This is a genomic window from Prauserella halophila (genome assembly GCF_024171895.1).
GTDB lineage: Bacteria > Actinomycetota > Actinomycetes > Mycobacteriales > Pseudonocardiaceae > Prauserella > Prauserella halophila.
The window spans coordinates 285,918-343,028 of sequence record NZ_JAMTCQ010000012.1; the positions used below are offsets into that span (position 1 = coordinate 285,918).

Here is a 57,111-nt window from a genome sequence, read left to right on the forward strand (position 1 = left end):
ACCCAGGTCACGGGCCCGCAGCCTGCCGGCGCCCGGCCCGTCACCGGGCGCGTCGTCCGTGCAGGCGGTCTTTCGCTGCGCATCGCACCGCGGACGCTGGTCGTCGGCACCGTCGTGGCTGCGCTGCTGGCTGCCGTCATGGTCGTGACGCTGACCGCGGGCGGGTACTCGCTGACCCTCGGCCAGCTGCTCGCCTCCCTCGCCGGCCGTGGCGACGAGACGGGCGATTTCGTCGTCTACACGCTCATGCTGCCGCGGCTGCTCGTGGCGGTGCTCGTCGGCGCCATGCTCGCCGTCAGCGGGGCGATCCTGCAGACCGTCACCCGCAACGCACTCGGCAGCCCCGACGTCATCGGGTTCACCAGCGCCGCCGCCACCGGTGCGCTCGTCGTCATCACGGTGCTCGGCGGCACGATGCTGCAGGTCTCGTTCGGCGCGCTGATCGGCGGCCTCGTCGCGGCACTGCTGATCTACGTCCTCGCGTACCACCGCGGCGTGAGCGGACTGCGGTTCGTGCTCATGGGCATCGGCATCAACGCGCTCGCCGTCGCCGCGAATTCGTTCCTCATCACGCGCGCGAGCCTGCACGACGCGCTCACCGCGCAGGCGTGGCTCGTCGGCAGCGTCAACTCGCGCGGCTGGGAACACGTCGTCGCCGCGGCCGCCTCGCTGGCGGCGCTGCTGCCGGTGGCGCTGTCGCGCACGCGGTCACTGTCGATGATGGAACTCGGCGACGACACCGCCCGCGCCCTCGGCGCGCGTGCCGGCCGCGACCGGAGCCTGCTGATCGGCGTCAGCGTGCTGCTGGCCGCCCTCGCCGTCGCGGCGGCGGGGCCGATCACGTTCGTCGCACTCGCCGCTCCGCAGCTCACGCGCAGGCTCACGCGTTCATCGGCGCCGGGTCTGGTGACGACCGCGCTCGTCGGGGCATTGCTGCTGGCCACCGGAGACCTGCTGGTGCAGCAGTTGTTCCCCGCGGCACAACTGCCCGTCGGAACGGCCACGGGCTGTGTCGGCGGGCTCTACTTGATCTGGCTGCTGGCGTCGGAATGGCGCGGAAAGGGCAGGTACGCATGACGAGGCTGCGCGCCGACGACCTCACGCTCGCCTACGACCAGACGACCGTCGCGAGGGAGTTGTCCGTCGACATCCCCGACGGGTCGTTCACGGTGATCATCGGCCCCAACGCGTGCGGCAAGTCGACTCTGCTCAAGGCCCTCGCGCGGATGCTCAAGCCCAAGGCCGGCGCGGTGCACCTCGACGGCAAGGCGATCACGTCGCAGCGCTCGAAGGACGTGGCCAAGCGGCTGGGCCTGCTGCCGCAGTCGTCGACCGCGCCCGGCGGCATCACCGTCGGCGACCTCGTGGCCCGCGGCCGGTATCCGCACCAGAGCGTGCTCCGGCAGTGGTCGGCCGAGGACGAGGCCGTCGTGACCGAGTCGATGCGGCTCACCGGCGTCGCGAACCTGGCGCAGCGGGTCGTCGACGAACTGTCCGGCGGCCAGCGGCAACGCGTGTGGCTGGCGATGGTGCTGGCCCAGCAGACGCCGATCCTGCTGCTCGACGAACCGACGACGTTCCTCGACATCGCCCACCAGATCGAGGTCCTCGACCTGTGCGCCGATCTGCACGACGACGGCGAGCACACCCTCGTGGCCGTGCTGCACGACCTCAACCAGGCGTGCCGCTACGCCACGAACCTCGTCGTCATGCGCCCCGGCGGGGTCGTCGCCGCGCAGGGTGATCCGTCGCAGATCGTCACCGCCGACCTCGTCGAGGACGTGTTCGGCCTGTCGTGCCGCGTCATCGACGACCCCGAGACCGGCACACCGATGATCGTTCCCGCCGCACGCACGGCACGGTCTGCGTCCGCGGCCACACCGGCCTCGACAGGGCAGGAGCAGGGGCCCGGATCGACCGGCGGGGACGCGCAGCCCGCGTCACAGCACCATGGTCCGGTTGCCGTGCACGAGGACGCGGCCCTCTAGGTGCCACCGCAGGCCGCGCGAGAGCGTGACCTTCTCGACGTCGCGGCCCTTGCGGATCATGTCGTCGACCGAATCGGTGTGGTCGACCCGCATCACGTCCTGCTCGATGATCGGCCCCGCGTCGAGGTCGGCCGTCACGTAGTGGCACGTCGCGCCGACGAGCTTCACGCCCCGCTGGTGCGCCTGGTGGTACGGGCGCGCGCCGACGAACGACGGCAGGAAGCTGTGGTGGATGTTGATCGCGCGGCCCTGCCACGCCTCGCACAGCTCCGGCGGGAGGATCTGCATGAATCGCGCCAGCACCACCGCGTGCGGATCGTGGGCGTCGACCAGCTTCGCCACCTGCGCGAACGCCTCGGCCTTCGACTCGCTGTCCCTGCCGAACGGCACGTAGTGGAACGGGATCCCGTGTGCGTTCGTGATGCTCGCGAGGTGCTCGTGGTTGCCGATCACCGCGGCGACGTCGACGTCCAGCTCCCCGGAAGCGACCCGGCCCAGCAGGTCGTACAGGCAGTGGCCCTCCTTCGACACGAGGAGCACCACACGCCTGCGCTCACCGCTGTCGAGGATCTTCCAGTCGGCTTCGGCGCCCAGTGACCGTGCGATGCCGGCGAACCGCGCGCGCAGCTCGTCGATGTCGAACGGGATCGACTCGGCGGTCACCACCTGCCGCGTGAAGAACCAGCCCGTGTCCGGGTCGGTGTGGTAGGCCGAGTCGGTGATCCAGCCGCCGAGTTCGGCGAGGAACGACGAGATGCGGGCGACGATCCCCGTGCGGTCGGGGCAGCCGAACTTGATGACGTACTTGCGCGTATCGGGCACGGCCGCCCATTATCCGCCGAGGCGTGTTCGCGCTGGTCAGGGGGTCTCGAGCGGATCGAGGAGCGTGGCGTCCCCGGTGATCGACACGTCCGCGGGCCTGCGCCAGAGCCGCTTGTAGACGGCGTCCGCACCACCGCTGAGCGTGACGTCCGGTTCGGCGGGGCCCGTCAGTGCGGGCGGCTGCCCCGGCGTGAGCGTCAGTGACCACAGCCTGCGCGCGTCCTCGGCGTGCACGAGCACCGTGCCGCTCGCCCCGAGGGCCGACCAGTCCGCGCTCCTGCGGTGGATGATCATGGACAGTGCCTCGTCGACGCCGTCGGCCGCGAACGCGGTGTCGAACGTCGTGGCGTCGCGCTCGCCCGCGAGCTCGGCGTCGACCCGGTGGACGGCGGCCTCGTGCGCCTGCCGGCGGGCCCACGCGCCGAGGTTCGCCTCGTAGCACGGGAACGGCATCTGGGCGGGTGTTTCCGGGCCGCCGTCGAACGCCCGGCGCAGTTGCGCACGCGTGTCGTCCCACCAGGGGAGGGTCTCGTCCCACACCTTCGGCGGGCGTTCGCCGCGCGGTTCGCTGCCGTGCGGATCGGCGATGCACGCCAGCACCCACGCGTGTACCGCCGCCACGTGCCTAACGAGGCGCTCGACAGTCCAATTCGGACACGACGGCACCGTCGCCTCGGGACCCGCCGTCAGCGCCGCGTCCCGCAACGCCTCGCTGTGCTCGTCGAACTCCGCCAGCAGCGTGTCGTAGGTCAGCGGCGTGTTGTTGAGCTGCGGCGTGTTGTCGACTTGCGGAGTGTTGTCGGTCAGCGGGTTCTGGGTGTTGTTCGCGGTGTCGTTCGGCGCGGTGCTCGGGTTGCCGTTCGGATGCATCGCCTCGTCGCTCACGGCGCGACAGTAGCCGCCTGCCGACCTCGATGAAACCCATGATCACCAGCCCCAGTGCGAACGCGGCGAGTAGGCCGGCCACCGGGTCGTCGGCGAAGCTCGCCGCTCCCGCCGCCCCGACGAGCACCGAGTAGACCGCCCAGATCGTCGTGCCCGTGAGGTCGAGCAGCGCGAACCGGCCGAACGGGTACTTCAGCCCGCCCGTCGCCAACGACGACGCGACCCGCCCGCCCGGGACGTAGCGGCCCGCGACGATCAGCACCACGCCGTGTCTGCGGAGCCGGTCGACGGCCCACGTGTAGTTGCGCCTGCCGCGTTCGCTGCGGACGAGCCGGGAGATCCCGAACGGTCCGACGGCCCGGCCGAGCCCGTGCCCGGCGCAGTCGCCCGCCCATGCGCCGAGCGCCGCGACCGCGGTCAGGCCCGCCAGTGCCGTCACGTCGGCGGTGCCCAGCAGGACGGCCATCGTGATCACGGTCGACTCGCTGGGCATGAACGGCAGCAGCGCATCCAGCCCGGCGACCGCGAACACCACCAGCCACAGCCACGGCTCGTCGAGGTGGCTCTGCAGCAGCGTGGTGAGGTCGTGCAGTACGTCAAACATGCGCGGCCCCGGTGCGGGCCTCGGTGTCGGCGTGGGTGTCGGTGTCGGTGTGGTGCACGGTGTCGGCGGCGCACGTGGTGCGGGTCGTGGAACCGCCCTGGACGGCGTGCTGGGCACGGCGGGCGAGCGTGCGGCGATCGCCCACCGGTTCGAGGTGACGGCCGACGTCGACGTGCACGCTCAGGTCGCGGGCGCGGACCACGCGGGCGAGCGATGCGGCGAGACCGTCGTCACCGACGAACGCCGCGACCGTGGACGGCGCGCCGCGCTGACGGTAGGACAGTGTGACGGGGCGGACCGGCGCGCCGACATCGATCGCGGCCTGGAACACGGCCCGCCGGAACGGCCCGCCCGGACTGCTGCACCACGTCGTGGCCTCGGGGAACACGGCGACGGTCTCGCCCGCCCGGAGGCGTTCGGCGACGGCGTCGACCGTGGCGGGCAACCCGCGCAGCGACCACCGGTCGAGCAGCAGCGTGCCCATGCGCCGGGCCTGCCTGCCCACGAACGGCCACCTCGCGACCTCGCGTTTCGCCAGGAACGTCACCGGCTCGAGGGCCAGCAGCACCGGAATGTCGAGCCACGACACGTGATTCGCGACGACGAGTGTCCCCACCCCGCTGCCGCCGTGTTGCGGATTCCGGGGCCCGTGTTGCGGGTTCCAGAGACCGTGTTGCGGGTTCCGGGGCCCGTGTTGCGCCCGCTCGTCACCCGGCCACCGCCCCTCATCGACGCGCTGACGCACGGCTGCGTCCATGGGCCTGTGTTGCGGGTTCGGGGTGAGCGGGCCGGTGGCGGTGAACGTGATGCCCAGGGCGTCGAGGGCGGCAGCCGCCCGGTGCCGAACGTCCGGGGTGCCGGTGTCCCGGACGTCGGCGTTGCGGTGGTCGGCGTTGCGGTGGTCGGTGTTGTCGTCGGACGCGGTGCCGGTCAGGACTGTCGCGAGGGCCACGGTTCGCCGCACGCTCTCCATGGTCGGCACCGGCGGCAACCGGTGCGTGACGCACCGGGGAGAGCACGGTGAACTCGCTCGCCACGGGTTCGCTCCGGCGTTCACCGGTCGTCTCCGAGCAGGTAACGCAGGTAGCGATCGTCGACGTCGGCGAGGCGCAGCAGTACGTAGAAGTCGGCGACGTCGAAGTCCGGATCGTGGGCGGGCGGCCCGCAGACCCAGGCGCCCAGGCGCAGGTATCCGCGGAGCAGGGGCGGCAGGTCGACGTACCGCGGGTGGTCGATGCGTTGCGGCGGCAGCCACGGCCGGTACGGCCGCACGCGATACTCGGCCGGTGAGATGTGCCGGGCGGAGGCGAGGTGCCAGGCCGTCGTCGCCGCGTGCCCGCCGTCGGACAGCGGCACCGAGGCGCATCCGCCCAGGTAGCGGTGGCCCGCGAGGAGCGTGTACCGCGCGAGGGACGACCACATGAGCGTGATGACGGATCCGTTGCGGTGAGCGGGAGCCACACACGAACGGCCCGCCTCGACGATCTCGCCCGCGAGGGGGTCGAGGTCGCCGAGGTCGAACTCGGTCGCCGAGTACGGGACGGGGGAGCGGTGCGGCGGCAGGATCCGATACGTGCCGATGATCTCTTCGGTGGGGTCGTGCGTGACGACGAGGTGATCGCACAGCTCGTCGAACGCGTCGGCGTCGAGCCCCGCGTGTCCTGCGTTCAGGGCGCCGTGTTGCGGATCCCGGAGCTCGTGTTGCGGGTTCCGGGGCCCGTGTTGCGGATTCACGTCACGGCGCTGGGGCTGGTCGTCACGGTGCTGCGGCCGGTCGGCGCGGTGGGCGGCGGTCAGGTCGGCGCCGAGCTCGCCGGCGAACACGGACGCGCGGAGCCGTTGCGCAGCACGGATCTCGTCGGGGGTGTCGGCGATGCGGGCCGTGTAGGTGCGCGTCGCCGCGGTGGACAACACGGGCATGGCGCTCTCCGTTCCTCAGGTGTGCATCGGGTGCGTACAAGGAGGAGAAAAGCACCGATATGATGGCCGTGACCAGGGGATACGTTCGATATCAGGGGAATGTCGGGGCGGTCCCCGAGGCCCGGGGTGGGGCTACCCCCACCACACCGCCGACGTCCGCTCCACCACGACTCGCCGCCCGTTCCCACGCCGCGTGTCCTGCACTCGGCCACCCGTGTTCTGCACTCGGAACCTCGACTTCTGCGCTCGTCGGCGTGAGTTCTGCGCTCATCACGTCGAGACCGGCACCAGGGACGCAGAGATCGGTATCCGGGCTCGTCCCGAGTGCGGCACCCGTCGGCTGTGTCGATCCGTCGCGATGGCGTCGCGGTGCCGTCGCGTCGAGAATCCTCGCAGCACGACGGGCTGGGGTCGCGTAACGAAACGCCTACCGGAATCCGCAACACGGGCCCCGGAATCCGCAACACGGGATCTGGGAAACGCAACACGCATCCACGGACGTGCGCAACACGCACCCACCGGCGTCGATCAGAAGGCACTGACAGTCGTTGGCATCCGCTCGGTGCGGGTCAACGCGCTGACCAACCAAGCCTGACCGTGACGTTCCGTGGCCAGATCTGCGAGAAGGTGGAGCACCGGTGTGAACGCCTCCGCGGGAAAGGCGGCGTGGCAACGTCGATACTGCGTGCGAGATCGTCGGCATGAACGACGATCTCCACCAGGCGGGTGAGGAGGAAATCGTCGCGGCGAAGGCTCCACCCCTGCCACGGAATCGCGACGGTCGCTTGAGCCCGGTTGCTGCGCAAGAGATCGTCCACCTGGTCAAAAGCCTCTCGGCATCTGCGCACCATGGCGTCGAATCCGGCAGCGGCCTCGGATTCGTCACGGGTCCGGTCGTTCGCCGGGTCGTCAAGTGAATCGGTCAGCAGCCACGTCGCACGTCGGTAATGGTCCGCGGACTCGTCGATCGGGGGGTCCGTCGCCGGAACGGGCAGAATCTCGGCGGCACGGACGAGTTGCCTGCCGAGGTGGCAGGTGAGCATGCCGACGGTCATGCGCTCGAGGAATCTGTCGGAATCCCGGTTTCGTTCGACGGCCGGGTTCTCCACGAGTTCGAGTGCGATTTGTGCGGAAGTGAGGAAATCTCGGTCACGGGTGTCCATGCGGCGATCGTAGGTTGGTGGGCCCAATGCTCGGGAAACGCAACACGGCCCCTGGAAAACGCAACACGGTCCCTGGAAAACGCAACACGGGCGCACGAACGCAGGACACGCGTGTACGAGTGCAGGACACGCGAGGTCAGCGTGGGGCGATCGACGTCCACGGGACGGTGAGTTCGCCGAGGCGCCACCGCGCCGGGCGGTTCAGGACCGGCCAACCGGACGCGGCCAGCAGCCGCACCGTCTCCGTCCACCGTACCCGCGGGCCGAACGTCGAGAACGGCGCAGCCGTCGCCCAGCAGTGGTCCAATCGCGACAGTAGTTCGTGAATCCGCTCACCCGGAACATTCCGGTGAATCAACGCCTTCGGCAATCGCTCGGCCACAGTGGACGGACGATCCAGCGATGCGACGCGGCACGACAGTGTCAGCGACACCGGGCCTCGATGCGAGACCGCGGCCCACGTGCACAGTCTGCCGATCTCGTCGCAGGTGCCTTCGACGAGCAGTCCGCCCGGCGCGATCCGTTCCAGCATCGCGCGCCACGACGGTTCGACGTCGGACTCGTCGTACTGCCGGAGCACGTTGAACGCGCGCACCACCGTCGGCCTGCTGCCGGCGAGTTCGAACCCGCCGCGCCGGAAGTCCAGCGACGGCGGAGCGGCGACCGCAGCGCCCACGGCCACGCGCTCCGGATCGAGCTCCAGCCCGAGCACCCGCGCGTCCGGAGCCGCGGCGCGCAGGCGGGTCGCCAGCTCCACGGTCGTCACGGGCGATGCGCCGTAGCCGAGGTCGACGACCAGGGGCGCGGCCTCCGAGCGCAAGGCGCGCCGCACCCCGAGGTCGGCGACCAGCCAGCGGTCGATGCGCCGCAGGCGATTCGGGTTCGTGGTTCCTCTGGTCGGCGAGCCGAGCGGCTCGGCGCGCTTCAGCTGCGCGCGAGCCACGACGTCGTGAAATCGGCCTCCCGCTCGAGCAGCTGTGTGACCTGCTCCGCGATCAGCCCTTCGAGCTTGCCGCCCACCAGCGGGATCTTCACTGTCACCTCGCCGCGCGTGACCTGCCGCGCACCCGCATCGCCGTCGGGCTCCACCGTCACGTTCCCGGTGATTTCTCCCGGAATGCCGTCGACCTGTGCGCGGATCGTGCCCTCGCTGCCGCGCCAGGTGTGCTCGCGCCGCACCATCAGGTCACCCGACACGAACTTCTGCGCCATCGACGGCAGCTTGTCCGCGGGGACGCCCTGTACCAGCGTGTACCGCACCTCGTCGCCGTCGACGGCGTGGTTCTCGAGCGCGGCGTCGACGCCGCCGATCTCGGTCAGCCGCGTGCGCAACGCGGCCTCGTCGGATTGGGCGGCGACGACCTCGGCGACGGAGGCAGGGAACGTCGCCCGATGCTCGATACGGGAAGCCATGCCCGGGACAGTACCGTTGCGGGCTGTGAGCACTGTCGAAACGTCCACCGGCCGCGACCTGCGCAACTACACGACGCTGCGTCTCGGCGGCCCCGCGCGCCGGTTCGTGACGACGACCACGCCCGCCGAACTGGCAGGCGCCGTCGGAGACCTCGACGCGGCGGGTGAGCCCGTCCTGCTGGTCGGCGGTGGCTCGAACCTCGTCGTGTCCGACGCCGGGTTCGACGGCACCGTCGTGCGGATCGCCGCCACCGGATGGGACGGCGCGACCGTGCAGGCCGGGCAGGACTGGGACGCCTACGTCGCCGCCACCGTCGCGGAGGGCTACGGCGGGCTGGAATGCCTCTCCGGGATCCCCGGGTCGGCGGGCGCCACGCCCATCCAGAACGTCGGCGCGTACGGCTGTGAGATCAGCGATGTGCTGCATTCGATCGAGCTCTACGACCGGACCACGGGCGAGGTGCGCACCCTCACCGCAGGCGAACTCGGCTTCGCCTACCGCACGAGCATGCTCAAGGGAACCGACGACGGCGTGGTGCTGTCGGTGCGGTTCGACCTCCGCGAGGACGGCCTGTCCGCGCCGATTCGCTACGCCGAACTGGCCCGCACGCTCGGCGTCGAGGTCGGCGACCGGGTGCCCGCGGCGCAGGTGCGTGCGGCGGTGCTGGAGCTGCGCCGCCGCAAGGGCATGGTGCTCGACGCCGGCGACCACGACACGTGGAGCGCGGGGTCGTTCTTCACCAACCCGATCGTGCCCGAGGCGCAGGTGGATGACGTGCTGAGCCGCATCGCGAGCGTCGTGGGCGAGGACGTGTCCGTGCCGCAGTACCCCGCAGACGGTGGTGTGAAGCTGTCCGCGGCGTGGCTCATCGAGCGTGCCGGGTTCACCAAGGGGCACGCCGGTCCGGGCGGGCGGGTGTCGTTGTCGACGAAACACACCCTCGCTCTGACCAACCGTGGCGAGGCGCGCACCGAGGACCTGCTGGCACTGGCCCGCGAGGTGCGCGACGGGGTCGTCGGCGTGTTCGGTGTCACGCTCCGTCCGGAACCGCTGCTCATCAACTGCGAGCTGTGAGCTCCGCGGGAGTGTCGGCGGGCGCGTCTCCCGGCGGCCCTGACGTATGCCGGGGCCGACTCGTTCCGGGCCGGGCGTAGCAGGACAGCGGCGATACCGCGGCAGGATCAACGGCGAGATCGCGGCGATACCGCGGCAAGATCAAGGGAACGTCCGGGGCGTTCAACGCCCCGAAGGTGCCCTTGGGGGCGAAAAAGGTGCCCTTGGGGCGCCCGCCGAACCCCTCACTCGCGGTGGAAGGTCTTCCCGTCCAGCTGGGCGCGCGGCTTCATGACGATCCGGTCGAGGTTGACGTGTGACGGCCGTGTGGCGGCGAACGAGATGACGTCGGCCACGTCCTCGGCAGCCAACGGCTGGTACCCCTCGTAGACTTTCGCCGCGCGGTCGGTGTCGCCGTCGAACCGGTTGACCGAGAACTCGGTCTCGACCGCGCCCGGAACGATCTCCGTCAGCCGCACCGGATCGCCCAGGTGCTCGGCGCGCAGCGTCTCGTGCAACGCCGCTTGCGCGTGCTTCGCCGACGTGTAGCCCGAGCCGCCGGGATACACGCTGTGGCCCGCGATCGACGTCACCGTGATGACGTGCCCGTCCCCGGAGTCCACGAGCTTCGGCAGCAGCGCCTTCGTCATGCGCAGCGTGCCCAGCACGTTCGTCTCCCACATCCAGCGCCAGTGTTCCTCGTCGGCGGCCTCGACCCGCTCGACACCCCACGCGCCGCCGGCGTTGTTGACCAGTACGTGGCACTCCGGAACCCGTTCGGCGAACGAGGCAACGGAATCGGCGTCCGTGACGTCCAGGGTCAGGGCGGTGCCCGACGTTTCCTCGGCGAGCGGGGTGAGCCTGTCGAGCCGGCGTGCGCCGAGGACGACGTGGAATCCGGCCCGGGCGAGGGATCTGGCGGCGGCTGCGCCGATGCCGGCGCTGGCGCCGGTGACGACTGCGGTTCGCGTGCTCATGGTTCGTATGTTGCCAGGTAATGTTGTAGTGCTGGCGGGGGTGCTGGCCGGGCCAGGGAGGTAGACACACGTGAGGTTCGGACGAGACGGAGCAACTGAACGCGCTGCCGACGGCCGTGGTGTGGACGAGCGCGGTGTGGACGAGCGCGGTGTTGACCAGCCGGGTGCGGCCGAGAACGACACCGCAGGGCGTCGCTGGGGCAGGCGTGGTGTGCTGAAGGCGGCCGCCGTGGCGGCGCCTGCGGGGATGCTCGTCGCGTGCACGGGTGACGACGACTCCGCGGGGGCAGGTACCGGCGACGGCGGCGGGGGCGAACCCGCCGAACCGCAGGCCACGATCGCTGCGCAGCCGAAGGCCGACGCCCGCGACGTCGACGTCACCGCTCCCGTCAAGCTGACGGTCGCCGAGGGCACGTTCGACGAGGTCACGCTCACGAACGAGGACGGCAAAGCCGTCGAGGGCAGTCTCAATGACGACAAGACCGAGTGGACCGTCGGCGAACCCCTCGGCTACGGCCGCACCTATACCTACGCCGCGACGGCCGCGGGTGGCGACGGCCGCACCGCCGAGTTCGACGGTTCGTTCAGCACGGTCCAGCCGTCCGCGGTCGTGCGCGCCACGCTGTATCCGGGCGACGACGCCGTCGTCGGGGTCGGCCAGCCCATCACCGTCAAGTTCGACGCCCCGGTCGGCGACCGTGCCGCCGCGCAGCGCGCTCTGTCGGTGACGACGGAGCCGCAGGTCGAGGGCGCGTGGGCGTGGCTGAACGACCAGCAGGTCGACTGGCGTCCCCGCGAGTACTGGCCCGCCAACACCCGCGTCGAGGTCGCCGCGAAGCTCTACGGCGTGCACTACGGCGGTGGCTCCTACGGCAAGGCGGACGTCACCACGAAGTTCAGCATCGGGCGCAACCAGGTGGTCAAGGTGCACACGCCCGAACACCGCATGCGCGTGTACCGCGACGGCGCCGAGGTCGCCAACTACCCGTGCAGCAACGGCAAGGACGCCAACCCCGACCTCAACACCCCGAACGGCACGGTCATCGTGATGACCAAGGAGCCCACGTCGATCTTCGACAACGAGGAGTACGGCTACACCGACGTCAAGAAGACCTGGTGCTGCCGCATCTCCAACCACGGCGAGTACATCCACGAGAACCAGGAGAACGCCGCCAACATCGGTAAGAAGAACACGTCGCACGGCTGCATCAACCTGTTCGCCGACGACGCCAAGGCGTACTTCGACTCGGCGATGCTCGGCGACCCCGTCGAGGTCACCGGGGCGAGGGCCGATTTCCCGACGACGTCGGACGTCATGGACTGGCTGCTCGACTGGGAGACGTGGAAGTCCAAATCGGCCCTGTGACCGATTCGGCGCGGCGATCCGAATCGGCGCCGTGCTCCATTCGGCCCGGTGACCCATTCGGCCCGTGATCCATTCGGCGCCGTGATCCAGGTCGACGCTGTCACGTCGGCGCGATGACGGCCGCTGTAGGTGGACTGGACGTTCGTGACACCGGTCTTCGGACGAGAGGCCGGCGGTTGGCAACAGGCCCGGGTGTCGGTTCGCATCTGGGTTGCCGAATCCGCGTCGCCGCCGCCCGAGCTGTGTCGGATACCGGCCGACGGTGCGGCAGTCGATTCTGAATTCGATGTCGCCGAGCTGGCTGGTGAGCCGCTGTGCCTGCCGCTGTGCCTGCCGCTGTGCCTGCCGCTTGTGTCGGCACCGTCCGGCGTTGTCCGTTCGATCGTCCACGCGGATGTCGCGGCCGGGCTTCGGCGCGCGTCGACGGCAGATCGCGTAGCCCGCATCTCGCGATCGGACGTCGCCTGCTCTTCGCACCGAGGATCGGCCGTGTGTGACGACTCCGGCTCCTCCTGTCCGAATTTATTGGACGATGGTACTAATAGTTCTATCGTTCAACTTTATTGAGGAGGCGGGATGAGTTCGAGGCAATCGGCTGGGTGGCGCGAGTGGTGTGGTCTCGCGCTGTTGGCGTTGCCGACCATGCTGCTGGGGCTGGACGTGACGGCGCTCTATCTGGTGACCCCGAGCCTGGCGGTGGACCTGGACCCGAGTGCGACCGAGACGCTGTGGATCATGGACGCCTACGGCTTCTTCATCGCGGGTTTCCTGATCGCGATGGGGACGTTGGGCGACCGGCTCGGTCGACGCCGGTTACTCATGATCGGAGTGGCGGCATTCGCCGCGGTCTCTGTCTCGGCGGCGTTCGCTCCCACCGCGTTGTGGTTGATCGTGGCACGGGCCCTGCTTGGTGTGGCCGGAGCAACACTGATGCCCTCGACTCTCTCCTTGATCGGCACCATGTTCACCGACGCCCGGCAACGGGCATTGGCGATCGGGGTGTGGGCCACGATGTTCGCCCTGGGAATGGCCGCAGGCCCGGTCGTGGGCGGGATCCTGGTCGCCTCCCTGTGGTGGGGCGCGGTCTTCCTCGTCGCCGTCCCGGTGGCCCTGCTGGTGCTCGCCGGTGCACCTGCGCTACTGCCCGAGCACCGGACCCGTGCAGGTCGGCTCGACCCGCTGAGCGTCGCGTTGTCCCTGGCGGCACTGCTGCCGATCGTCTACGCGATCAAGCACGGCGCCGCCTACGGCGTCGACGCCCAGGCCGTCGGCGCCGTCGTTGTCGGCGGGGGAGCTGCCGTCGCGTTCGTGCGCCGCCAACTCCGCATCCCGGAGCCGCTACTCGACATGAAGCTGTTCACCACCCGTGGGTTCGCAACGGCTCTGTCGGTGTTGTTGATCGGCCTGGTCGGTTTCGGTGGCGTGATGTTGCTGGTCACCCAGTACCTGCAGCTCGTCGTCGGCCACTCGCCGATAACGGCTGGCCTGTGGATGGGCCCGCCCGCATTGGCCATGCTCATCGGGGCCATCGGTGCCCCACTGATGGCTGCTCGCATCTCACCCGGCCGTGTGATGGCGGCCGTCCTGTCCCTGTCGCTGGCCGGATATGCACTGCTGACCCTGGCCGGAACCGACAGCCAGCTGACCGTTGTCGCCGGCTTCGCGCTTGTCTACCTCGGCCTCGGCGTCATCGCCGCGCTGGGCACTGACATCGTCGTGGGTGCGGCACCCGCGGACCGGTCGGGATCGGCGGCCGCGCTGTCCGAGACCGTGCAAGAGCTCGGAATCGCCGCCGGCGTCGCGCTGCTGGGAAGCCTCACCACCGCGATCTACCGCAGTAGTATCGATACACCCGCCGGACTGCCTGCACCCTTGGCCGAGATCTACAGCGACAGCCTTGCCGGAGCATCATCGGTCGCGGACCGGATCCCGACCGGCGCTCTCGAGCACGCGCGAACCGTGTTCACCGGCGGACTCAACACGGCCTCCCTTGCCGCGGGCCTTGTCGTTGGAGCCGCTGCCCTGGCTTGCTTTCTGATGTTGCGGCACCTCCGGCCCCTCGGCGAGGCCGATCGCGAAGCGGCGTCGATAACCTCGGCACCCAGGAACGATCGATGACGGGTGACGCGATGGCGGCTGAACACGACTCCGGAGAAGCAGGCGGAGGACACGAGACTGTCGATGGGCGAAAACTACGTGGCCAACGTCGGCGAGCACAGATCATCGAAGCAACTCTCGAGATCGTCCGCCGGGACGGCGCAGCCGGTGTCACCCACCGCACCGTCGCCAAAGAAGCGGGGATCACCACCAGCCTGACCCTGTACTATTTCGCCACCCTGGACGATCTACTGGTAGCCGCCCTGACCAGCGTCACCGACGACTACACGAGCCGTATCCGGCAGCTCATCGACCACGAGGACGACCCACTCGCAGGCCTGGCCGAGCTTATCGCCGAATCCGGCGGCCCCGGACGTGAACGAGCACTCGCCGAACGCGAGCTGTCCACCCTCGCTGCCCGCCGCCCAGCCCTGCGACCGATCGCCAGACGCTGGCGCGACAACGTCGCCGAGCTCGGCCGAACACAGACCGACGACCCCGACACGATCGAGGGGTTCGTCGCACTCTCCGACGGCCTGTGTACCGCGATCCTCCTCAACGACCGCGAAGCCGATCCCGGCCACATCGAGGCAGTGCTCAGTAAGGCTCTTCTGCGAAGCAGCGAGTAGCCCGCGTCGGCCCACCACCGACCGTTCTCGGTGCTGTCACGAACGTCCTGCCCCTGCAACAACCGGCCCTGTGGCGACCAGCGCCACGACAACGAATTCCGGCGCAGGGGCGCGTGCGAAGTCTGCGGTCGTCGTCCCGGCGGCCGGGCGGGTGCGCTCGTCAGTCCTTGTGGACCTCGATGAGCGACCCGGCGGTGATGATGGCCGCCAGGACGACGATCGCGATGATCACGATTTCGAGAACCATGGTCGACTCCTCGTCGTTGAGGCGCCGGTGAAGGCCTGGTCGGCCCAGTCTACGCCTTCGTGTCGGCGGCTTCCCGGTTCTCGTTGCGCTTGGACACCCGCAGGCTGAGCACGGTCACGACGCCCAGGATGCCGATGATCGCCAGCAACGAGATCGGCGTCGGGATGGTCGGCACCGCGGGCCACACGGTGTGTGCCCAGTGCAGCACGAGCTTCACGCCGATGAAGGCGAGGATGAGCGCGAGGCCGTGGTTGAGGTAGATCAGCTTCGCGAGTACCGCCTGCAGCACGAAGTACAGGGCGCGCAGGCCGAGCAGGGCGAACGCGTTGGTCGCGAACACGAGGTACGGGTCCTCGGTGATGCCGTACACGGCGGGCACCGAGTCGACCGCGAACACGATGTCGGTGGCGAACACGGCGACCACGACGATCGCCAACGGCGTCAGCGCACGCTTGCCCGCCTCGCGGACGATCATCTTCGTGCCGCGGTAGTCGTCGGTGACATGCGTGAACCGGCGCATCAGCTTCACCGAGCGCATCTCGGACGGGTCCTTCTCGTCCTGGTGCCCCTTGAGGGCCTCCACGAGGATTTTCACCGCGGAGATGAACAGGATGACGCCGAACACCAGGAACGCCCACGTGCCGGCTTGCAGCATCGCCGCGCCGAGGGCGATGAAGATGCCGCGCAGCACGAGCGCGCCGACGATGCCGTAGAGCAGCACGCGCTGCTGCACCGCCGCAGGCACCGCGAACCCGGTGAGGATCAGCAGGAACACGAAGAGGTTGTCCACCGACAACGACTTCTCGACGACGAAGCCCGTCACGAACTCGGTCGCCTGGGCCCCGCTGAACGCCAGCCATACGAACAGCGCGAACACGAACGGCAGCGCCAGATAGAACACCGACCAGCCGACGGCCTCCTTCATGGCGACCTCGTGCGGTTTGCGCGTGATCACGAAGTCGGCGACGAGCAGGGCGAGCAGCACCAGGATGCTGAGCGTCCAGAGCATGGGCGAACCCATGGTCTCGGCGGCTTCGGCAGCGCCGGAACCGGCGGCTTGGACGAGCACACAGACCTCCGCGAACGTTGAATCGTTCGAGGTCTCCTTCACCCGCGGCGCGCGGGCGACCTGCCGAGAACGCAATCCGTGCGTTCGTACTGACCGGCGAGGCCCAAGGTGGAAGTACTCCCCTCGATGACAAGTGTCCGGCACGACGAACGTCGTTGCCAACCCGGGGCGGCTGTGACCGGGTGTGACGTCCGTCGGGTGTGATGTCCACCGGACATGCCCGAGGCGGGCCGGTGACGGGGCGGCCGCGGGGCGGGGCGGGATGTGGTCGCCGGGAATTGTCAGTGGTGGTTCGTATGCTCCGCGGAAAGGCGTTCACCTGCGACGATGCAGGTGGTAGGGGAGTGACGGTGACACCACCGACGGAGCGTGCAACCACACCCAGCGGCACCGAATCCTTGGAGGCCGAATCTTTCGAGGCCGAATCTTTCGAGGTCGAGCCGTTCGAGATTTCGGTGCCGCAGGCCGAGCTGGACGATCTGAGGGAGCGACTGGCGCGCGCCCGCTGGCCCGACGAGCTCGACGGCGTCGGTTGGGACCACGGCGTCCCGGCCGGCTACGTCCGGGAGCTCGCCGCGTACTGGCGTGACGGGTTCGACTGGCGCGCGCAGGAGCGGCGCCTCAACGCGTATCCGCAGTTCGCGGCCGATGTCGCCGGGCAGCGGGTGCATTTCCTGCACGTCCGCTCGCCGGAGCCCGACGCGTTGCCGCTGCTGCTGGTGCACGGCTGGGGAACGACGTTCGCCGAGTTCCTCGACGTCATCGGCCCGCTGACCGAGCCGCGCGCCCACGGTGGCGACCCGCGCGACGCGTTCCATGTGGTGATCCCGTCGCCGCCGGGCTTCGCGTTCTCCGGCCCGACGACCGAACCCGGCCAGGCCGACAGCGACCGGTACGCCGAGCTGTTCGCCGCGCTCATGGCTGGTCTGGGGTACGAGCGGTACGGCGCTCAGGGCGGCGACCTCGGTTCCCTGGTCGGTCCGCAGCTGGGCAGGGTGGCGCCCGGCAACGTCGTGGGCGTGCACGTCAACGGCCTGCTGACACTCGGTGGTTGGGATCTCGACCCGGACGAACTCGACGCCGGCGACCGCCGCCGCTTCGAGGGGCTGCAGAACTTCGACGAGGTCGGCGGTTATGCGGCGGTGCAGTCGACGCGTCCGCAGTCGCTCGCGATGGGACTGCACGACTCCCCGGTGGGGCTGCTGACGTGGCTGGCCGACATCTACCACCTGTTCTCGAATCCGGCGGCCGAACTGCCGGACGACGCTGTCGGCCGGGACGCGCTGTTGACGAACGTGTCGTTGTACTGGCTGACCGGCACGACGGCGTCGTCGATGCGGATCTACAAGGAGGCGCAGAGCTGGGCCGCTGAGCTGCCGAGTTCCGGGGTTCCGACGGGCTGTGCGCTGTTTCCCGGTGACAGCACGATCCGTGTGCTGGCGGAGCGGCAGAACCACGTCACGCACTGGTCGGAGTTCGACCGCGGTGGGCATTTCGCGGCAATGGAGGCGCCGGACCTGCTGGTCGACGACGTCCGGACGTTCTTCCGCAGCGTGCGCTGACGCGTTCGGCGACGCCGCGGTGGTGTCCGCCTCCGGCCGGGATCGACCGGCCGGGTGAGAGACTGCCGGGGTGCGAACCGAGGTCACAGGTGCAGACGGGGTCCGGATCGGCGCGATCGTCGACGGTGCAGGCGCGGCGGACGGAGCAGGCGCGGCCGGTGCGGTAGGTGCCGACGGCGAGGCGGGTGGCCGCCCGCCCGTGATCGTCTTCGTGCACGGCTGGGCCCAGTCGGCGGACGCGTGGCAGCTGCAGTTGGCCGACCCGCGGCTGGCCGGCGAGTTCCGCCTCGTCGCGATGGACCTGCGCGGGCACGGCCGGTCGGGCGTGCCCGCCGACGGTTACGACGACCCCCGCGTGTGGGCCGACGACCTGGCCGCGGTGCTGGAACTGGCAGGTACGCCCGCGGTGGTGGTCGGCTGGTCCTACGGCGGCCTCGTCATCACCGACTACCTGCGTGTCCACGGCACCGCCGGGCTGGCGGGCGTCGTCTACGCGGGCGCGATCACCGAGCTGGGCCGTGACCACCCGGGCGGCGCCGTCGGGCCGGCGATGCAGGCGGCACTGCCGGAGGCGCTGTCGCCGGACGACGACGTCGCCCGGCCCGCGGTGCAGCGCCTGTGCGGCGGCATGACGGCGGGATCCGACGGGGCGTCGCTGGTCGACGACATCCTCGCCGTGCCCGCCCACGTGCGCGCGGGGCTGTTCCGGCGGGACATCGGCTCGGCCGAGGTGCTCGAAGCCGTCGACGTTCCTGCGCTCGTGCTGCACGGCGAGAGCGACGCCGTTGTCGACATCACTGCCGCCGAGTACGCGGCCGGGAAGATTCCGGGGGCCCGTAAGCGTTGGTTGCCTGGGGTGGGCCATCTTCCGTTCGCCGAGGAAGCGAAGACGTTCGGAGACGAACTGGCGGCCTTCGCCCGCGACGCGTACAGAAAGGTGAACCGGTGACGATCTCCTGGTACCGGCAGGCCGCGACGCAGCAGCCGCGCCGGGTGGCGGTGCTGACCGTGCACACCTCCCCGCTGGAGCAGCCGGGCACCGGCGATGCGGGGGGAATGAACGTCTACATCGCCCAGACGGCCCAGGAGATGGCCAGACGCGGGGTGCAGGTCGAGGTGTTCACGCGCGCCACGTCGTCGGACCAGCCGCCGGTCGCCGAGCTCGCCCCCGGCGTGCTCGTGCGCCACATCCCGGCGGGCCCGTTCGAACCGCTGTCACGCGGTGAACTGCCCGCGCAGCTGTGTGCGTTCACCAACGGCGTGCTGCGTACGGAGGCGGCCCACGAGCCGGGCTACTACGACCTGATCCATTCGCACTACTGGCTGTCCGGTCAGGTCGGTTGGCTCGCACGCGAACGGTGGGGTGTGCCGCTGGTGCACACCGCGCACACTCTGGCCAGGGTGAAGAACGCTGCACTGGCCGAGGGGGACACGCCGGAGCCGCGGACCCGTGTCATCGGCGAACAACAGGTCGTCGACGAGGCGGATCAGCTGATCGTCAACACCGGGGTCGAAGCCGAGCAGCTGGTCGACCTGTACGACGCCGCCCCCCGTGCGGTGCGGACCGTGTCACCGGGAGTGGATCTGGAGCGGTTCCGGCCGGGGTCGCAGGCGCAGTCACGGCGGATCCTCGGGCTGAGCGACGACGCCGTGGTGCTGGCGTTCGCGGGCCGGATCCAGCCGTTGAAGGCGCCGGATGTGCTGTTGCGTGCCGCCGCGGAGCTGGTCGCGCAGCGGCCGGAGTTGCGCAGCAGGCTGGTGGTGCTGGTCGCGGGCGGACCGTCGGGCACCGGGCTGGAGCAGCCGGAGTCGCTGAAGGCGCTGGCCGCCGACCTGGGGATCGCGGAGCTGACCCGGTTCCTGCCGCCGCAGTCGGGCGACGGGCTGGTCGACGTGTACCGGGCCGCGGACGTCGTGGCGGTGCCGAGCCACAATGAGTCGTTCGGCCTGGTCGCGCTCGAGGCGCAGGCCTGCGGGACGCCGGTGGTCGCCGCGTCGGTGGGCGGGCTGCCGGTGGCGGTCGACCACGGGACGTCGGGGCTGCTGGTCGAGTCCCACCGCGCGCCGGAGTGGGCGGATGCACTGGCCGATGCGGCGTTGCGCCGACGGGACGCACTCGCCGAGGGGGCGGTGCGGCATGCGCAACGGTTCTCGTGGCAGCGCACGACGGACGTGCTGCTCGACAGTTACGCCGATGCACGCGGGGCGTTCCACCGTGCGGCTCTGGAGGTGGCGGTGTGAGCAGCCGGGATGCCGGGGGTGTCGACGCGATCGTGCATTCGGCGCTCGAGGCCTCCGAGGTGCCGTACGACCGGCGCGGCGACGGCGTGTACTTCGTGACCCTGCCGGGGGTGAAGAAGCTGCAGACGAACGCCTGGCTGGTGGTGCGCGAACATTCGCTGGCCGTGGAGGCGTTCGTGTGCCGTCGTCCGGACGAGGCCTGCGAGGACGTCTACCGGTTCCTGCTGCGGCGCAACGCCAAGCTGTACGGCGTGGCCTACACGCTGGATTCGGCGGGTGACATCTACCTGGTGGGCCGCCTGGGGCTGGACACCGTGTCGGCCGACGAGGTCGACACGGTGCTGGGGCAGGTCCTGGAAGCGGCGGACGGCGATTTCAACACCCTGTTGGAGCTGGGGTTCGCGAGCTCGATCCGCAGGGAGTGGGACTGGCGGGTGCGCCGCGGCGAGTCGCTGGCCAATCTGCAGGCGTTCAAGCATCTGGTGGAGCCGGCCGCGGCGCATGAGCCGGGCACGCTGACCGACGACTGACTGTGAGGATTCCTTCGGCACCCTGATGGTGGGCTGTGGGCTGGTGACCGCGTTCGGCTGCCGAGCCCGCCGGGCGGAGCCCGTCCGGTCCTGTCCCGCGGAGCCCGTCCGGCGGAGCCCCGCGATGCGAGACACGCCTGCCTGAATGCAGAACACACGGGGCCGAGTGCAGAACCCGCGGGCCTGAATGCAGGACACGCGGGCCGCGAGCAGACTTCTCCCAGGTGGTCGACGGGGCGGCTCGAGGGAGGGGGGAGTCGCGAACTCGAGCCGCCCCGTGGACCTTCCCGCCTGTTCGGACCCGGTGACGAGGGGGATGCCAACGGGGCCGGCGGGCCGCAGCTCGGCAGGGGGAGACGAGCTGCGATCTGTTTCCCGCGTTGCTCGACCCGGGGAGTGCGTGGTTCCGGGTCGTGCGGGCTCAAGTGTCAACTTGTCAGACTCGGCACCGTAATCACAAGACTACTGGCTACTCTATTCGAGTGAATTTTATCGACAGGTTGAACACACTACGACCCAGCTGGCGCGGTTGAGCTGTAGGCAGAAGCCCCGATCGAGAGTTTCGTTCGCTTGGTCCGCGCGTTGATGAAACTCTCTGTATAAGTCGTGCTAGTGCGTGCCAGCCCACTAGCGCAGTGGCCGACGTCGCGCTACTCGATTCGGCGGAACATGGCACGCTGAGGAACATGGCCGAACTTGGGACACTGGTGCTGCTGCGTCACGGGCAGAGCACATGGAACGCGGAAAACCTGTTCACCGGCTGGGTCGACGTGCCGTTGTCCGACCAGGGTGAGGACGAGGCCAAGCGCGGCGGGCAGCTGCTCGCCGAGGCCGGGCTCCTGCCGGACGTGGTGCACACGTCGCTGCTGCGCAGGGCAATCTCGACGGCCGACATCGCGCTGGACGCGGCCGACCGGCACTGGATCGACGTCCGCCGCAGCTGGCGGCTCAACGAGCGTCACTACGGCGCGCTGCAGGGCAAGAACAAGAAGGAGATCGCCGACGAGTTCGGCGACGAGCAGTTCATGCTGTGGCGCCGCTCGTACGACACGCCCCCGCCGGAGATCGAGCGGGGCAGCACGTTCAGCCAGGACGCCGACCCGCGTTACCAGGGCATCGACGGTGAGCTGCCGCTGACCGAGTGCCTCAAGGACGTCGTGGCGCGGCTGCTGCCGTACTGGGACAGCTCGATCGTGCCCGACCTGCGAGCGGGCAAGAACGTGCTGGTCGCGGCACACGGCAACTCGCTGCGCGCGCTGGTCAAGCACCTCGACGGTGTCTCCGAGGACGACATCGCCGGACTGAACATCCCGACGGGCATCCCGCTGCGCTACGACCTCGACGCCGAGCTCGAGCCCACCAACCCCGGGGGCACCTACCTGGATCCGGAGACGGCCGAGAAGGCGGCCGCCGCGGTCGCCAGCCAGGGCCGCTGAGGCCGTACCACCGCAAACCGACGTAGGGGCCGCTTCCCGACCGGGAGGCGGCCCCTACGTGTGTCCACGGCAGGCGGAGGCGGCTACGCCGTTCGCTGGAAGACCTCGCGTTCGAGCCGTGCCAGCCGCTCCGCGACGGTGCCGCCCGAGCCTTCCCGTTCGGCCTGCAGGCGGTCCAGCGCCCAGATGCGGATGAGTGTCGACACCGGGAGTTTCGCGTCGTCGGCTGCCTGCTGGAGCCGGTCGTGTTCCTCCGTGGAGAGACGCACCGACACGACGGCCGGACGGCCGAGGTTGGGGCGGCTCACCTCGACGTGGTCGGGCGTGGTGCCCGATGCGTCGTACTGTTCCGCCGCCGCGCCTTCGTCGGTCAGCAACTTGTCGATCTCACTCATCGTCGACCTCCACGTATGTCCGCCGATCGCTCTGATTGGAAAACCACGCGTTCGTACCCCACCAGTCACCGTCCGGGTGTTCGTCATCGCCGACCACGGGGCTGACGAGGATCACCGTGGGGATCGATCCGGCCGTCACCGAGTATCCGACGACTCGAACCGAGCGGCCGCTCCTGCTTGCCGGGTCAGGGCGTTGCCATACCGCGTACGCGTCTTGCACCGCCTCATCCGCCCAGGACGTTTCGATCGCGTGTCGCTTCCGGACGTAGTCGGCTCTCTTGCTCCAGTCGACACCTTTGGCCATATCTACATTGTAGTGCTTTGTATGACAACTGCTCAGTCCCGTCGGCATCGTTGTGTGCCGAGGTGGCCAGGCGACGTCACGCGGCAGCGCGCCGATGAGGGGTGGTGACCGGGTGATGGGTGGGAGCAACACGGTCCCCGGAATCCGCAACACGGGCTCCGGAATCCGCAACACGGGCCCTGGAATCCGCAACACGGGCCCTGGAATCCGCAACACGGGTGCCGCCGCGCAGGGTGCGGGAAACGGGGTTCGGGGTACGGCAGGTGAACTGGATCTTGCCTGGTGGCGAACACGTGGCCCGTGAGTGTCAGGCCCGTCACCGCACGGCCGTCGAGACCGGGACAACCGCCCGGGCGAATGCTTACGATGCCAACCGTGACGGCGTCCGGATCGGTCCTGCTGGCCACTGCCGCGCTGGTGGTCGGCATCGCTGTCGGTTTCTTCTTCTTCCGCACCCGCGGCCGGGACGTTCCCGAGCCGGCAGGCCCCACGGCCGCCGAGTTGCTGCTGCGTTCGGTGCGGTCGTCGGAGACCGGCGTGGTGATGCTCAATCGCTTCGGTGACCTGGTGTTGCACAATGCGCGCGCCGAGGAACTCGGTCTGCTGCGCGGCAACCAGGTCGACGGCCGGGTGCGGGACGCCGCGCAGCGGGTCGTCGACGCCGGCGAGGCGCTCGAGGTCGACATCTCGCCCGACGAGGTCCGCGGCAGGCAGCCGGAGGCGGTCGCGGCGCTCCTGCGGCCGCTGGGCGACGGCTTCACGATCGTGGAGGCCGTGGATCACTCGGACGCGGCCCGACTGGAGGCGACACGACGTGACTTCGTGGCCAACGTCAGCCACGAGCTCAAGACCCCGGTCGGCGCGATCGCCCTGCTCGCGGAGGCCGTGCTCGATGCGGACAGCGCCGAGGAGGCGCGCCGGTTCAGCGAGAAGATCCTCCGCGAGTCCAACCGCCTCGGCAAGCTCGTCACGGAGCTGATCGCGCTGTCCCGCCTGCAGGGTGCGGAGAAGCTGCCGGAGATGACGGTCGTCGACGTCGACGGGGTCGTCGCCGAGACGCTGTCGCGCACCAAACTCGCCGCCGAGACCGCCGACATCACGGTCACGACCGACGGCCCCAGCGGCCTCGAAGTGGACGGCGATCGCACGCTGCTGGTCACGGCGTTGTCGAACCTGCTCGACAACGCGATCTCCTACTCGCGGCAGTCGAGCCCGGTGTCGATCAGCCGCAGGCTCACCGACGGCTGCGTCGAACTGGCGGTCACCGATCGCGGCCTCGGCATCGCGCCCGACGAGCAGCAGCGCGTGTTCGAGCGGTTCTACCGCGCCGACAAGGCCCGTTCCCGCGCGACCGGCGGTACCGGCCTCGGCCTGGCGATCGTCAAGCACGTCGCCGCCAACCACGGCGGTGAGGTGCGGCTGTGGAGCAGGCCGGGCGTCGGGTCGACGTTCACGCTGCGCATCCCCGCGCGGGAGGGCGTGACCGGCACTGACGCGGCCGACACTGTCGACGCTGCCGACGCAGCCGACACTGCCACGTCCGAGGCCGACGGCACCGATGGCACCGACGGCGTTCCGGCCACGAGCACGAGCACGAGCACCGCGACCGAGACCGCGGACCAGCGCAGCGACGACCCGGCAGGGCAGCCGCTGGTCCCCAGCGTGCGGGAACGCACCCAACCGGGAGGAACAACGCAGTGACCAGGGTTCTGATCGTCGAGGACGAGGAGTCGTTCGCCGACCCGATGGCCTTCATGCTCCGCAAGGAAGGCTTCACCGCCGCCCTCGCGACGACCGGCCAGCAGGCGCTCGAGGAGTTCGACCGCAACGGTGCCGATCTCGTGCTGCTCGACCTCATGCTCCCCGGCATGAGCGGCACGGACGTCTGCAAGCAGCTGCGTGCGCGTTCGGCGGTCCCGGTGATCATGGTGACCGCACGCGACAGCGAGATCGACAAGGTGGTGGGCCTCGAGCTCGGCGCGGACGACTACATCACCAAGCCGTACGCCGCCCGTGAGCTGATCGCGCGGATCCGTGCCGTGCTGCGCCGGGGTGGCGATGCTCCGGCGGCGGAGCCGGACGCGGCGCCGCTCGTGCTGTCGGCGGGCCCGGTGCGGATGGACGTCGAACGGCATGTGGTGACGGTCGGCACCGAGGAGATCTCGCTGCCGCTGAAGGAGTTCGACCTGCTCGAGTACCTGCTCCGCAACGCAGGGCGAGTCCTGACGCGCAGCCAGCTCATCGACCGCGTGTGGGGCGCCGACTACGTGGGCGACACGAAGACACTCGACGTCCACGTCAAACGCCTCCGGTCGAAGCTCGAACCGGACCCCGGACAGCCGCAGTACCTGGTCACGGTTCGTGGTCTCGGTTACAAGTTCGAGGCCTGAACCGCAGGCCCGGTACCGTGGGTAACTGTGCGCCTAGGGGTTCTTGACGTCGGTTCCAACACCGTCCATCTGCTCGTCGTCGACGCGCACCGTGGTGGGCACCCCACACCGATGCATTCGGAGAAGACGGTGCTGCGGCTGGCCGAGCAGCTCAACACCCGCGGTGAGCTCACGAAACAGGGCATCTCCAGCCTGGTCGACGCGGTCGAGCAGGCCAAGGTCTCCGCCGAGCGGTGGGGGTGCGAGGACGTGATGGCGTTCGCGACCTCCGCCGTACGCGAGGCCAGCAACACCGACGGCGTCCTCGCCACGGTGGCCGATTCCACGGGCGTCGAGCTGCAGGTGCTCACGGGTGAGGACGAGGCGAAGCTGACGTTCCTCGCGGCCCGCCGCTGGTTCGGCTGGTCGGCCGGGAACTTGCTGGTGCTCGACATCGGCGGCGGTTCGCTCGAGGTGGCGATGGGTATCGACGAACGCCCGGACCTCGCCGAATCGCTGCCGTTCGGCGCGGGCCGCATCACGCGGACGCGATTCTCGAACGACCCGCCGAACCGCTCGGAGATCATTGCGACGACGGCGTGGCTCGACGACGCGCTGTCCGGTTTGGCGGAGCGCATCCGCGACGTGGGGGAACCGGATCGGGTGGTTGCGACGTCGAAAACGTTCCGGTCGCTGGCGCGGCTCACCGGTGCGGCGCCCTCGTCGGCGGGGCCGCGGGTGGTCCGCACCCTGACCGACACCGGGCTCCGGCAGCTGCTCTCGTTCATCACGCGCATGTCGTCCGATGACGTGGCAGAGCTGGAGGGAGTCAGCGGGAGCAGGGCACATCAGCTGGTCGGGGGTGCGCTCGTGGCGGAGGCCACGATGCGGGCACTGTCGCTCGAGCGGTTGGAGATCTGCCCGTGGGCGCTGCGGGAAGGCGTGATTTTGCGCAGGCTGGACCTTTCCAACGGCGAGGACCAGACTGCGCTTGCGACCGGTCGGGGCCGGGGATGAGGCGCGTTCGGGCCACACTGGACGCAGACGATTGGCGACGGGCACGGTGGAAGGGATGACTCGAGACAGCGACGGCGATCGGCAGCAGAAGACCGTTGCCGAACTGCTCGCCCAACACGGCGGACAAGCCGCCGGCGCCGCACCGCGCCGGCGGCGGCGTCGCGCTGCCGACGACACCGGTGAGCAGCCGAGCATCACGGACACGGCCCCGCAGGCCATCATCGAGCGCGTGCGTTCGGAGGACGGGCCGGACGAGTCGTCCGCACCGCCGGCGAACGGCGCTCAACCGGGCGGTCCTCACCCGAACGGTGCCGCACCGAACGGTGCTCGTCCGGGCGCCGGCCCCGATGGTGCCGCGCCGAACGGTGCTCCCGCGAACGGTGCCGCACCGAACGGCTCTGCCACGAACAGCGCTGCGCCGAACAGCGCGCCCGGCGGCGTGCACCCCGACGCAGGCCCTCCCGCCGCAGGCCCGCCGCCCGCCGCAGGTGGTCCCGGTCCCGCTCCGGGCCGGCCGCCGCAGCCGGGCCCGCGCGGTCCCAGGAAGAACTCGGACGGCTTCGCCACGCCGCCACAGGCAGGACCCGCGCCGCAGCAGGGACAAGCGCCGCAGCCGGGACAAGCGCCGCAGCCGGGACAAGCGCCGCAGCCGGGACAAGCGCCGCAGCCGGGACAGGCGCCGCAATCGGGACAGACCCAGCCGCAGCCAAGACAGGCGCCGCATGCGCCGTCCCCGCAGTCGCAGGTGCCGCCGGAGGCGCCGACGCGCGGTGGCGTGCCGCCGGTGCCACCCGCGGGCGGGGCCGCGCCGGCGCCGCAGCAGTCGTCGGGCGGTTTCTTCTTCTCGCCGCAGAACGAGCCGTCGCAGAACGAGCCGCAGAACGAGGTGCCGCAGAACGAGGTGCCGCCCGAGACCGGTCCGGACGGTGCCGAGGCGCCCGGCGAGGCTGCCGCGCATCCTGCGCCGCCCTCTCCGGCACCCGCTCAGCCGCCTCGCCGGCGCCGCCCGTGGCGGCCGGGCAGCCGGCCGGCCGAGCCCGAATCGAACACCGAACAGTTTCCGGCGGTGGCCGACGGCAACGCGAACGAACGTGGAGCGCAGCGATCCTCCTCGGGACCCGTGCGGGGTGACGAACCGCCGGCCGGACTGGCGAACTGGCGCCGTAAGCGGCGGCAGGCCCCGGTGCGCGACAAGCAGCGTGCCGAGCAGGACACCGAGGTCGGCGTGACGCCGGTCGTCCCGCCGGAACACGCCGACCCCGCCACGCCGGACGGGTACCAGCAGGCCGGAGCAGACGCCGGAAGTGCGGCGGGCGCCGCCGCTCCCGCGCGGCACGACGACCCGGACGAAGGACCCCCGACGGGCTATTTCGCCCCGGACTTCGACGACGATGACGACGATGACGGCCACGTGCCGCAGCAGGCGGGCGGGCAGGCCGCGCAGGCGTCGGGAATCGGCGCGGCCCTCGGCGGCGCGCCGCAGGCGGAGGCATCGCAGGCAGGTGCGGCGCAGGCAGGTACGGCCGACACCCGTGGTGGTTACGACACCGGCCTCGAGGAGTCCGCAGGTTACGAGCACGGGTACGCGGGCGAGTACGACGGCTATGACGCCTACGCCGACGAATACGGCGAATACGCCGGCTACGACGAGGCGGCCTACGACGGTTACGCCTACGACGATGCGGCCTACGCCGAGGACTACGACGATCCTTACGACGACGGCTACGAGGACGACGGCTACGACGACCGCTACGAGGACGACCGCTACGACGAGTTCTACGACGACGAACTCTACGACGACCCGTACGCCTACGACGACGGGTACGACGACGAGGACCTCGTCGCGGGCCGTTCGCCGGAGCTCGGCGACGAGCCGGCCGGCGAGCCGTCACCGGCGAAGCAGTGGCTCGCGCTCGGCGCCCAGCTCACGGGCGGTGTCGCGGGTGGTGCGGCCGTGTGGCTCGGGTTCAACTGGCTGTGGGGTCAGCTGCCTGCCGCTGCGCTCGTCGCCGCGCTGGTCGTGACCGTGGGGCTGGTGCTGATCGTGCGCAAGGTCCGCCGTGCCGACGATCTGCAGACCACGGTGCTCGCTGTCCTTGTCGGACTCGTCGTGACGGTCTCGCCCGCCGCGCTGCTGCTGGTGACGAAGTAGCGCGTGATCCCCGTCGGACTGTCCACGGCGTCGGTATGGCCGCTCCGTGCGCGTGCCGGGTTCGAACTGGCCCGGACGCTGGGCTTCGACGGCGTCGAGGTGATGGTCTGGGCCGATCCGGAGAGCCAGGACGTCGCCGCGCTGCGGCGCCACAGCACGGCGACGGGTATGCCGGTGCTGGCGGTGCACTCGCCGTGCCTGCTGATCACCCAGCGCGTGTGGTCGCCGGATCCGGTGGTGCGGCTGCGGCGGTCGGTCGAGGCGGCCGTCGAGCTGGAGGCTCCGACCGTGGTGGTGCATCCGCCGTTTCGCTGGCAGCGGCGCTACGCCGAGGCCTTCGCCGGCCTCGTCGCCGAGCTCGAGTTCTCGAGCGGCGTGCGGATCGCCGTGGAGAACATGTTCCCGGTGCGCACGCCGCGCGGTCGGGAGGTGTCGGCGTTCCGTCCGTCCGTCGACCCGACCGAGGTCGGGCACGCCCACTACACGCTGGACCTGTCGCACACGGCGACGGCGGGCATGGACGCGCTGGCGCTCTCGAAGCGGATGGGCGACCGCCTCACGCACGTCCACATGGGAGACGGCACCGGGGTGGCGAAGGACGAGCACCTGTTGCCCGGCCGCGGCACGCAGCCGTGCGCAGAGCTGCTGGAAGGCCTCGGCACGGACGGTTTCGATGCCCGCGGTGGGCAGGTCGTCCTCGAGGTGAACACGCGCAGCGCCCGCACCGAGGATCAGCGCGCCAAGATGCTCAGCGAAGCGCTCCTGTTCACCCGCCTGCACCTGGGTTGAGGTCCGCGGCCGCGGCCGCGGCCGCGGCCGCGGTCACGGGTGCGGCCACGGCCACGGTCACGGGTGCGGTCGTCCGCGGTGATCGCCGGCAGGTTCCGGCGGCGTGTCGTGTGCCACTCCGGTTTCGGGTCGTCGTCACCCGTGATGCGCAGTGTGAGTGCGCCACCGGCCGTTATCAAGATCAACTTGTCCTTGGGCGGGGGTGTCGCGCGCAGTGACCATCCGTATCGTTTTCGATGTGATGCTGCGTGCACGTGGTGTGAACACATTGCTCGAATCGGGTGCCCGCAACGCTTGTGGTGGGCACCACCGCCCGGCTCTGCCTATTCTTCGCGGGTACGGGAGTCGGTACGGCTGTACCAAGGGGGTCTCGGCCGCCGGTTTCCGCACACCGGCCCTGCGAGTGTCGGAGGGGGAAGGGGAGAAGGTGCGCGTCGATAGCCGTTCGGCGGTGGTCGGTGCCGGTCTCGGGACGACCGGGCTCGCAGCGGCCCGTGCCGCGGTGGCCCGTGTCGTGGGGGCCGGTGCCGTGGTGTCCCGTGCCGTGGTGTCCGGTGTCGCGTCGGCGGCCGGCCGTCCGTGAGTACCCCCGAGACGGCCGCGGAGTTCGGCGCGGCGTGCGGCGCACGTTCCCTCGGCGACGGGACGTTCACCGCCGACCTGCGGCAGGAATGGGCCGTCGGTGCGCATCCGCACGGCGGTTTCCTCCTGGCGCTGTTGGCGAAGGCGGCGCTGGATGCAGTCCGCGAAACGGGCGAACCAGCCATCGATCCGCTCGTCGTCAGTGCGGAGTTCATGCGCCCGCCCGCGATCGGCCCGGTGCTGCTGCGTACCGATGTCCGCAAGGTCGGCAGGCGCGCCACCGTTGTGGCGGTCACGCTCGAACAGCGCGGGCGCAGTTGCGTCGAGGCGCGGGTCACCGCCGGGCGGCTTCCTGTGCGCAGGCCCGACTGGAACGACGCCCCGTCCGCGCCGGCCGAACCCCCGGCAGGGTGCGTCGCGCTCGACGGCAACGACCCCGAAGGCGTGTTCCATCTCGCGCAGGGGTGCGACGTGCGCATCGACCCGGCCACGGCGGGATACCTCGCGGGCCGCACGGGCGATCCGCCGCGGCTGCGGCTGTGGGTGCGGCCGCGCGGCGGCGTGGCCGATCCGTACTTCGCGCTGCTGGCCGGTGACATCAACCCGCCCGTGGTGCTGAACCTCGGCCGGGCGGGCTGGGCGCCGACCGCCCAGCTGACGGCACTGATCCGCACCCGTCCCGCTCCCGGCTGGCTGCGGGTGCACGTCGAGAGCCGCTCGGTCCACGAAGGCTGGTTCGACTCCGACGCCCTCGTCGTCGACTCGCAGAACCGCATCGTGTGCCAGGCCCGCCAACTCGCCCTGGCCCCGCTGGGCTGACGCGGCCCGCCTGCCCGGCCGCCACCCCTCACGGAGGCGCTCCGCGCCGCTGGCCCGCCCGCCTGCCCGGCCACCACCCCTCACGGAGGCGCTTCGCGCCGCTGCCTAGCCTTGAACCATGACTGTTGCGGTGCTGGGAGCCGGGAAGATCGGCGAGGCGTTGTTGTCCGGACTGCTGGATGCCGGGTACGACGCCGGCGACCTGCTGTTCACCGAGCGTCATCCGGAGCGGGCCGCGGAACTGACCGACCGTTACGGAGTGGCGGGCGTGGAGGTCGCCGAAGCGGCCAAGCGCGCCGATGTGCTGGTCGTGTCCGTCAAACCGCAGGACATCGAACCGGTGCTGGACGAGCTGGCCGGTCTCATCGGCCCCGGCTCGCTGGTCGTGTCGATGTGCGCGGGCCTGCCGACCTCGCTGTTCGAGCGCCGGTTGCCGGCCGGGACACCCGTCGTCCGCGTCATGCCGAACACGCCGATGCTCGTCGGCGCGGCCATGAGTGCCGTCTCGCCCGGCAAGCACGCCACCGACGAGCAGCTGCAGACCGTCGAGCGGCTGCTGTCGTCGGTCGGCAAGGTCGTCGTGCTGCCGGAGGCGCAGCAGGACGCCGTCACGGCGCTGTCCGGCTCCGGACCGGCCTACTTCTACTACCTCGTCGAAGCGATGATCGACGCCGGCATCCTGCTCGGCGTGCCCCGCGCCGTGGCGCAGCAGTTGATCGTCCAGGCGGCCGTCGGTGCGGGAAAGATGCTCGACGAGGGGGGCGAGCATCCCGTGATGCTGCGCGAGAACGTCACCTCACCGGGTGGAACGACCATCAATGGCATTCGCGAACTCGAGAAGCACGGTGTGCGTGCAGCCCTGCTCGACGCCATCGAATCGGCCCGTGATCGCTCCGTCGAGTTGGGCAGGGCTCACGAGGAGTAACCCACTCGCATGGACCGTCGCCTCGACGGCCGTCGCATCCGCCACACCAGTCCCGCTACCCTCGTATTAGCACGTACGTGTCGAAGCCACACGGAGGGGAAGCCGCGTGGCGTGACACGTGCCCGAAACGGGACACGGTGAGACCTATGCCGGCGAAAGGTAACGACGACCTGCCAGGACCACGGCAGGTCCAGTTCTTGACGGTCGCTGAGGTGGCGTCGCTGATGCGAGTCTCCAAGATGACCGTCTACCGCTTAGTGCATTCGGGGGAGCTTCCGGCGGTTCGCGTCGGCAAGTCGTTCCGGGTGCCGGAACAAGCTGTCCACGACTATCTGGACAACGCGTACTTCGACGCCGGCTGACCCTCTCCGAGGACCGGCTCGAAAACCCGCGGTGAGCCCCGGGTAACCTGGTAGGCCGTGCGCGTGGTCGTCCCACGCACGAGTCACGTTCTGCGGCACCCGCCGCGGAGAGGTGTGGCCTGTGCAGGCCGCCGCGATGTCGTCGCGGTGACCGCGTTCGTGTGCCGCCCGCGCATCGTCACGATCGATCGGTTGAAGGAGTTCCTGTGGGCTCGGTCATCAAGAAGCGCCGGAAGCGTATGTCCAAGAAGAAGCACCGCAAGCTTCTGCGCCGCACGCGCGTCCAGCGTCGCAAGCAGGGCAAGTAAGCCCGGGGACTCCGCGCCCGCGCGTCCGCCGGTTCACCCGGACGGACGCGCGGTGTGCCGGTGGTGCACCCGACAACGGCACCACTTGAAGCGGCACCTCCCGAAGCGGCACCTCCCGAAGCGAACGCGAGCCCGACCGGATCGGTCGGGCTCGTAAATTGCCTGTAAGCGGCCTCTGCGGCGGAACACGCAGCGCGTACGATCAGTGACGACGCCGGGTTTCCGAGCGTCAGCGCCTGCCGTACCCAGGGGGTTCGATGCCGCCGATGCCGCCGATGCCGCCCACCAATGTTCTTGTGACCGGCGTTGCCGGAGAACTGGGCAGCAGGCTGCTCGCGCGGCTGGGTAACAACCCGGACCTGGAACGCGTCATCGGCGTCGACACCTCACCGCCCCGCGCGGAGATCCTCCGCAGGGCCGGTCACGCCGAGTTCGTGCGTGCCGATATTCGCAACCCGCTGATCGCGAAGATCATCAGCTCGGCGAAGGTCGACACGGTCGTCCACGCCTCCACCCACGCGCATCCCGCGGGCCCCACGCGGCGCGTGGCGGTCAAAGAGGTCAACGTCATCGGCACGATGCGGCTGCTCGCCGCGTGCCAGAAGTCGCCGCTCGTGCGCAAGCTCGTCGTCAAGTCCTCGGCCGCGGTCTACGGTGCGGGTGCCCGATCGCCCGCCGTGTTCAGCGAGGACACCGAACTCGGCCCGACGTCGCCGTCCGGCTACGCCAAGGACGCGGTCGAGATGGAGGGCTACGTCCGCGGGTTGATGCGCCGCAGGCCCGACCTCACCGTGACGATGGGCCGGTTCGCCAACATCGTCGGCCCCGACGTCGACACCGTGTTCACGCGTTACTTCGCGCTGCCCGTCGTGCCGACCGTTCTCGGTTTCGACCCGCGCCTGCAGGTGCTGCACTCGTCCGACGCGTTGGCCGCGCTCGAGCTCGCCACGCTCGAAGACCGGCCCGGCGTGTACAACGTCGCCGCCGACGGCGTGCTCACGCTGGGACAGGCCATCCGCCGTGCGGGCAAGGTCGAACTGCCGCTGCCGCGCACCGCGCTGCCCTCGGTCGGGAAGGTCCTGCGCAGCGCCCGCATCGTCGACTTCTCCGCCGATCAGGTCAGCCTGCTGAACTTCGGCCGCGTCGTCGACACCACCCGGCTCGAGAAGGACTTCGGGTACACGCCCGGCTGGAGCACCCGCGACGCGTTCGACGACTACCTCACCGGACGTGGTATCCGCCCCGTCGTCGACGGCGAGCGGCTTGCGGCGGCGTTCCCGGACGCAGGCGGCAGGAGGGAACGGGAATGAGGAGCGACTCGTCGGCGCAGGTCATCCGACTGCGCCGGGACGAATCACCCGGTGGCGATCGGGATCATGCAGCGGAGGTCGAGCACGGCGGTGGTGCCGACCGGGACGCGTCCGTCGTCGAGCTGCCCACGCCACCCGCCTCCGGCACGGGTGCGGCAGACCCGCACGAGCCGCTCGACCGGTTGCTTACCTTCCTGCGGAACCGCCTGACCGGTGATTACACCGTCGACGAGTTCGGGTTCGACCCCGAGCTGACCGATGCGCTCGTGCTGCCGCCGCTGAAGCTGCTGTACGAGAAGTGGTTCCGGGTCGCCGCCGTCGGCGCCGGGAACCTGCCGGCCGACGGAGGCGCGCTGCTCGTCGCCAACCACTCCGGCGTGCTGCCGATCGACTCGGTCATGACCGCGCTCGCCGTCCACGAACAGCATCCGCAGCGGCGTCACCTGCGCATGCTCGGCGCCGACCTCGTGTTCAGAACGCCGGTGCTCGGCACGCTCGCGCGGAAGTCGGGGCAGACCCTGGCGTGCAATCCCGACGCCGAGCGACTGCTGCGCGCGGGTGAGCTCGTCGGCGTGTGGCCCGAAGGGTTCAAGGGCGTCGGCAAACCGTTCTCGGCCCGGTACAAGCTGCAGCGATTCGGGCGCGGCGGGTTCGCGTCGGCGGCGATGCGGACCGGAGTGCCGATCATCCCGGTCTCCGTCGTCGGAGCCGAGGAGATCTATCCGAAGATCGGCGACATCAAGCCCCTCGCTCGGCTGCTCGGCCTGCCGTACTTCCCCGTGACCCCGTTCTTCCCGCTGCTCGGCCCGCTCGGTGCGGTGCCGTTGCCGACGAAGTGGACGATCGAGTTCGGCGAGCCCATCTCCACCGGTGACTACGGCCCCGAGGCCGCCGACGACCCGATGCGCGTGTTCAACCTCAACGACCAGGTACGCGAGAGCATCCAGCAGATGCTCTACCGGCGCCTCGCCCGCCGCCGGAACGTCTTCAGCGGCTGACCACCCTCGGAAGCCTCCCGGCGATGCCTTGAGTGCCCCGAAGGGCACCTTCGGGGCTCCCGCCCGCCAGCCCGACCACCACCCCTCATCGGCACGCTGGCGCGCGGCTGTTTTTGATGCCAAGGTGCCCTTCGGGGCACAACCCCTGTCGGAGTGATGGTCATCGGGTGTGACGGGGTGGTGGTCAGCGGCGGCGGTGTGCGACGGCACCCGCGACCGCGCCGGCGACCGCTCCCGCGCCGAGGACCGACGGGACGCCGATCTTCGCGGCCTTGCGGCCCGTGCGGAAATCGCGGATCTCCCAGCCGCGGGCGCGCGCCGTGTCACGCAGCTCGGCATCCGGATTGACCGCCACCGCCGTGCCGGCCACCGACAGCATCGGCACGTCGTTCTGCGAGTCCGAGTACGCGGTGCACCGACGCAGGTTCAGGCCTTCACGCGCGGCCAGCGCACGCACCGCGTGCGCCTTCGCCCGGCCGTGCAGCAGGTCCCCGACCAGCCTTCCCGTGTACACACCGTCGACGCTCTCGGCGACCGTGCCCAGTGCACCCGTCAGCCCGAGGCGCCGCGCGATGATCGCCGCCAGCTCGACGGGCGTCGCCGTGACCAGCCAGACGCGCTGGCCGGCATCCAGGTGCATCTGCGCCAGCGCGCGGGTTCCCGCCCAGATCTTGTCGGCCATGAGCTCGTCGTAGATCTCTTCGCCGACGTCGTTCAGCTGCTCGACCGTGGCCCCGGCGACGAACGACAGTCCCTGCTCACGGATACCGTCGACGTTGCCTTCCTTGCCGCCGACGCGGAACCGCAGCTGCTGCATCGCGAACCCGGCGAGGTCGGACGCCGTGAAGTACTTCCGCGAGGCCAGGCCGCGGGCGAAGTGGAAGATCGAGGCACCGACCATCATGGTGTTGTCGACGTCGAAGAACGCCGCAGCGGTCAGGTCCGGCGGCGCAGGCGGGGGAGCCTCGTCGACCTCGGCGGCGTCGGCGCCGGACGGCTGGGCGGTGCCGGGTTCGCCCGCCTGCCCGATCGTGCCGGTGTCCAGCGGCTCGGCGACGGCCGTACCGGCTCCCGCCGTGCCGCCGCCCTCTGCGGTCCCGCCCTCTGCCGTGCCGCCGTCTGCGGTGCCGTCTTGCGCCGCGTTGTCCGGCTGTGCCGCGCCGTCGGCCTGTGCCGCTTCGGCCCCCATCGCCACGGCAGCGTCGGCCGACGCCTCACCTGCCAGGGCAGCGAGCCGTTCGCGTTCCTGTTTCTTACTGCGGGCCCGCCACAGCGCCACGCACACCGCCTCCACGGTCGAATCCGGCCTTCACCTGGCTGTGCACTGAAGTAGTCAGGATAACGGGTGGTCGCGGAGTGCTTTCCGGTGCTCACCCCGGGCTATGGCACCACTCCTCCCAGCCCCTCGATCAGGGTCGTCAGGGTCAGGCGGCCGTCCTGCTCGCCCGAGCCGTCGGGCAGCCGGGGCCCGGTCGGCGGCTCCGGCGCGGCGCCGCCGACCTCGGGTGCCGCTGCCGGTTCGGGCGGCGTCCAGCGCGGCGTGGCCTGCACCGGATCGTCGTCGGTACGGACGCTCGCCGGAAGGTCCGATGCCAGCGTGACGGTTCCGCCGGGCCGAACGGTGCCGTCGGGTCCGGCGTGGGTGGGCCCGGTGCCGTCTCCGCCACCGTCCGGCCCGGCGGAGGAGGTGTCGTCGTCTGCGAGGATGTCGCGGTTCGGCCGGGGGCCGGCGGACTGCGCTGAGCCGGGTTCGCGCGTGCCTGCCGCGGTGCAGGTTCCGCGCGCGGGCAGCACGCCGAGGTCGTCGGCACCGCCCGAGGTGATCGTCACGCACGACATGCGTTCGTCGAGTGCGCCCGCTCGCTGCTCGATACGCCAGAGCAGCCGCTGTCCGTCGGCGGCACCGGGCAGCAGGGTGAGACGTGACGTCTGGGTGGCGGCCCACTCGCGCAGCCGGCCGAGCTCGTTGCCGCCGGAGGTCGTGGCGAGATTCGTCAGCGTGGTGACGGCGGAGCGCGTGTCGTCGGTGAAGTCGGCGAGACCCCTGTCCAGGGCCTTGTCGTCGAGGGAGCCGTCGCCTGCCAGTGACCGCAGCTCGCCGATCCGGTCGGAGGCGTACCCGAGCTGCCGCAACGCGCGGTCCTCGTCGTCGAAGGTGAGGGCCAGCGACACGTCCTCACGCAGCTGCTTCAGGCCGTAGAAGGATTCGCCGGGTCTGGCGTCGTCGGAGGCGGTGAGTGCCGTTGCCGCCGCGCCGAGGAGCACGGCCGCCCCCGCGGCGACGGCTCCCGCGGTGACGGCGGGTACGCGACGCCTGCGCGAGTTCCTGCTGCCTGTGTGGCTGCTGCCTGCGTGGTTGCTGCCTGCGTCCTCGCTGTCCGCGTGGCGGTTGTCGGCGTGGCCGCTGAGCGCCGGTTGCGGTGCGTCCTGCTCCGGTGAACCGTGCTCGGGCTGCCGCGGGTCGGGGGCGCCGGCGAGTCGCCGGTCCGGCACCGGGTCGGTATCGACGGCGAGGACCCGGTCGGTGATGCGGATGCGGGCCGCGAGCGTGAGGGAGCCGTCACGGTCGCTGCCCAAGGCTTCACTGCCGAAGGCGTCGGTGTCGTGTGGGGCGGTGTCGTGGTGGGCGGTGTCGTGGTGGGTGGTGCCCTGTTCGCCGAGGGTGCGCAGCGCGGCGACGACGGCGAGCTCGTCGGCGAACTCGCCGCTGTGGTCGGCTTCCTCGGTCTCGACGGCGCGTGCGAAGCGTTCGTCCGCGTCACCGGTGCCGCGGGATCGCCGCGCGCGGAGTGACCGCGGGATTCGTGGAGGCTCCACGGTGGCAACGCCTCCCGGCTTGCCGGCGCGGGGCCGGCCTGGACGTCTCGATGTGTCTGCCGGGACAACGACGTCGGCGCCGCGGCGGTTACGGGGTGTCCACCCCGCGGGTGGCGTGCGTTACAGCGTGTGGTCAGCAGTCGGCGGCGATCGGTCGGCAGGCGGGGGAGGTGCCGCAGGCAGGCGGGCGGTGCCGCAGGCGGCAGGGCCGCAGCGAGGGCACGCCCTCGACAGCTCAGAGCAGCGTGTCGGGCAGCAGCTTCGCCAGCCTGCGGACGGCGCGGTGCTGCAGCGCCTTCACGGCGCCCTCGCCCCGCTCCATGATCTGGGCGGTCTCGGCCACCGAGAAGCCCTGGATGAACCGCAGGATGATGCATTCGCGCTGGTCGTCGCCGAGGTCGCTGATGCAGCGGAGTAGTTCGTCGTTGGTGTTGCGGCTGATCACCTGCTGCTCCGGTCCCGGTGTGCCCGCTGCGCCCGCCACCGCGGCGCCGGGCGTCGTGGGGTCGGCAACCTCGTCGGTGACGACCTCGAGCCGGAACCGGCTCGACTTCACGTGGTCGAGCACCAGGTTACGGGCGATCGTGGTGAACCAGGCGCCGACGTCGCGGCCCTGGTAGCTGATCGACGTGATCCGCCGCAGGGCGCGCAGGAACGTCTCGCTCGTGACATCCTCGGCCAGGTGACGATCACTCACCCGGAGGAGGACGTAGCGGTACACGCCGTCGACGTAGCGGTCGTAGAGCTTGCCGAACGCCGCCCGGTCGCCGCTCTGTGCGGCGTGCACGAGGTCCCAGCCCTCGGCTGCGGGATCGGGTGCCGCGGGCTCGGGATCGGGTACGGCGTACAGCGGGGCGCGTGCTGGACCAGCAGCAACAGCGATTGGCAGGCTCATCGTGTTGCACCTCCTCCGGGGCCGTTCCCGGACATTCGCGTGATCTGGAGTGATCACCGCCACTACGTCGTCACGGGAGCATACGCGTAGCTACCGCCTAGTAGGTAGTGGTGTCATCGTTGCAATCGGGAGACGGTGATGTTCGGCCGCTATGACGCGTGCCTTCGGCGGGCACTCTGGGCGGGGGACGAGGAGGTTCGTGGATGGCAGGGAGCACCGAGGAACCGGGGGAGAACGTCGCCGACCTCGTCGCGGCCGCGGCGCGGCAGCGGCCGGACGCCGACGGGATCATCGACCCGGCCTCGACGGCCACGCTGACCTGGACCGACGTCGACGCCGCCGTCAACGTGTTCGCGCGCCGCCTGTCCGACGCCGACGTGCGCCCCGGCGACCGCGTCGGTCTGCGGCTGCCGACCTGCGCCGAACTCGTCATCGGCCTGTTCGCCGTGTTCCGGGCCGGAGCGATCGCCGTCCCGCTCTCACCCACCGCCCCGGACGCCGAAGCCCGCGAACGGCTCACCGACTGCGGCGCCCGGCTCCTCGTCGCCCACGCCGGCCTCGGCGACGTGCCTGCCCTCGCACCGGACCTCGGTCGCCCCGGCGACGTCGCAGCCGACGGCCCTGCGGGCGACCCCGCCGCAGCCGACCCCGCCGCAGCCGACCCCGCCGCAGCCGACCCCGCCGCAGCCGACCCCGACGCAGCCGACCCCGCCGCAGCCGACCCCGACGCAGCCGGTCCCGACGGGCACGGCGCCGAGGTGCCGGCGGTCGCCGAGTCCCGGCCGCCGCAGCCCGTGGAGCCGAGTGGCTCGCAGCCCGTTGCGCCGCGAGCGAGCGGGGAGGACATCGCCGCGATCGTCTACACCTCCGGCACGAGCGGCCCCGCGCGCGGCGTGCTGCTGTCGCACCGGGCGCTGCTGGCGAACGTGCGCCAGCTTGCCGCCGTCATGCCCACCGGGGACGGACCCGATCGCACGCTGCTCGCCGTCCCGCTACACCACATCTACGGCCTCGGCCCCGGACTGCTCGTGCCGACGGCGACCGCGGCGACCGTCGTGCTCGCCCAGCGGTTCGACGCACGGGACACGCTGCACGCCTGCCGCACCCACGCGATCAGCGTCGTCGTGGGGGTACCCGCGATGTACGCCGACCTCGCGAGCAGCCCCGCGGGAGAACTCGCCGACGCGGCGGCCACGGTCGAGACCTTCCTGTCCGGTGCCGCGCCGCTGCACCCGCGCGTACTGAACGCGATCACCGACGCCACCGGACAGGCCGTCTACGAGGGGTACGGCCTCACCGAAGCCGCACCCGTCGTCACGTCGACGCTGGTCACCGGCCAGGCGAAGGCGGGTTCGGTCGGCAGGGCACTGCCGGGTGTCGAACTGCGCCTCGTCGACAGTGACGGTTCCCCGGCGCATGCCCCGCTCGATCCCGCCGACCCCGACGACGCGTTCGGCGACGACATCGGTCTCACCGGGCTCGTCGCCGTCCGCGGCGCCAACCTGTTCAGCGGCTACTGGCCCGACGGCGCCCACGGCCCGGATGCCGACGGCTGGTACCGCACCGGCGACGTCGGCTACCTCGACACCGACGGCGACCTGCACCTCGTCGACCGCGCCAACGACCTGATCATCGTCAACGGGTTCAACGTCTACCCGCGTGAGATCGAGGACGTCGTGTTGACGCTGCCCGAAGTCGCCGAGGTCGCGGTCGTGGGCGTGCTCGACGAGCGCGCCGGCGAGTCCGTACGCGCCGTCGTGCGGCCCGAGCCCGGGGCGGCGCTGTCGGAGCAGCAGGTCATCGACGTCTGCGCGGCCCGGCTGGCCCGGTACAAGGTGCCGTCGACCGTGGAGCTCGTCGACGAACTCCCGCACACCGCGGTCGGCAAACTCCGCCGGGTGCAGCTCCGCACGTAACCCGCCGTGTTGCAGGTTCCGGGGCCCGTGTTGCGGATTCGGGGGCCCGTGTTGCGTTTTCCGGGGCCCGTGTTGCGGATCCCGGTAGGCGTTCGCGTGTCCTGCACTCAGCCACGCGTGTTCTGCGCCCGCCCGTCGCCCGGCCGCCACCCCTCAGGGACGCGCAGGGCGTGACTGTGCTGCCACGCGTGTCCTGCACTCGGACACCCGGCGTACGTCAGCTCAGGGCCGTGCGGAGCCGAGCTTCCTCGACCTGCCAGTACCCGTGTTCGTCGCCGTCGACCAGCAGCACCGGGACGCGATCGCCGTACTCGGCCTGGTGCTCGGGGTCGGTGTCGACGTCGACGGCCGACCACGTCGCGCCGAGCTCCCCGCAGATCCGGGCGACGTCGGCCTCGGCGATCTCGCACGCGTGGCATCCGGCGCGCGTCATGACGGTGACGTGATGCATGCACCCATCATCGCTCCCGCCTGCCGCCCCACCGCCGCCCCACTGCCGGCCCGGCGAACGTCCACCGCCGGCCGCGATCTCGCGATGCGGGACGATCTGGCATCCTTCCGCGCGTGACCAGCGAATCCGCAGACGGCTCCAGCACCGGCATCCGCATCCCGGCAGCGATTCCGGCGCTCGTGATCGCGGTGCCGGTCGTGGTGGGTGCGCTGCTCGGATTCGCCGGCGGACCGTTGCTGGGCGGCCTGGCGAACCTGCTGGAAGGAACGCCGATCGGAGCGCCGGGGTGGCTGCACCTGCTCGGTGATCTGCCGCAGGGTTGGTCGGTGGCGGTCATGACGGGACTCGGCGTGGTCGTCGGGGTCGTGCTGACGCTGTTCACGTTTCATGAGGCGCTGTCCCTGCGGGTGCTCGACGATCATGTCGAGTCCCGGGTCGAGGGGCGCGAAGCCTGGACCGAACGCGCCACGACGACGGCGGTCTTCCGCGACCGCGCGACGCTCGTGTTCCTGAGGCGGGACGCCGCGCCGGTGCGCCTGCCGGGAGCCCAGGACCTGCGGGAACGCGACCTGCGCGCCGCGTTCGAGCGGCACTCCTGGCCGTGGCGGGACGGTGATCCGCACGCGGACGAGTACGAACGCTGGGTCGACGGCAGCCCCGCATTCACCGCCGGCGAACACACCTTGTTGCGCCGCCGGTTCGACGCGGGCAAGGACGACACGGCGCGGATCGAGGCCGACGACGCCCTGTTCGGCGCCGGACTCGTCGCCAGGACCGACAAGAAACGGCTCCACGTGCGCCGTGTGTCCTGACGCCGAGTCGACCTCGCCGCCTGCTGCGGCTGGCTAACCTCGCGGCAGTACCCGGGTTGCGACCACGAGAGGCAGCGATGGAGATCTGGATCAACCCCGCCTGTTCGAAGTGCAGGACCGCCCTCGGCCTACTCGACGCCGAGGGCGCCGAGTACACGGTGCGCAAGTACCTCGAGGACGTGCCCACGGCCGACGAGATCCGCGACGTCCTCGACCGGCTCGGCCTCGAACCGTGGGACATCACCCGCACGCAGGAGCAGATCGCGAAGGACCTCGTCCTCAAGGACCGCACCGAATGGCCCCGTGACGACTCCGGGCGGGAGAAGTGGATCGCCGCGCTGGCCGAACATCCGAAGTTGATCCAGCGGCCGATCATCACCGCCGACGACGGCACCGCCGTGATAGCCCGCACCGACGACGCCGTCCGCGACGCCCTCACCCGCGGCTGAACGCAGAACACGCGGGAAGGTGCCGCCGCGCGTCGGCGTGTCGGTGAGGGGTGGCGGCCGGGCGACGGGTGAGCGCAGAACACGCGAGAGGGTGCGGTCGCGCGTCGGCGTGTCGATGAGGGGTGGCGGTCGGGCGACGGGTGGGCGCAGAACACGCGGTGCTGAGTGCAGGACACGCGAACCCGCAACACGGGCTCCGGAAGGTGCAACACGGGCTCCGGAATCTGCAACACGGGTGGTGGCGGGTTTCGGCAGGGGAGCGTAAGGGAGTCGTAAGGCCCTGACCTGGTCACACGCGCCGGTTTCAGGGTCACGATGGAGGCATGGCACCGACGAACGACCCGTCGCAGAAACCCCCGCAGCCCGCAACGGCGGCCCGGCGGGTGCCGAGAGCGCGGCTCGTGATCGCAGCCGTCGTGGCGCTCGCCGCGGCGTTGGCGGCCGGGCACCTGGTGGCGGCGTTCGCCGGTCCGCAGGCGTCGCCGTTGCTGGCTGTCGGCAACGCGGCGATCGACCTGACGCCGTCGTGGCTGAAGGACTTCGCGATCGCGACCTTCGGCACGGCCGACAAGATCGCACTCCTCGTGGGCATGGGTGCCACGCTCGTCGGGCTGGCCGTCGCCGCGGCGCTGGCATCACGGCGCAGCCCGGCGCCCGGCACGGTGCTGATCGCCGTCGTCGGCGTCGTGGGGCTCGTCGCCGTGGTGACGCGCCCGGACGTCGGCAGGCTCGCCGCGCTCGCACCCCTCGCGAGTCTCGTCGCGGGCGTGGCGACGTGGCTGCTGCTGCACCGGCGCGCCCTGCCGTCGACCACCGGCCCGGCCACCGGCCCGGCCACGGCCACCGGGACGGCGACCGGCTCGGCGTCCCACCCCGCGGACCCGGAACCGGCCGACACCCACCTGTCCACCGACGCCGACCTGTCCACCGGCACCTCGACGCCCCCGCCCGACACCGGTACCTCGACGAGCCCGCCCGGCAGGCGGCGGTTCCTCGTCACGGCGGGCGGTGCCGCTGCGATCGCCGGCGTGGCCGGACTGGCGGGCGGCGTCGTCGGCGGGGCACGCGATGCGGCCTCCTCCCGCGCGTCGGCCCCGCCGTTGCGTGCCCGCCGCGCGCCGGCACCGCCGCACGACGCGGACTTCGCGAAGCTCGGCACGCCGACGTTCCTCACCCCGAACGACGCCTTCTACCGCATCGACACGGCCCTGTCCGTGCCGCAGGTACCCGCCGAGGACTGGCGGCTGCGCATCCACGGCATGGTCGACCGTGAGCTCGAGCTCACCTACGACGACGTGCGCCGCCGCGGCCTGATCGAACGGCAGCTCACGTTGTGCTGCGTGTCCAACCAGGTCGGCGGGGAGCTGATCTCCACGGCGACGTTCACCGGCGTCGATCTGGGCGATCTGCTCCGCGACGCCGGCGTCGGCGCCGGTGCCCAGCAACTGCTTTCGTCGAGCTCGGACGGCTGGACCTGCGGAACTCCCATCGACGTGCTGCTCGAACGCGACCGGGGCGCCATGCTCGCGCTCGGCATGAACGGCGAACCGCTGCCGCTCGAGCACGGTTTCCCGGCGCGGCTCGTCGTGCCGGGCCTGTACGGGTACGTGTCGGCGACGAAGTGGGTCACCGACCTCGAGGTGACGACGTGGAATGCGCGCCGGGCGTACTGGCTCGACCGCGGATGGGCCCGCGAGGCGCCGGTGAAGACGCAATCGCGCATCGACCGGCCGTCGGCGAACGCCACGATGCCCGCCGGGCGCGTGATCGCCGCCGGGATCGCGTGGGCCCAGCACACGGGCGTGGCCAAGGTGGAGGTGCGGCTGGACGGCGGCAGCTGGCAGGAGGCGACCCTGTCGGCCGACGTCTCCGACGACACGTGGCGCATGTGGCACCTCGCGCTCGACGTCGACCGTCCCGGCAACCACCGGATCGCCTGCCGTGCGACCGACAAGTCCGGGTACACGCAGACCTCCGAGCGCACGGGCGTGCTGCCCGACGGTGCGACCGGCCACCACACGATCACGTTCACCACGGAGTAGCCCGCGCGACCGCCCCGATGAGAGGTGGCACTTCGGCGACGGGCGGGAGCAACACGGGCGACGGGCGGGTGCGACACGGCGGGCTGGGTGCAGGACACGCATGCCTGAGTGCAGGACATGCGGGGAGGTGCCATCGCGCGTCGGGCCGTCGGCGACGACTCGGAAATGACAGGACTCGGAAATGACAGTGCGTCAGGAAAACCGGGGTTGGGGCGCAGGTCAACGCGCTTACCTGCTGCTTTGTGCACGCGTTCACAAATGAACTACCGTGTTCTCCGCGCCGGTGACGCGCCGTGCATCGAACACGGTCGCCGCCTGCTGGTCAAGGGTTGTCTCGAAATTTCGATGACGGGAGTCGGAGCGTGATGGCACAGCGGGGCCGGCGGAATATCGCCTCCTCCGTACGCGGCCTGGCCCGCTCGCGCCGCGCGGGCAAATCCGCCCCGAAAACCGACCCGAAATCCGAATCCGCGGCCGACGACTCCGCGTCCGGTGATGCCGCGTTCGGCAGTGCCGAGCCCGGCGGTGTCGCGTCCGGCGGTGCGGTGGTCGACGTCACCGTGCCCGGCAGTGGCGTGTCGTCCGGGGCCGACGACACCGCGGAGGGGGACACTGCGGAGGACGGCGCCGCGGAGAAGGACGACACCGCGGGTGCCGTGATCGACGGCACGCCCTCGAATGCAACGTCCTCGAACACAGCGCCCTCGCCTGCGAAGTCGTCGAACGCGAAGACGGCGAACGCGAAGTCAACGGGGAAAACCGCCGCGAAAGACCACGACGCCACCGGCAAGTCCGACGCCACCGGTAAGGCCGCGAGCAGCAAGGCCGCCGCCGACAAGGCTGCCGCCGACAAGTCCGCTGCCACCAGGGCCGCGAGCGGTAAAACGGCGAGCGGCAAGGCCACGAACGGCACCCAGGGCAAGCCCGCCAACGGTAAACCCGCCCAGAGCAAAGCCGCCAACGGCAAGGCCGCCCAGGGCAAACCGGCCAACGGCAAACCGGCCAACGGCACAGCCGCGGCGGAGTTCGACGACAGTACCCCGACCGCCGAGCTGCCCGCCGTCGCCGACGGTGAGGCGCCCGCCAAGGCCATTCCCGAGGCCGCGGTCGGCCGCATGGCGGTGTATCTGCGCGTGCTGTCGAGCATGCAGGAGCAGGGCAGCACGCGGGTCTCCAGCGAGGAGCTCTCGACCGCTGCGGGTGTGAATTCCGCCAAACTCCGCAAGGACCTCTCGTACATCGGTTCGTACGGCACCCGGGGCGTCGGATACGAGGTCGAGGTACTGATCGGCCAGATCGAACGCACCCTGGGGCTCAACAAGCAGCAGCGCGTGGCGGTCGCGGGAATCGGTAACCTCGGACATGCGTTGGCGAATTACGGCGGTTTTCCCGGTCGCGGGTTCCCGGTCGAGGCGCTGTTCGACATCGACCCGGACCTGATCGGGGTGCCGGTGGGCGGACTGCCCGTGTCGCACCTGGACGACATTCCCGAGGTGTGCGCGGAGCGGGAGATCTCCATCGGGGTCATCGCGACGCCGCCGACCGCGGCACAAACGGTGTGCGACAGGCTCGTCGCAGGCGGGGTTCAGTGCATTCTGAACTTCGCGCCGGTGGTGCTGCAGGTTCCGGAACACATCGAGGTTCGGAAGGTGGATCTGGCCGTGGAGCTGCAGATCCTTTCCTTCCACGTGGCGCGAAGGGCGGACGGACAGGTGAACGGCCAAGCGGCTGGGGCGGAAGCGACGGACGCGAGCGGTGCGGTGGTGCCGTCATGAGCATCCTTGCGCTCGGACTGTCCCATCGGACGGCGGATCTGACCACGCTCGAGCGGGTGTCCATCCCGGCGCCCGAGGTACCGAAGATCCTGCACGAGTTGCAGCAGGCGGAGCACCTCTCCGAGGTCATGGCGGTCTCGACGTGCAACCGCATCGAGGTCTACGCCGTCGTCGAGACGTTCCACGGCGGCCTCGACAACATCGCGTCGGTGCTGGCCCGCCAGGCGGGCATGGCTCCCGACGAGCTCTACGAGAACTTCTACGTGCACTACGCGGGTGCGGCCGTCGAGCACCTGTTCCAGGTGACGTCGGGGCTGGACTCGATGGTCGTGGGCGAGACGCAGATCCTCGGCCAGGTGCGGGCGGCCTACGCCACCGCGCGGGAGGCGGGCACCGTCGGACGGACGCTGCACGAGCTGGTGCAGACGACGTTGCGCGTCGGCAAGCGCGTGCACACCGAGACGGGCCTGGATCAGCTCGGCGCGTCCGTCGTATCGGCGGCATTGGACGAGGCCGCAGGCGCGATCGGTGACCTCGAGGGCAAGCGGGCCCTGGTCGTGGGTGCGGGCTCGATGGGCGCGCTCGCGGCGTCGCACCTGCGCAAAGCAGGGGTCGGCAGCATCGTCGTCGCCAACCGCACGCAGGCGAACGCCGAGCGGCTCGCCGCGTCGGTGACCGAACAGGGCGTGCCCGCGACGGCGGTGCCTCTCGCCGGATTGGCCGATGCCGCGAGCGGCGTGGACGTGGCCGTCGTGTGCACCGGTGCGAAGGGCACCGTGCTGGAGACTCGCCACGTCGGGCCGCGGACCGCGCCGCTCGTCGTGTGCGACCTGGGCCTGCCGCGTGACGTCGACGCCGAGGTCGGTGACGTCGACGGCGTGCACGTCGTCGACCTCGACACCGTGCGCAGGCGGATGCACGACTCCGGCAGCGGCACCACCGAGAAGCAGACCGCCAAGGCGGCAGGCATCGTCCTGGACGAGGTCCGCGCCTACCTGGCGGGCCAGCGCAGCGCGGCCGTCACACCCACCGTGACGGCGTTGCGCAAACGGGCGGCCGAGGTCGTCGACGCCGAGCTGCTTCGGCTCGACCGGCGGCAGCCCGAGATCGACGCCGACGTCCGCGAGGAGGTCGGCCGGACGGTCCAGCGTGTCGTGGACAAGCTCCTGCACGCCCCGACCGTGCGCGTGAAGCAACTGGCCGCGGAGACCAGCGACACCGACTACGCCACCGCGCTGCGCGAGCTGTTCGAGCTCGACCCGCAGGCGCCGAAGACGGTGTCCAGCCCGTCGGCCCCCATGACCACCAGTGACCAGATCGACGGTGACGTTCCGTGACAGACAACCCGATCCGCATCGGCACCCGCGGCAGCAAGCTCGCCGTGGCGCAGACGCAGACGATCGCGAACATGCTGACCGACGCCGGCCACGAGGTCGAGATCGTCACGGTCTCGACCCCCGGCGACCGCTCCAGCGCACCCATCGCGGAGATCGGCGTGGGCGTGTTCACGTCGGCGCTGCGCGAGGCGTTGCTGGCCGAGGAGATCGACGTCGCGATCCACTCGTACAAGGACCTGCCGACGGCGCCGGAGTCCGGCCTCGTGCTGGCCGCCGTGCCGCCGCGGGAGGACCCGCGGGACGCGCTGATCGCCAGGGACGGCCTCACGCTCGGCGAATTGCCTCCCGGCTCGGTCGTCGGCACGGGGTCGCCGCGCCGGACCGCGCAGCTGAAGGCCCTCGGACTCGGTTTGACCGTGGTGCCGATCCGCGGCAACATCGACACCCGCATCGGCAAGGTCACGTCCGGGGAACTGGACGCGGTGGTGCTGGCCAGGGCGGGACTCGCCAGGGTCGGCCGGGTCGACGAGATCACCGAGACGCTCGATCCGCTGCAGCTGCTGCCCGCGCCCGCACAGGGTGCGCTGGCGGTGGAGACGCGGGTCGCGGACGTCGCGGCCGAGCGTCTGCTCCGGTCCGTCGTGGACGACGAAGCGACCAGGGTCGCCGCGAAGGCCGAGCGGGCCGTGCTGGCCACGCTCGAAGCCGGTTGCAGCGCACCCGTCGGAGCGCTCGCCGATGTCGTGGAGGACCTCGACAGCGAGGGGAAGGTCGTCGACCGCCTTTCGCTGCGCGGGATCGCCGCCACCGGCCTCGAGGATGACTCCGTGAGCATCCTGAAGGCCTCGGCGATCGCCGAGACGAAGGACGCCGACGAACTGGGCCGTGGGGTCGCCGCCGAGCTGCTCGATCTCGGTGCGGGCGCGCTGTTGTCCTGAGTCGGCGCGTTCGCTTCCGCCGCGGAGGGAACCCGGTGGGCGCCGGGTATGCGTCCGGATCCTGCGGCCGCGTGCCGCCGCAGCCACAGCACGTGACAGGCGTGACACCGGCGTCGGAAACGTCGCCAGAACCGCAGAAGGTAAGTACGAGTTCGGCCGCCGGCCTCGGTGCGGCCGCTGCATGAGGAGAGACGAAGCACATGACCCCCCCAAGCAAGACCACGGGGCGCGTCGCCTTCGTGGGCTCGGGCCCCGGTGACGCCGGGCTGCTCACGGTCCGCGCCCAGGAGCTGCTGGCCAAGGCCGACGTCGTCGTCACCGACCCGGACGTCCCGGCGGGCGCACTCGCCTATGCCCGCGAGGAGGCCGAGGCGCGTCCCGCCGTCGGCGAGCCGGGGGACGTGGCCAAGGACCTGGCCACCGAGGCCGAGTCGGGCCGTGTCGTGCTGCGTCTCGTCGCGGGTGACCCGCTGACGCAGCCTGCGGTCGTGGCCGAGGTGCAGGCCGTGTCGAAGACCGACGTCGTGTTCGAGGTCGTGCCGGGTGTCGCGCCGAGCACCGCGGTCCCGGCGTACGCGGGCCTGCCGCTGGGCGGCACGCACACCGAGGTGGACCTGACGCGCGACGTGGACTGGAAGGGCGTCGCACAGGCACAGGGGCCGATCGTGCTGCACGGCACGTCGAGCCACCTCGCCGAGGCCGCCTCGCAGCTGGTCGACAACGGCATCCCGGCCGAGACACCCGTGGCCGTCACGTCGAACGGCACCGTCAACACGCAGCGCACCGTGGAGACGACCCTGGCCTCGCTCGGTGCCGACGCCGGTGAGCTGGCTGGCTCGCTGATCGTCACCGTCGGGTCGATCGTGTCGGATCGCAAGCAGCTGTCGTGGTGGGAGTCGCGCGCGCTGTACGGCTGGAAGGTTCTCGTGCCGCGCACGAAGGACCAGGCAGGCGACATGGCCGAGCGGCTGCGCAGCCACGGTGCGACGTCGCACGAGGTGCCGACGATCTCCGTCGAGCCGCCGCGCAGCCCCGCGCAGATGGAACGCGCGGTGAAGGGCCTCGTGGACGGCCGGTTCCAGTGGATCGTGTTCACCTCGGCCAATGCCGTGAAGGCCGTGCTGGAGAAGTTCACCGAGTTCGGTCTCGACGCCCGTGCGTTCGCCGGCGTGAAGATCGCCTGCGTCGGTGAGGCGACGGCCGAGAAGGTGCGCTCGTTCGGTATCCAGCCCGAGCTCGTGCCCGAGGGCGAACAGTCGAGCGAGGGGCTGCTCAAGGAGTTCCCGCCGTACGACGACGTGTTCGACCCGGTCAACCGCGTGCTGCTGCCGCGTGCCGACATCGCCACGGAGACGCTGTCCGCGGGCCTGACGGAGGCCAACTGGGAGGTCGACGACGTGACGGCGTACCGCACCGTGCGCGCCGCGCCGCCGCCCGCCGAGACCCGCGAGATGATCAAGACCGGCGGATTCGACGCCGTGTGCTTCACGTCGTCGTCGACCGTGCGGAACCTGGTCGGTATCGCCGGCAAGCCGCACGCGCGCACGCTCGTGGCGTGCATCGGCCCGAAGACGGCCGAGACGGCGACGGAGTTCGGCCTGCGCGTCGACGTGCAGCCGGAGACGCCGGATTCGGTCCTGCTCGTCGACGCCCTCGCCGCCCACGCGGCGAAGCTGCGCGCCGAGGGCGCTCTGCCGCCGCCGAAGAAGGCCAAGCGCACCCGCCGCTCCTGAGCACGGCTCGCACCCTGAGTACTGCCGCTGAGACGCCCCGTCGCACACCCGTGCGGCGGGGCGTTCTCGTTCCAGGGGTCGTGTTGCGGATTCCGGAGCCCGTGTTGCGGATTCCGGGGGCCGTGTTGCGCCCGCCCGTCGCCCGGCCACCCGCCCCCGAGGACGCGCTGACGCGCGGCTGCGCCCGCCTGGGCCCGTGGTGTCCTGCGCGGGGCGTCGTTGTGCCCGGACGGTCGCGTTCCGCGGGATGGTGTTCGATCCACCGGCGCTCGTCCCGGTGCCGTGGTGGGGGTGTGTCGTGATGGCGGTGTGCGGGACGGTCAGGTCCGGTCGCGCTGCCGGGCGCGGTGCTTGGCGACTTTGAGGCGGTTTCCGCACAGTTCGGGCATGCAGTAGCGGCGCCGTCCCGCGCGGCTGGTGTCGACGAACATGCCTGCACAATCCGGCGCGGTGCAGTGCCGGAACCGGTCGTGCCCCAGCGTGTACAGGGCGCCGAGCAGGCCGGTGCCGACCAGCACGGCGAGCGTGTCGGTGGCCGTTGCATCCGGTGACGTCTCCACGTGCCAGCTCCAGTTCCCGTCGGCGTCGCGGTGCAGTCCGGGGCCGAGGCCGGCGCGCGTGACGAACGCGGTGGCGTGACGGGCCAGTTCGTCCTCGTCGGCCTCCAGTGCCGTGCGGACCTCGTCGCGCAGTGCGTGCGCCGGTTCCAGATCGTCGGCGTGCACGGTGTGGTCGAGGCCGTGCGCTGCGAAGAATTCCCCGAGCGCGGCGACGTCGGCCAGTGCGTCGCCGTGACTCCGCACCCGTCCCGAGGTGTTGACCAGCTCCGTGGCCGCATTCGCGCCGCCGCTGTAACGGTTGAAATCTATCTTCAAGTATTACTCCCTGCTAGAGTAACCGGATAAAGGTCATTTTAACGGTTAGCGAAAGTGGTGGAGGCATGGGCAACGCAGTCCGCACCGATCCGGGGACGCTGTGGCTCGACACACGGATCCGCGTCTCGGCCGGTGAGGTTTCAGCCGGTGTGTACGGTTCGGGCCCGCCGATCGTGCTCACCCACGGCACGCCGGCATCGGCCCAGCTGTGGCGGCGGGTGATCCCGGAGCTGGCGCGGCGGCACACCGTGTACGTCTGGGACCTGCTCGGGTTCGGCGATTCGACGCTCGACGAGTCGGCCGCGCCGTCCATCGCGACGCAGGCGGCGACGCTGGCGGAGCTCGTCGAGCACTGGGGGCTGACGAGTCCCGACCTGGTGGGACACGACATCGGCGGCGGCATCGTGGCCAGGGCGCACCTCGTCGAGGGGGTTCCGGCGCGCAGGCTGGCCTTCCTGGACGCGGCGGTCATCGGCCCGTGGAACACGGCGTTCACCGAGCACATGCAGCGGTACGCCGACGCCTACCGCACGATGCCCGAGCACGCGTTCGCCGACCTCGTCGCACCGCGGCTGCGCACCGCGACCCACCACGACATGAGCGACGAGGTGCTCGACCTCTACCTCGCACCGTGGCGTGGCGCGGAGGGGCAACGGCGCTGGGTCGCGCAGGCCGAACACGTCCACTTCGACGACACCCGGGAAGCCGTCGACCGCCTCCGCGACATCACCGCAGAGACGCTGGTGCTCTGGGGCGAACAGGACGGGTGGCTCGCACCGTCGACCGGGGACCGGCTCGCGGCCGCCATTCCGGGCGCCCGGCGAGAGGACCTGCCCGGGGCGGGGCACTTCGCACCCGAGGACGATCCGCGGGCCGTCGCACGGTCGCTTGCCCGCTTCTTCGCCTGAGCCGCCCGTCGCCCGTCGCCCGTCGCCCGTCGGGCACGGTGTCTTTGTGCGGGGGCGGTGCCGGTCGGCCGGGATGCGGCGGACCGGGGATCTTGACGCGGTCGGGGCATGCGCCCGCGCGGGAGTACGGTGTCGATGTGTTTCCCGAACATCGCCCACGCAGGTTGCGGACCACGCCGGCGGTGCGCCGGCTCGTCAGCGAGACGACCCTCCGCCCCCGCCAGCTGATCCTGCCCGTGTTCGTCTCGGAAGAGGCCGACGCCGCGGGCGCGCCGAAGCCGATTTCGAGCATGCCCGGTGTCGTGCAGCACACGCGGGATTCGCTGCGCGAGGCGGCGGCGAAGGCCGTCGAGGCGGGCGTCGGCGGGCTGATGCTGTTCGGCGTTCCGTCCACACGCGACTCCGTCGGCTCGGGCGGCACCGACGAGGACGGCATCCTCAACGTCGCGCTGGGAGATCTGCGGTCCGACCTCGGCGACGCCACGGTGCTCATGGCCGACACGTGCCTCGACGAGTTCACCGACCACGGCCACTGCGGCGTGCTCGACGACGCGGGCGCGGTCGACAACGACGCCACGCTGCAGCGCTACGCCGAGATGGCGCTCGCACAGGCGCGTGCGGGTGCGCACTGGCTCGGCCCGAGCGGCATGATGGACGGCCAGGTCGGCGTCATCCGGCGCGCGCTCGACGACGCGGGGTTCACCGACACGGCGATCCTGGCCTATTCCGCCAAGTATGCGAGCGCGTTCTACGGACCGTTCCGGGAGGCCGTCGACTCGCAGCTGCAGGGCGACCGCAACACCTATCAGCAGGACCCGGCCAACGCCCGCGAGGCGAGCCGTGAGATCGAACTGGACATCGCCGAGGGTGCCGACGCGGTCATGGTCAAGCCCGCGTTGTCCTATTTGGACGTCATCAGGGCGGCAGCGGAGACCTCGTCGGTGCCGGTCGCGGCGTACAACATCTCGGGCGAGTACGCGATGATCGAGGGCGCGGCGGCCAACGGCTGGGTCGACCGCGAGCGCACGATCCTCGAGGTACTCACCTCGATCCGCCGTGCGGGTTCGGACATGATCCTCACGTACTGGGCCGCCGAAGCCGCCACCTGGCTCGACTGAGCCGCGCGCACCGGCCGGTGCACACCTGCAACGCCCGGCCTCCGGGTGGATGCCCCGAAGGGCACCTTGGGGGCGTTGAGCGCCCCGAAGGTGCCCTTGGGGGCACTGTCCGTGTTGCGGTGCTGCAACGTGGTCAGAACCGGTAGCGGACGATCCAGGCGCCGCGGCGGGCCTGCGCGGGCCAGTGGGCGAACGCCCGCGACATGAGGCGGTACGCCAAGGGCAGGCGATCGCGTTCCGGCGCGGCGTCGCCCCACTGTTCCTCCACGAACGTCAGATCCGCCGCCAGGGCCACGATGTCCTGCGGATCGCCGATGCCGAAGGTCCGGTAGTCCGCCGGCATGCCGACCGTCTTCAAGTAGCGGCCCGCCATCCGGGCGACCAGCCTGGTGTAGGCGTTGAACACGAGCTCGCCGCCCGCGAAATGCTCGGTGATGTGCGGCAGCAGTCGGCGGTTCTCGTCCTCGGTGAGGAACCCGATCACGCCGTCGGCGACGACGATCGTCGGACGGTCACGCGGAATCCCCTCGGTCCAGTGTTCGTCGAGCAGCGACGCGCCGACGCCGTGCGCGTTGTCGCGGCCGGGCAGTAGTCGGTCACGCAGCTCGACGACCTCGGGAAAGTCGACGTCGTACCAGTCGACGTCCGGCGGCGGGTCGATCCGGAACTTGCGCGTTTCCAGCCCGCTGCCGAGTTCGACGACGACGGCGTCCGGGTGACTGCGGACGAACCGGGTGACCGCGCGGTCGAGCATCGCGCTGCGGATGCCGACCGTCTCGGGCACGCCCACGCCGAGCTTCACCGAGTCGGTGTCGTAGGCAAGCTTGCCGAGCACGTCGGTGGCGAGCGCGTCCCCCAGGACGGGGCCGGCGGACCTGCTGTCGACGGCGCGTCCCTTCAAGGTGACGAGCAGCGTCTTCTGCATCGGCGTGAGGTGATCGATGGCCACGAGTGTCACGATCCGTCTCCCCGGTGGTCGGCGGTGGATTCCCGGATCCGCTTTCCCTCGGGCGAGGCCGCGAAGTCGGCCATGGCGGCGTAGACGTCGAACATGGCGGTGCCGATCCGGTTCGTGTGGGCGCTGTCGAGCGGGTCGACGCCGAGGTGGCGGGCGATGTGTTCGTGCAGCACGACCGTGCCCGTGTGCATCGCCGTCATCACCGCGGCGGCGCTGATGGCCGCCGTGGAGCCGGGCGGGAACCGCTCCGGCCAGGTGGCGCCGAGGAACTCCGCGGTGCCGGCCGCGAGCTGATCGAAAACCCGCTCGGCCGCCGGTGATCCGTCCACAGTGGCGCGGGAGAGGTAGCGCAGCAACGGGCCGCTGGTGGCGAAGAGCTCGGCCAGCAGCCCGGACTCGACGAGCGAACCGGCCGTGGCGGCGGCCGTCAGCCGTCGTCCGAGCGCGTCGACCACGGCTTCGTCGCACGCCCGGCGCAGCGCCTTCTTCGACCCGAAGTGGTGCTGGACCAGGCCCAGAGATACGCCCGCGGCTTCGGCGATGCCTCGCATCGTGGCGCCGCCCTCCCCGCGTTCGGCGAACTGGGTCAGGGCTGCGTCGCGGATCCGGGCGCGTGCCGTCAGATCGTCCGGTGGTCTGTTGCCTGTGTCTTCGACTGCATCCACACGTCGACAATACGAATGAATTGAAACCTGTACAACTGTATTGCCGCGCTCCGGGGTGTGCCCCCGTCGTGCCGCTGCGCCGCGCTCTAGTCTCGGGGGTATGAGCGACGCCGACGAAAGCGACGACCAGCGGCGAGCACGCGGCCTGCCGCCCGCTCCGCACCTGCCCGGCGATCCGGAGTCGGAGCAGCCCGAGCCGCCGAAGCCCGTCACCACCGCGTTCGGCCTGATCGTGGCTGCCGCCGTGGTGCTGGTCCTGGCCTTCGTGCTGGATCTTCTCGACCAGGACGCGATCGCCGCGGAGCTGATCGAACAGAACACCGACGAGAACATCACCAACGCCCAGATCGCGGCGGGTGTCGAATCGCTGCTGTGGGCACTCGTCGTCGGCGCCGCCGCGGTCGGCGGGCTGATCGTGCTGTTCGCCTGGAAAGCCCGCCAGGGCACCCGGTCCGCACGCACCGTCGTGACCGTGCTCGTCGTCGTGATCGCCCTGTTCTCCCTGCTCGGCGGCGGCTACGAGGTGATCGTCGCCGTGCTGCTGGCGCTCGGCGGTACGGCACTGATGTACCTGCCCAGCGTCGACTCCTACTTCCCGAGGGTGATCAAGAAGCCGTGAGTGACGAGGACACCGCGGACGACGGCACCGCGGACGACCGCACCCGCCACGACACCGCGGACGACGGCACCGCGGGCCACGGCACCGCGGGCAGCGAGGACACGGTCCACGGCACCGCGGGCGGCGGTACCGCGGGCGGCGAGGACACGGTCCACTACGACGAACCGGGTTCGGGGCTGTGGCGGCTGGGCCTCGGCCCGGCGCTGGCCGCGCTCGGGTTCGTCACGGAGGTGCTCCTCGGCCAGCCGCCCCACTGGCTGATGTGGATCATCACCGGCGTCGGGCTGTTGTGGCTGAACGGCGCGTGGGTGTTCGCGCGCCGCAAATTCCTGCGGGTGCGCGTCACCGATACCGAGCTGGTGCAGGGCACCGAGACCGTGCCGATCGCCGACATCGCCTCGGTCCTGACCCGTGAGCCCAGGCCCGGCACCCGCGTGCTCGGCGGCGGCCAGACGGTGCCGAACCGTTTCGAGGCCGTCGAACTCACGCTGGTCGGCCGCAAGCACGTGCTGGCGTGGTCGCAGGACTCTGAGACGTTCACGGCGGCGTTGCACACGGCCATGCGAAACTCACGCCGTGACTGAACCCGCGGACCGCACCGCCACCGAATCCGCCGCGCCGGCAGTTCCGGCCGTGCCCGCGGCGACGCGCGCATCCCGGAAGGCGGGCAGTCGCCGGGCAGGAACGGGCCGCGGCAGGCTGCACCAACCGTGGCGGATCGTCGTCGCCGTCGTCGAACTCGCCGTGGCCGCGGTGGCCGTGTGGGGCGCCTTCCCGCTGTGGACTTCGGCGATCCGCGACGTCACCGTCCACCTCGACGACGGCAGCGCCCTGACCTCGCGCGTCTACGAAGGGGACGGGATCGCGCTCGCCGTCGCACTCGGGGCGCTGGCGCTCGTGCTGGTGATCGATGCCGTCCGCCAGGTGCTGCTCGGCATCGCAGCCAAGGGCAAGAAGCGGAAGAAGCGCAAGCAGCCCGCTCCCGACGACCCCGCCGACGTGGACCCCCGGGTCCCCGCCGCGGCCGGATCCGATTCCGGCCCGGAGGGTGCCGCGTCCGAATCACGCTCCGGACGCTGAGCCCGAACGGCCGGACACGGCCGCCACCCCCAATACCCGCCGACCCGTCCCACGCACGCCGACCGCCGCGCGTCGCCGCCCGGTCCGGTCTCGGCCAGGGGCGCCGCTCGCCGGGATGCCCGCGGTCACGTCCCGGCGGAGGCAGGCGCCGCAGGCCGTGGGCGTTTTGCGAGACTGGCAGGCGTGACAGGTGACAACAGCACGGTCGAGAAGTCCCAGTCCTGGTTCCGGCGGGCCGCAGCGGCGACGCCCGGCGGCGTCAACTCGCCGGTGCGCGCGTTCGCATCCGTCGGCGGTGACCCGCGATTCATGGTCAAGGCGAACGGCTCCCACATGTGGGACGCCGACGGCAACCGCTACATCGATCTCGTCTCCTCGTGGGGGCCGATGATTCTCGGGCACGCCCACCCCGCGGTGGTCGATGCCGTACGCGAGGCCGCGTCGCACGGCCTGTCGTTCGGCACGCCGACCACCGGTGAGGTCGAGCTCGCCGAAGAGATCATCGGCCGCGTCGAGCCGGTCGAGCAGGTGCGCCTCGTCAATTCCGGCACCGAGGCGACGATGACCTCGATCCGCCTCGCCCGCGCATTCACCGGCCGGGCGAAGATCGTCAAGTTCGCGGGCTGCTATCACGGCCACGTCGACGCGCTGCTGGCCCAGGCCGGCTCGGGCGTCGCCACGCTGGGCCTTCCCACCTCGCCGGGCGTCACCGGCGCGCAGGCCGCCGACACGATCGTCGTGCCGTACAACGACCTCGACGCCGTGCGGCGCGTGTTCGCCGAGAACGCGGGCGAGATCGCCGCCGTCATCACCGAGGGCGCCGCGGGCAACATGGGCGCCGTCCCGCCCGTCGAGGGATTCAACGCCGCACTGCGCGAGATCGCCCACGAGGCGGGCGCGCTGCTGATCATCGACGAGGTCATGACGGGTTTCCGCGTGTCGTCGGCCGGCTGGTACGGCCTCGACGGCGTGGCCGGTGACCTCTACACGTTCGGCAAGGTCATGTCCGGTGGGCTCCCGGCAGCGGCGTTCGGCGGCCGGGCCGACGTGATGGCCGAGCTCGCGCCGCTCGGGTCCGTCTACCAGGCCGGCACGCTCGCCGGTAACCCCGTGGCCGTCGCCGCGGGCCTGACGACCCTGCAGCACGCCGATGCGGCCGTCTACGACAAGCTCGACACCAACGCGCGGCGGATCGGCTCGATCCTCGGCGATGCCCTCTCGGCCGAGGGGGTCACGCACACCGTGTCGCTGGCAGGCAACCTCGTGACCGTCTTCTTCGGCGAGCGGCAGCCGACGAACTTCGACGAGGTGGCGGCCACCGAGACGTGGCGGTACGCGCCGTTCTTCCACGCGTTCCTCGAGGCGGGTGTCTACGGCCCGCCGAGCGCGT

At 70.9% G+C, this 57,111-nt stretch carries 56 protein-coding genes and 1 pseudogene (2 of these 57 running past the window's edge); 38 read left to right on the forward strand and 19 right to left on the reverse strand.

What is annotated here, in order from left to right; all coding sequences use genetic code 11:
• Together LY41_RS18500 and LY41_RS18505 are read left to right on the forward strand one after the other, a co-directional pair.
• Positions 1-1,077, forward strand: partial view of a FecCD family ABC transporter permease gene (locus LY41_RS18500; RefSeq protein WP_372493319.1) — the 3' portion only. The gene continues 45 nt to the left of window position 1, outside the view; 1,077 of the gene's 1,122 nt are visible here — the last part of the coding sequence; its start codon lies off the left edge, out of view; the stop codon is at positions 1,075-1,077.
• Positions 1,074-1,988 (forward strand): ABC transporter ATP-binding protein, encoded by a 915-nt coding sequence (locus LY41_RS18505; RefSeq protein ID WP_253865317.1) that lies wholly within the window; start codon positions 1,074-1,076, stop codon positions 1,986-1,988. Before LY41_RS18500 ends, LY41_RS18505 begins: the two co-directional genes overlap by 4 nt.
• Here LY41_RS18505 and purU read toward each other — a convergent pair.
• The 8 genes from purU to LY41_RS18545 all read right to left on the reverse strand — a co-directional run bounded on the left by purU (position 1,941) and on the right by LY41_RS18545 (position 8,795).
• Positions 1,941-2,810, reverse strand: a complete 870-nt coding sequence (gene purU / locus LY41_RS18510; RefSeq protein WP_253865318.1) for a formyltetrahydrofolate deformylase — start codon at positions 2,808-2,810, stop codon at positions 1,941-1,943. The genes LY41_RS18505 and purU overlap by 48 nt on opposite strands.
• 36 nt (positions 2,811-2,846) lie before the next feature.
• A complete protein-coding gene (locus LY41_RS18515; RefSeq protein WP_253865319.1) occupies positions 2,847-3,476 on the reverse strand; it encodes a maleylpyruvate isomerase N-terminal domain-containing protein in 630 nt (209 codons plus the stop codon).
• On the reverse strand, positions 3,436-4,299 hold the full coding sequence (locus tag LY41_RS18520; RefSeq protein WP_253865321.1) for a DedA family protein: 864 nt from the start codon (positions 4,297-4,299) through the stop codon (positions 3,436-3,438). Before LY41_RS18520 ends, LY41_RS18515 begins: the two co-directional genes overlap by 41 nt.
• The gene (locus LY41_RS18525; protein ID WP_372493315.1) at positions 4,292-5,272 is read right to left on the reverse strand and encodes a lysophospholipid acyltransferase family protein; all 981 of its coding nucleotides are present in this window, start codon (positions 5,270-5,272) and stop codon (positions 4,292-4,294) included. The genes LY41_RS18520 and LY41_RS18525 overlap by 8 nt, the downstream gene beginning before the upstream one ends.
• A gap of 80 nt (positions 5,273-5,352) precedes the next feature.
• Positions 5,353-6,219: a GNAT family N-acetyltransferase gene (locus tag LY41_RS18530; RefSeq protein WP_253865325.1), complete on the reverse strand. Its 867-nt coding sequence runs from the start codon at positions 6,217-6,219 to the stop codon at positions 5,353-5,355.
• 569 nt (positions 6,220-6,788) lie between these two features.
• Complete coding sequence (locus LY41_RS18535) at positions 6,789-7,328, reverse strand: maleylpyruvate isomerase N-terminal domain-containing protein (RefSeq protein ID WP_253865327.1); 540 nt, start codon at positions 7,326-7,328, stop codon at positions 6,789-6,791.
• Positions 7,329-7,518: 190 nt separating this feature from the next.
• Complete coding sequence (locus LY41_RS18540) at positions 7,519-8,325, reverse strand: class I SAM-dependent methyltransferase (RefSeq protein ID WP_253865329.1); 807 nt, start codon at positions 8,323-8,325, stop codon at positions 7,519-7,521.
• Positions 8,307-8,795, reverse strand: coding sequence for a DUF2505 domain-containing protein (locus tag LY41_RS18545; RefSeq protein ID WP_253865331.1), 489 nt, complete (start codon positions 8,793-8,795; stop codon positions 8,307-8,309). Before LY41_RS18545 ends, LY41_RS18540 begins: the two co-directional genes overlap by 19 nt.
• Positions 8,796-8,820: 25 nt before the next feature.
• On the opposite strand from LY41_RS18545, the gene LY41_RS18550 reads away from it, so the two are divergent.
• Positions 8,821-9,870 carry a UDP-N-acetylmuramate dehydrogenase gene (locus tag LY41_RS18550; protein WP_253865332.1) on the forward strand — a complete coding sequence of 350 codons (1,050 nt, stop codon included), beginning with the start codon at positions 8,821-8,823 and terminating at the stop codon, positions 9,868-9,870.
• 224 nt (positions 9,871-10,094) lie between these two features.
• Here the strand turns inward: LY41_RS18550 and LY41_RS18555 are convergent, their stop codons facing one another.
• Positions 10,095-10,826, reverse strand: coding sequence for an SDR family oxidoreductase (locus tag LY41_RS18555; RefSeq protein ID WP_253865333.1), 732 nt, complete (start codon positions 10,824-10,826; stop codon positions 10,095-10,097).
• Positions 10,827-11,073: 247 nt separating this feature from the next.
• Between LY41_RS18555 and LY41_RS18560 the strand changes: the two genes are divergently transcribed.
• The 4 genes from LY41_RS18560 (at position 11,074) to LY41_RS18575 (ending at position 14,918) form a co-directional block, all read left to right on the forward strand.
• Positions 11,074-12,192: a L,D-transpeptidase gene (locus LY41_RS18560; RefSeq protein WP_253865572.1), complete on the forward strand. Its 1,119-nt coding sequence runs from the start codon at positions 11,074-11,076 to the stop codon at positions 12,190-12,192.
• Between the two features lie 129 nt (positions 12,193-12,321).
• A complete protein-coding gene (locus LY41_RS18565; RefSeq protein WP_253865335.1) occupies positions 12,322-12,759 on the forward strand; it encodes a hypothetical protein in 438 nt (145 codons plus the stop codon).
• A gap of 9 nt (positions 12,760-12,768) precedes the next feature.
• Positions 12,769-14,310 carry an MFS transporter gene (locus tag LY41_RS18570; RefSeq protein WP_253865336.1) on the forward strand — a complete coding sequence of 514 codons (1,542 nt, stop codon included), beginning with the start codon at positions 12,769-12,771 and terminating at the stop codon, positions 14,308-14,310.
• On the forward strand, positions 14,307-14,918 hold the full coding sequence (locus LY41_RS18575; protein WP_253865337.1) for a TetR/AcrR family transcriptional regulator: 612 nt from the start codon (positions 14,307-14,309) through the stop codon (positions 14,916-14,918). Before LY41_RS18570 ends, LY41_RS18575 begins: the two co-directional genes overlap by 4 nt.
• Before the next feature lie 296 nt (positions 14,919-15,214).
• Here LY41_RS18575 and LY41_RS18580 read toward each other — a convergent pair whose 3' ends face one another.
• Positions 15,215-16,186: a TerC/Alx family metal homeostasis membrane protein gene (locus LY41_RS18580; protein ID WP_253865574.1), complete on the reverse strand. Its 972-nt coding sequence runs from the start codon at positions 16,184-16,186 to the stop codon at positions 15,215-15,217.
• Between the two features lie 446 nt (positions 16,187-16,632).
• Here LY41_RS18580 and LY41_RS18585 point away from each other — a divergent pair, with 446 nt between their 5' ends.
• The 5 genes from LY41_RS18585 to LY41_RS18605 all read left to right on the forward strand — a co-directional run bounded on the left by LY41_RS18585 (position 16,633) and on the right by LY41_RS18605 (position 22,003).
• The gene (locus tag LY41_RS18585) at positions 16,633-17,796 is read left to right on the forward strand and encodes an epoxide hydrolase family protein (protein ID WP_253865575.1); all 1,164 of its coding nucleotides are present in this window, start codon (positions 16,633-16,635) and stop codon (positions 17,794-17,796) included.
• 70 nt (positions 17,797-17,866) lie between these two features.
• Entirely contained in the window at positions 17,867-18,745 is an 879-nt protein-coding gene (locus LY41_RS18590) for an alpha/beta fold hydrolase (protein WP_253865338.1), read from the forward strand.
• Positions 18,742-20,037 carry a D-inositol-3-phosphate glycosyltransferase gene (gene mshA / locus LY41_RS18595; RefSeq protein ID WP_253865339.1) on the forward strand — a complete coding sequence of 432 codons (1,296 nt, stop codon included), beginning with the start codon at positions 18,742-18,744 and terminating at the stop codon, positions 20,035-20,037. The genes LY41_RS18590 and mshA overlap by 4 nt, the downstream gene beginning before the upstream one ends.
• A 29-nt stretch (positions 20,038-20,066) precedes the next feature.
• Positions 20,067-20,567 carry a type III secretion system chaperone family protein gene (locus LY41_RS18600; RefSeq protein ID WP_372493320.1) on the forward strand — a complete coding sequence of 167 codons (501 nt, stop codon included), beginning with the start codon at positions 20,067-20,069 and terminating at the stop codon, positions 20,565-20,567.
• A gap of 686 nt (positions 20,568-21,253) precedes the next feature.
• Positions 21,254-22,003 (forward strand): phosphoglyceromutase, encoded by a 750-nt coding sequence (locus LY41_RS18605; RefSeq protein WP_253865342.1) that lies wholly within the window; start codon positions 21,254-21,256, stop codon positions 22,001-22,003.
• A gap of 83 nt (positions 22,004-22,086) precedes the next feature.
• On the opposite strand, the gene LY41_RS18610 is transcribed toward LY41_RS18605, so the two are convergent.
• Both LY41_RS18610 and LY41_RS18615 read right to left on the reverse strand, forming a co-directional pair.
• On the reverse strand, positions 22,087-22,398 hold the full coding sequence (locus tag LY41_RS18610; RefSeq protein WP_253865344.1) for a plasmid mobilization protein: 312 nt from the start codon (positions 22,396-22,398) through the stop codon (positions 22,087-22,089).
• Entirely contained in the window at positions 22,391-22,702 is a 312-nt protein-coding gene (locus tag LY41_RS18615) for a hypothetical protein (RefSeq protein ID WP_253865345.1), read from the reverse strand. Before LY41_RS18615 ends, LY41_RS18610 begins: the two co-directional genes overlap by 8 nt.
• Before the next feature lie 375 nt (positions 22,703-23,077).
• Between LY41_RS18615 and LY41_RS18620 the strand changes: the two genes are divergently transcribed.
• The 12 genes from LY41_RS18620 to LY41_RS18675 all read left to right on the forward strand — a co-directional run bounded on the left by LY41_RS18620 (position 23,078) and on the right by LY41_RS18675 (position 34,333).
• A complete protein-coding gene (locus tag LY41_RS18620) occupies positions 23,078-24,403 on the forward strand; it encodes a sensor histidine kinase (RefSeq protein WP_308292275.1) in 1,326 nt (441 codons plus the stop codon).
• Complete coding sequence (locus LY41_RS18625; protein WP_253865349.1) at positions 24,400-25,092, forward strand: winged helix-turn-helix domain-containing protein; 693 nt, start codon at positions 24,400-24,402, stop codon at positions 25,090-25,092. Before LY41_RS18620 ends, LY41_RS18625 begins: the two co-directional genes overlap by 4 nt.
• 27 nt (positions 25,093-25,119) lie before the next feature.
• Positions 25,120-26,088, forward strand: a complete 969-nt coding sequence (locus tag LY41_RS18630) for a Ppx/GppA family phosphatase (RefSeq protein ID WP_253865350.1) — start codon at positions 25,120-25,122, stop codon at positions 26,086-26,088.
• Positions 26,089-26,143: 55 nt separating this feature from the next.
• Entirely contained in the window at positions 26,144-28,240 is a 2,097-nt protein-coding gene (locus LY41_RS18635) for an Rv0497 family membrane protein (RefSeq protein WP_253865598.1), read from the forward strand.
• Between the two features lie 3 nt (positions 28,241-28,243).
• Positions 28,244-29,029, forward strand: a complete 786-nt coding sequence (locus LY41_RS18640; RefSeq protein WP_253865351.1) for a sugar phosphate isomerase/epimerase family protein — start codon at positions 28,244-28,246, stop codon at positions 29,027-29,029.
• A 427-nt stretch (positions 29,030-29,456) separates the two neighbouring features.
• A complete protein-coding gene (locus LY41_RS18645) occupies positions 29,457-29,612 on the forward strand; it encodes a hypothetical protein (protein WP_253865352.1) in 156 nt (51 codons plus the stop codon).
• Positions 29,609-30,430, forward strand: coding sequence for a thioesterase family protein (locus tag LY41_RS18650; protein WP_253865354.1), 822 nt, complete (start codon positions 29,609-29,611; stop codon positions 30,428-30,430). The genes LY41_RS18645 and LY41_RS18650 overlap by 4 nt, the downstream gene beginning before the upstream one ends.
• Positions 30,431-30,548: 118 nt before the next feature.
• The gene (proC, locus tag LY41_RS18655; RefSeq protein ID WP_253865356.1) at positions 30,549-31,355 is read left to right on the forward strand and encodes a pyrroline-5-carboxylate reductase; all 807 of its coding nucleotides are present in this window, start codon (positions 30,549-30,551) and stop codon (positions 31,353-31,355) included.
• A gap of 146 nt (positions 31,356-31,501) precedes the next feature.
• Positions 31,502-31,717, forward strand: a complete 216-nt coding sequence (locus LY41_RS18660) for a helix-turn-helix domain-containing protein (RefSeq protein ID WP_253865357.1) — start codon at positions 31,502-31,504, stop codon at positions 31,715-31,717.
• Positions 31,718-31,923: 206 nt separating this feature from the next.
• Positions 31,924-32,025 (forward strand): 30S ribosomal protein bS22, encoded by a 102-nt coding sequence (locus LY41_RS18665; protein WP_005453035.1) that lies wholly within the window; start codon positions 31,924-31,926, stop codon positions 32,023-32,025.
• A 275-nt stretch (positions 32,026-32,300) separates the two neighbouring features.
• The gene (locus LY41_RS18670; protein WP_253865577.1) at positions 32,301-33,335 is read left to right on the forward strand and encodes an NAD-dependent epimerase/dehydratase family protein; all 1,035 of its coding nucleotides are present in this window, start codon (positions 32,301-32,303) and stop codon (positions 33,333-33,335) included.
• A complete protein-coding gene (locus LY41_RS18675) occupies positions 33,332-34,333 on the forward strand; it encodes a lysophospholipid acyltransferase family protein (RefSeq protein ID WP_253865359.1) in 1,002 nt (333 codons plus the stop codon). Before LY41_RS18670 ends, LY41_RS18675 begins: the two co-directional genes overlap by 4 nt.
• Before the next feature lie 184 nt (positions 34,334-34,517).
• On the opposite strand, the gene LY41_RS18680 is transcribed toward LY41_RS18675, so the two are convergent.
• The 3 genes from LY41_RS18680 to LY41_RS18690 all read right to left on the reverse strand — a co-directional run bounded on the left by LY41_RS18680 (position 34,518) and on the right by LY41_RS18690 (position 38,045).
• Positions 34,518-35,627, reverse strand: coding sequence for an HAD family hydrolase (locus LY41_RS18680; protein WP_253865361.1), 1,110 nt, complete (start codon positions 35,625-35,627; stop codon positions 34,518-34,520).
• 86 nt (positions 35,628-35,713) lie between these two features.
• Positions 35,714-37,150, reverse strand: coding sequence for a DUF5667 domain-containing protein (locus LY41_RS18685; RefSeq protein ID WP_253865363.1), 1,437 nt, complete (start codon positions 37,148-37,150; stop codon positions 35,714-35,716).
• Between the two features lie 235 nt (positions 37,151-37,385).
• The gene (locus LY41_RS18690) at positions 37,386-38,045 is read right to left on the reverse strand and encodes a sigma-70 family RNA polymerase sigma factor (protein WP_253865365.1); all 660 of its coding nucleotides are present in this window, start codon (positions 38,043-38,045) and stop codon (positions 37,386-37,388) included.
• Between the two features lie 203 nt (positions 38,046-38,248).
• Between LY41_RS18690 and LY41_RS18695 the strand changes: the two genes are divergently transcribed.
• A complete protein-coding gene (locus LY41_RS18695; protein WP_253865366.1) occupies positions 38,249-39,961 on the forward strand; it encodes an AMP-binding protein in 1,713 nt (570 codons plus the stop codon).
• A 217-nt stretch (positions 39,962-40,178) separates the two neighbouring features.
• Here the strand turns inward: LY41_RS18695 and LY41_RS18700 are convergent, their stop codons facing one another.
• A complete protein-coding gene (locus LY41_RS18700) occupies positions 40,179-40,412 on the reverse strand; it encodes a glutaredoxin family protein (protein WP_253865367.1) in 234 nt (77 codons plus the stop codon).
• A gap of 113 nt (positions 40,413-40,525) precedes the next feature.
• On the opposite strand from LY41_RS18700, the gene LY41_RS18705 reads away from it, so the two are divergent.
• From LY41_RS18705 to LY41_RS18735, 7 genes and pseudogenes are all read left to right on the forward strand, one after another.
• The gene (locus LY41_RS18705) at positions 40,526-41,224 is read left to right on the forward strand and encodes a YqeB family protein (protein WP_253865368.1); all 699 of its coding nucleotides are present in this window, start codon (positions 40,526-40,528) and stop codon (positions 41,222-41,224) included.
• Between the two features lie 77 nt (positions 41,225-41,301).
• On the forward strand, positions 41,302-41,673 hold the full coding sequence (locus LY41_RS18710) for an arsenate reductase family protein (protein WP_253865370.1): 372 nt from the start codon (positions 41,302-41,304) through the stop codon (positions 41,671-41,673).
• Between the two features lie 323 nt (positions 41,674-41,996).
• Positions 41,997-43,715, forward strand: coding sequence for a molybdopterin-dependent oxidoreductase (locus LY41_RS18715; protein WP_253865371.1), 1,719 nt, complete (start codon positions 41,997-41,999; stop codon positions 43,713-43,715).
• Positions 43,716-44,746: 1,031 nt separating this feature from the next.
• Positions 44,747-45,490, forward strand: a pseudogene (locus LY41_RS18720) (redox-sensing transcriptional repressor Rex); the annotation flags it as partial.
• Positions 45,487-46,827 carry a glutamyl-tRNA reductase gene (locus tag LY41_RS18725; RefSeq protein WP_253865372.1) on the forward strand — a complete coding sequence of 447 codons (1,341 nt, stop codon included), beginning with the start codon at positions 45,487-45,489 and terminating at the stop codon, positions 46,825-46,827. The pseudogene LY41_RS18720 and the gene LY41_RS18725, both read left to right, overlap by 4 nt.
• Entirely contained in the window at positions 46,824-47,765 is a 942-nt protein-coding gene (gene hemC, locus LY41_RS18730) for a hydroxymethylbilane synthase (protein WP_253865374.1), read from the forward strand. The genes LY41_RS18725 and hemC overlap by 4 nt, the downstream gene beginning before the upstream one ends.
• A gap of 200 nt (positions 47,766-47,965) precedes the next feature.
• Positions 47,966-49,498, forward strand: coding sequence for a bifunctional uroporphyrinogen-III C-methyltransferase/uroporphyrinogen-III synthase (locus LY41_RS18735; protein ID WP_253865376.1), 1,533 nt, complete (start codon positions 47,966-47,968; stop codon positions 49,496-49,498).
• 320 nt (positions 49,499-49,818) lie between these two features.
• Here LY41_RS18735 and LY41_RS18740 read toward each other — a convergent pair whose 3' ends face one another.
• Entirely contained in the window at positions 49,819-50,373 is a 555-nt protein-coding gene (locus LY41_RS18740; protein WP_253865377.1) for a CGNR zinc finger domain-containing protein, read from the reverse strand.
• Positions 50,374-50,438: 65 nt separating this feature from the next.
• Here LY41_RS18740 and LY41_RS18745 point away from each other — a divergent pair, with 65 nt between their 5' ends.
• On the forward strand, positions 50,439-51,281 hold the full coding sequence (locus LY41_RS18745; protein ID WP_253865379.1) for an alpha/beta fold hydrolase: 843 nt from the start codon (positions 50,439-50,441) through the stop codon (positions 51,279-51,281).
• Between the two features lie 137 nt (positions 51,282-51,418).
• Positions 51,419-52,399, forward strand: coding sequence for a porphobilinogen synthase (hemB, locus tag LY41_RS18750; RefSeq protein ID WP_253865380.1), 981 nt, complete (start codon positions 51,419-51,421; stop codon positions 52,397-52,399).
• Positions 52,400-52,532: 133 nt separating this feature from the next.
• Here the strand turns inward: hemB and LY41_RS18755 are convergent, their stop codons facing one another.
• On the reverse strand, positions 52,533-53,357 hold the full coding sequence (locus tag LY41_RS18755; protein WP_253865381.1) for a class I SAM-dependent methyltransferase: 825 nt from the start codon (positions 53,355-53,357) through the stop codon (positions 52,533-52,535).
• A complete protein-coding gene (locus LY41_RS18760) occupies positions 53,354-54,022 on the reverse strand; it encodes a TetR/AcrR family transcriptional regulator (protein WP_253865383.1) in 669 nt (222 codons plus the stop codon). The genes LY41_RS18755 and LY41_RS18760 overlap by 4 nt, the downstream gene beginning before the upstream one ends.
• 100 nt (positions 54,023-54,122) lie before the next feature.
• On the opposite strand from LY41_RS18760, the gene LY41_RS18765 reads away from it, so the two are divergent.
• From LY41_RS18765 to hemL, 4 genes are all read left to right on the forward strand, one after another.
• Entirely contained in the window at positions 54,123-54,641 is a 519-nt protein-coding gene (locus LY41_RS18765; protein ID WP_253865384.1) for a hypothetical protein, read from the forward strand.
• Positions 54,638-55,225, forward strand: coding sequence for a transport-regulating membrane protein Mce1N (mce1N, locus tag LY41_RS18770; protein WP_253865386.1), 588 nt, complete (start codon positions 54,638-54,640; stop codon positions 55,223-55,225). Before LY41_RS18765 ends, mce1N begins: the two co-directional genes overlap by 4 nt.
• Positions 55,218-55,721, forward strand: a complete 504-nt coding sequence (locus LY41_RS18775) for a hypothetical protein (RefSeq protein ID WP_253865387.1) — start codon at positions 55,218-55,220, stop codon at positions 55,719-55,721. The genes mce1N and LY41_RS18775 overlap by 8 nt, the downstream gene beginning before the upstream one ends.
• A gap of 183 nt (positions 55,722-55,904) precedes the next feature.
• Positions 55,905-57,111 carry the 5' portion of a glutamate-1-semialdehyde 2,1-aminomutase gene (gene hemL / locus LY41_RS18780; RefSeq protein ID WP_253865388.1) on the forward strand. The gene runs 116 nt beyond the window's last position, so 1,207 of the gene's 1,323 nt are visible here — the first part of the coding sequence; its start codon is at positions 55,905-55,907; its stop codon lies beyond the right edge, outside the window.

Excerpts from the sequence above, each read along its gene's own strand:
- LY41_RS18555 (WP_253865333.1), bottom strand. The coding sequence starts at position 10,826 with ATGAGCACGCGAACCGCAGTCGTCACCGGCGCCAGCGCCGGCATCGGC.
- LY41_RS18745 (WP_253865379.1), top strand. The coding sequence starts at position 50,439 with ATGGGCAACGCAGTCCGCACCGATCCGGGGACGCTGTGGCTCGACACA.
- LY41_RS18695 (WP_253865366.1), top strand. The coding sequence starts at position 38,249 with ATGGCAGGGAGCACCGAGGAACCGGGGGAGAACGTCGCCGACCTCGTC.
- LY41_RS18545 (WP_253865331.1), bottom strand. The coding sequence starts at position 8,795 with ATGGCTTCCCGTATCGAGCATCGGGCGACGTTCCCTGCCTCCGTCGCC.
- LY41_RS18725 (WP_253865372.1), top strand. The coding sequence starts at position 45,487 with ATGAGCATCCTTGCGCTCGGACTGTCCCATCGGACGGCGGATCTGACC.
- proC (WP_253865356.1), top strand. The coding sequence starts at position 30,549 with ATGACTGTTGCGGTGCTGGGAGCCGGGAAGATCGGCGAGGCGTTGTTG.
- LY41_RS18610 (WP_253865344.1), bottom strand. The coding sequence starts at position 22,398 with ATGAGTGAGATCGACAAGTTGCTGACCGACGAAGGCGCGGCGGCGGAA.
- LY41_RS18710 (WP_253865370.1), top strand. The coding sequence starts at position 41,302 with ATGGAGATCTGGATCAACCCCGCCTGTTCGAAGTGCAGGACCGCCCTC.
- LY41_RS18690 (WP_253865365.1), bottom strand. The coding sequence starts at position 38,045 with ATGAGCCTGCCAATCGCTGTTGCTGCTGGTCCAGCACGCGCCCCGCTG.
- LY41_RS18700 (WP_253865367.1), bottom strand. The coding sequence starts at position 40,412 with ATGCATCACGTCACCGTCATGACGCGCGCCGGATGCCACGCGTGCGAG.
- LY41_RS18660 (WP_253865357.1), top strand. The coding sequence starts at position 31,502 with ATGCCGGCGAAAGGTAACGACGACCTGCCAGGACCACGGCAGGTCCAG.
- LY41_RS18605 (WP_253865342.1), top strand. The coding sequence starts at position 21,254 with ATGGCCGAACTTGGGACACTGGTGCTGCTGCGTCACGGGCAGAGCACA.
- LY41_RS18765 (WP_253865384.1), top strand. The coding sequence starts at position 54,123 with ATGAGCGACGCCGACGAAAGCGACGACCAGCGGCGAGCACGCGGCCTG.
- LY41_RS18560 (WP_253865572.1), top strand. The coding sequence starts at position 11,074 with ATGCTCGTCGCGTGCACGGGTGACGACGACTCCGCGGGGGCAGGTACC.
- LY41_RS18525 (WP_372493315.1), bottom strand. The coding sequence starts at position 5,272 with ATGGAGAGCGTGCGGCGAACCGTGGCCCTCGCGACAGTCCTGACCGGC.
- LY41_RS18735 (WP_253865376.1), top strand. The coding sequence starts at position 47,966 with ATGACCCCCCCAAGCAAGACCACGGGGCGCGTCGCCTTCGTGGGCTCG.
- LY41_RS18715 (WP_253865371.1), top strand. The coding sequence starts at position 41,997 with ATGGCACCGACGAACGACCCGTCGCAGAAACCCCCGCAGCCCGCAACG.
- LY41_RS18580 (WP_253865574.1), bottom strand. The coding sequence starts at position 16,186 with ATGGGTTCGCCCATGCTCTGGACGCTCAGCATCCTGGTGCTGCTCGCC.
- LY41_RS18575 (WP_253865337.1), top strand. The coding sequence starts at position 14,307 with ATGACGGGTGACGCGATGGCGGCTGAACACGACTCCGGAGAAGCAGGC.
- LY41_RS18570 (WP_253865336.1), top strand. The coding sequence starts at position 12,769 with ATGAGTTCGAGGCAATCGGCTGGGTGGCGCGAGTGGTGTGGTCTCGCG.
- LY41_RS18675 (WP_253865359.1), top strand. The coding sequence starts at position 33,332 with ATGAGGAGCGACTCGTCGGCGCAGGTCATCCGACTGCGCCGGGACGAA.
- LY41_RS18530 (WP_253865325.1), bottom strand. The coding sequence starts at position 6,219 with ATGCCCGTGTTGTCCACCGCGGCGACGCGCACCTACACGGCCCGCATC.
- LY41_RS18615 (WP_253865345.1), bottom strand. The coding sequence starts at position 22,702 with ATGGCCAAAGGTGTCGACTGGAGCAAGAGAGCCGACTACGTCCGGAAG.
- LY41_RS18520 (WP_253865321.1), bottom strand. The coding sequence starts at position 4,299 with ATGTTTGACGTACTGCACGACCTCACCACGCTGCTGCAGAGCCACCTC.
- LY41_RS18505 (WP_253865317.1), top strand. The coding sequence starts at position 1,074 with ATGACGAGGCTGCGCGCCGACGACCTCACGCTCGCCTACGACCAGACG.
- LY41_RS18635 (WP_253865598.1), top strand. The coding sequence starts at position 26,144 with ATGACTCGAGACAGCGACGGCGATCGGCAGCAGAAGACCGTTGCCGAA.
- LY41_RS18670 (WP_253865577.1), top strand. The coding sequence starts at position 32,301 with ATGCCGCCCACCAATGTTCTTGTGACCGGCGTTGCCGGAGAACTGGGC.